The sequence below is a fragment of the Leifsonia sp. Leaf336 genome (assembly GCF_001423695.1).
Lineage (GTDB): Bacteria > Actinomycetota > Actinomycetes > Actinomycetales > Microbacteriaceae > Leifsonia.
This window is the reverse complement of the sequence record NZ_LMOZ01000003.1, coordinates 54801-108708: the sequence shown is the minus strand read 5'-3', so window position 1 is coordinate 108708 and position 53908 is coordinate 54801. Positions and strand designations below refer to the sequence as shown.

General features: G+C 70.9%; 62 protein-coding genes and 1 tRNA gene (2 of these 63 only partly in view). 38 read left to right on the top strand and 25 right to left on the bottom strand.

Annotation, left to right across the window (positions count from 1 at the left end; translation table 11 throughout):
- On the top strand, window positions 1–433 hold the end of the coding sequence (locus tag ASF88_RS15845; protein ID WP_055920917.1) for a Gfo/Idh/MocA family protein. The gene continues 596 nt to the left of window position 1, outside the view; 433 of the gene's 1029 nt are visible here — the last part of the coding sequence; its start codon lies off the left edge, out of view; its stop codon occupies window positions 431–433.
- 95 nt (window positions 434–528) lie between these two features.
- Here the strand turns inward: ASF88_RS15845 and ASF88_RS15840 are convergent, their stop codons facing one another.
- Both ASF88_RS15840 and ASF88_RS15835 read right to left on the bottom strand, forming a co-directional pair.
- Complete coding sequence (locus tag ASF88_RS15840; protein ID WP_055920914.1) at window positions 529–1287, bottom strand: GntR family transcriptional regulator; 759 nt, start codon at window positions 1285–1287, stop codon at window positions 529–531.
- 70 nt (window positions 1288–1357) lie between these two features.
- Window positions 1358–1987, bottom strand: a complete 630-nt coding sequence (locus ASF88_RS15835) for a LysE family translocator (RefSeq protein ID WP_055920911.1) — start codon at window positions 1985–1987, stop codon at window positions 1358–1360.
- A gap of 31 nt (window positions 1988–2018) precedes the next feature.
- Between ASF88_RS15835 and ASF88_RS15830 the strand changes: the two genes are divergently transcribed.
- Window positions 2019–2684 carry a class I SAM-dependent methyltransferase gene (locus ASF88_RS15830; protein ID WP_055922988.1) on the top strand — a complete coding sequence of 222 codons (666 nt, stop codon included), beginning with the start codon at window positions 2019–2021 and terminating at the stop codon, window positions 2682–2684.
- A gap of 245 nt (window positions 2685–2929) precedes the next feature.
- Here ASF88_RS15830 and ASF88_RS15825 read toward each other — a convergent pair whose 3' ends face one another.
- Window positions 2930–3628, bottom strand: coding sequence for a TetR/AcrR family transcriptional regulator (locus tag ASF88_RS15825; RefSeq protein WP_055920908.1), 699 nt, complete (start codon window positions 3626–3628; stop codon window positions 2930–2932).
- Between the two features lie 136 nt (window positions 3629–3764).
- Between ASF88_RS15825 and ASF88_RS15820 the strand changes: the two genes are divergently transcribed.
- Both ASF88_RS15820 and ASF88_RS15815 read left to right on the top strand, forming a co-directional pair.
- Window positions 3765–5453, top strand: coding sequence for an MDR family MFS transporter (locus ASF88_RS15820; protein ID WP_055920905.1), 1689 nt, complete (start codon window positions 3765–3767; stop codon window positions 5451–5453).
- Between the two features lie 23 nt (window positions 5454–5476).
- Window positions 5477–5944 (top strand): MarR family winged helix-turn-helix transcriptional regulator, encoded by a 468-nt coding sequence (locus ASF88_RS15815; RefSeq protein WP_235493516.1) that lies wholly within the window; start codon window positions 5477–5479, stop codon window positions 5942–5944.
- A 27-nt stretch (window positions 5945–5971) separates the two neighbouring features.
- Here ASF88_RS15815 and ASF88_RS15810 read toward each other — a convergent pair whose 3' ends face one another.
- From ASF88_RS15810 to ASF88_RS15800, 3 genes are read right to left on the bottom strand one after another with little or no spacing between them, the layout of a single operon-like run.
- Window positions 5972–6958: a sensor histidine kinase gene (locus ASF88_RS15810; protein WP_055920897.1), complete on the bottom strand. Its 987-nt coding sequence runs from the start codon at window positions 6956–6958 to the stop codon at window positions 5972–5974.
- Window positions 6955–7620, bottom strand: a complete 666-nt coding sequence (locus ASF88_RS15805; protein WP_055920894.1) for a response regulator transcription factor — start codon at window positions 7618–7620, stop codon at window positions 6955–6957. The genes ASF88_RS15810 and ASF88_RS15805 overlap by 4 nt, the downstream gene beginning before the upstream one ends.
- 10 nt (window positions 7621–7630) lie before the next feature.
- Window positions 7631–8356 carry a phosphatase PAP2 family protein gene (locus ASF88_RS15800; protein WP_055920891.1) on the bottom strand — a complete coding sequence of 242 codons (726 nt, stop codon included), beginning with the start codon at window positions 8354–8356 and terminating at the stop codon, window positions 7631–7633.
- 120 nt (window positions 8357–8476) lie between these two features.
- On the opposite strand from ASF88_RS15800, the gene ASF88_RS15795 reads away from it, so the two are divergent.
- Window positions 8477–9244 carry a COG4705 family protein gene (locus ASF88_RS15795; RefSeq protein WP_055920888.1) on the top strand — a complete coding sequence of 256 codons (768 nt, stop codon included), beginning with the start codon at window positions 8477–8479 and terminating at the stop codon, window positions 9242–9244.
- A 63-nt stretch (window positions 9245–9307) separates the two neighbouring features.
- Entirely contained in the window at window positions 9308–10036 is a 729-nt protein-coding gene (locus ASF88_RS15790) for a hypothetical protein (RefSeq protein ID WP_235493514.1), read from the top strand.
- Window positions 10037–10122: 86 nt separating this feature from the next.
- Here the strand turns inward: ASF88_RS15790 and ASF88_RS15785 are convergent, their stop codons facing one another.
- Both ASF88_RS15785 and ASF88_RS15780 read right to left on the bottom strand, forming a co-directional pair.
- Window positions 10123–11526, bottom strand: coding sequence for an APC family permease (locus ASF88_RS15785; RefSeq protein ID WP_235493513.1), 1404 nt, complete (start codon window positions 11524–11526; stop codon window positions 10123–10125).
- Window positions 11527–11684: 158 nt separating this feature from the next.
- Complete coding sequence (locus ASF88_RS15780; protein WP_055920882.1) at window positions 11685–12695, bottom strand: PHP domain-containing protein; 1011 nt, start codon at window positions 12693–12695, stop codon at window positions 11685–11687.
- A gap of 87 nt (window positions 12696–12782) precedes the next feature.
- Between ASF88_RS15780 and acs the strand changes: the two genes are divergently transcribed.
- Window positions 12783–14783, top strand: coding sequence for an acetate--CoA ligase (gene acs / locus ASF88_RS15775; RefSeq protein ID WP_055920879.1), 2001 nt, complete (start codon window positions 12783–12785; stop codon window positions 14781–14783).
- 18 nt (window positions 14784–14801) lie between these two features.
- On the opposite strand, the gene glgX is transcribed toward acs, so the two are convergent.
- A complete protein-coding gene (gene glgX, locus ASF88_RS15770) occupies window positions 14802–16844 on the bottom strand; it encodes a glycogen debranching protein GlgX (protein ID WP_055920876.1) in 2043 nt (680 codons plus the stop codon).
- Between the two features lie 180 nt (window positions 16845–17024).
- On the opposite strand from glgX, the gene ASF88_RS15765 reads away from it, so the two are divergent.
- Window positions 17025–18068, top strand: a complete 1044-nt coding sequence (locus ASF88_RS15765; RefSeq protein WP_055920872.1) for a YdcF family protein — start codon at window positions 17025–17027, stop codon at window positions 18066–18068.
- A gap of 33 nt (window positions 18069–18101) precedes the next feature.
- Here ASF88_RS15765 and treZ read toward each other — a convergent pair whose 3' ends face one another.
- Together treZ and treY are read right to left on the bottom strand one after the other, a co-directional pair.
- A complete protein-coding gene (gene treZ, locus ASF88_RS15760; protein ID WP_055920869.1) occupies window positions 18102–19832 on the bottom strand; it encodes a malto-oligosyltrehalose trehalohydrolase in 1731 nt (576 codons plus the stop codon).
- The gene (gene treY / locus ASF88_RS15755) at window positions 19829–22156 is read right to left on the bottom strand and encodes a malto-oligosyltrehalose synthase (RefSeq protein WP_055920866.1); all 2328 of its coding nucleotides are present in this window, start codon (window positions 22154–22156) and stop codon (window positions 19829–19831) included. The genes treZ and treY overlap by 4 nt, the downstream gene beginning before the upstream one ends.
- Before the next feature lie 173 nt (window positions 22157–22329).
- Between treY and ASF88_RS15750 the strand changes: the two genes are divergently transcribed.
- Window positions 22330–22503 (top strand): CsbD family protein, encoded by a 174-nt coding sequence (locus tag ASF88_RS15750; protein WP_055920863.1) that lies wholly within the window; start codon window positions 22330–22332, stop codon window positions 22501–22503.
- Between the two features lie 71 nt (window positions 22504–22574).
- Here ASF88_RS15750 and ASF88_RS15745 read toward each other — a convergent pair whose 3' ends face one another.
- The gene (locus tag ASF88_RS15745; protein WP_055920860.1) at window positions 22575–22973 is read right to left on the bottom strand and encodes a RidA family protein; all 399 of its coding nucleotides are present in this window, start codon (window positions 22971–22973) and stop codon (window positions 22575–22577) included.
- A gap of 79 nt (window positions 22974–23052) precedes the next feature.
- Window positions 23053–23625, bottom strand: coding sequence for an RNA polymerase sigma factor (locus ASF88_RS15740; RefSeq protein ID WP_055920857.1), 573 nt, complete (start codon window positions 23623–23625; stop codon window positions 23053–23055).
- Window positions 23626–23914: 289 nt separating this feature from the next.
- Between ASF88_RS15740 and ASF88_RS21005 the strand changes: the two genes are divergently transcribed.
- The 3 genes from ASF88_RS21005 to ASF88_RS15735 all read left to right on the top strand — a co-directional run bounded on the left by ASF88_RS21005 (window position 23915) and on the right by ASF88_RS15735 (window position 24676).
- Window positions 23915–24073 (top strand): hypothetical protein, encoded by a 159-nt coding sequence (locus ASF88_RS21005; protein WP_235493512.1) that lies wholly within the window; start codon window positions 23915–23917, stop codon window positions 24071–24073.
- Between the two features lie 49 nt (window positions 24074–24122).
- Entirely contained in the window at window positions 24123–24296 is a 174-nt protein-coding gene (locus tag ASF88_RS20500; RefSeq protein WP_157498400.1) for a hypothetical protein, read from the top strand.
- Window positions 24297–24367: 71 nt separating this feature from the next.
- Window positions 24368–24676, top strand: a complete 309-nt coding sequence (locus tag ASF88_RS15735) for a hypothetical protein (RefSeq protein ID WP_055920854.1) — start codon at window positions 24368–24370, stop codon at window positions 24674–24676.
- On the opposite strand, the gene ASF88_RS15730 is transcribed toward ASF88_RS15735, so the two are convergent.
- Complete coding sequence (locus tag ASF88_RS15730; RefSeq protein WP_055920850.1) at window positions 24673–25617, bottom strand: NADP-dependent oxidoreductase; 945 nt, start codon at window positions 25615–25617, stop codon at window positions 24673–24675. The two genes, ASF88_RS15735 and ASF88_RS15730, sit on opposite strands and share 4 nt — an antisense overlap.
- 59 nt (window positions 25618–25676) lie before the next feature.
- Complete coding sequence (locus tag ASF88_RS15725) at window positions 25677–26627, bottom strand: helix-turn-helix domain-containing protein (protein ID WP_055920848.1); 951 nt, start codon at window positions 26625–26627, stop codon at window positions 25677–25679.
- An 86-nt stretch (window positions 26628–26713) separates the two neighbouring features.
- On the opposite strand from ASF88_RS15725, the gene ASF88_RS15720 reads away from it, so the two are divergent.
- The 5 genes from ASF88_RS15720 to ASF88_RS15700 all read left to right on the top strand — a co-directional run bounded on the left by ASF88_RS15720 (window position 26714) and on the right by ASF88_RS15700 (window position 29130).
- Complete coding sequence (locus ASF88_RS15720) at window positions 26714–26935, top strand: hypothetical protein (protein ID WP_235493511.1); 222 nt, start codon at window positions 26714–26716, stop codon at window positions 26933–26935.
- A 31-nt stretch (window positions 26936–26966) separates the two neighbouring features.
- On the top strand, window positions 26967–27611 hold the full coding sequence (locus ASF88_RS15715) for an HAD-IA family hydrolase (protein ID WP_055920842.1): 645 nt from the start codon (window positions 26967–26969) through the stop codon (window positions 27609–27611).
- 78 nt (window positions 27612–27689) lie between these two features.
- Entirely contained in the window at window positions 27690–28037 is a 348-nt protein-coding gene (locus tag ASF88_RS15710; protein ID WP_055920839.1) for an ArsR/SmtB family transcription factor, read from the top strand.
- Window positions 28034–28510, top strand: a complete 477-nt coding sequence (locus ASF88_RS15705) for an SRPBCC family protein (protein ID WP_055920836.1) — start codon at window positions 28034–28036, stop codon at window positions 28508–28510. The genes ASF88_RS15710 and ASF88_RS15705 overlap by 4 nt, the downstream gene beginning before the upstream one ends.
- A gap of 5 nt (window positions 28511–28515) precedes the next feature.
- Window positions 28516–29130 (top strand): dihydrofolate reductase family protein, encoded by a 615-nt coding sequence (locus ASF88_RS15700; RefSeq protein ID WP_055920833.1) that lies wholly within the window; start codon window positions 28516–28518, stop codon window positions 29128–29130.
- A 182-nt stretch (window positions 29131–29312) separates the two neighbouring features.
- Here ASF88_RS15700 and ASF88_RS15695 read toward each other — a convergent pair whose 3' ends face one another.
- Together ASF88_RS15695 and ASF88_RS15690 are read right to left on the bottom strand one after the other, a co-directional pair.
- The gene (locus tag ASF88_RS15695; protein WP_235493510.1) at window positions 29313–30329 is read right to left on the bottom strand and encodes a quinone oxidoreductase family protein; all 1017 of its coding nucleotides are present in this window, start codon (window positions 30327–30329) and stop codon (window positions 29313–29315) included.
- A gap of 6 nt (window positions 30330–30335) precedes the next feature.
- Window positions 30336–30629 carry a GNAT family N-acetyltransferase gene (locus ASF88_RS15690; RefSeq protein ID WP_055920830.1) on the bottom strand — a complete coding sequence of 98 codons (294 nt, stop codon included), beginning with the start codon at window positions 30627–30629 and terminating at the stop codon, window positions 30336–30338.
- Window positions 30630–30802: 173 nt separating this feature from the next.
- Here ASF88_RS15690 and ASF88_RS15685 point away from each other — a divergent pair, with 173 nt between their 5' ends.
- The 3 genes from ASF88_RS15685 (at window position 30803) to ASF88_RS15675 (ending at window position 32422) form a co-directional block, all read left to right on the top strand.
- A complete protein-coding gene (locus ASF88_RS15685; RefSeq protein WP_055920827.1) occupies window positions 30803–31582 on the top strand; it encodes a dienelactone hydrolase family protein in 780 nt (259 codons plus the stop codon).
- 83 nt (window positions 31583–31665) lie between these two features.
- Window positions 31666–31738 (top strand) — tRNA-Arg (locus ASF88_RS15680).
- A 318-nt stretch (window positions 31739–32056) separates the two neighbouring features.
- Complete coding sequence (locus ASF88_RS15675) at window positions 32057–32422, top strand: hypothetical protein (protein ID WP_055920824.1); 366 nt, start codon at window positions 32057–32059, stop codon at window positions 32420–32422.
- Window positions 32423–32429: 7 nt separating this feature from the next.
- Here ASF88_RS15675 and ASF88_RS15670 read toward each other — a convergent pair whose 3' ends face one another.
- The 5 genes from ASF88_RS15670 to ASF88_RS15650 all read right to left on the bottom strand — a co-directional run bounded on the left by ASF88_RS15670 (window position 32430) and on the right by ASF88_RS15650 (window position 35240).
- On the bottom strand, window positions 32430–32705 hold the full coding sequence (locus ASF88_RS15670; RefSeq protein ID WP_055920820.1) for a hypothetical protein: 276 nt from the start codon (window positions 32703–32705) through the stop codon (window positions 32430–32432).
- Between the two features lie 67 nt (window positions 32706–32772).
- Window positions 32773–33420, bottom strand: a complete 648-nt coding sequence (locus ASF88_RS15665) for a response regulator (protein WP_055920816.1) — start codon at window positions 33418–33420, stop codon at window positions 32773–32775.
- Window positions 33417–34529, bottom strand: coding sequence for a sensor histidine kinase (locus ASF88_RS15660; protein WP_200935308.1), 1113 nt, complete (start codon window positions 34527–34529; stop codon window positions 33417–33419). The genes ASF88_RS15665 and ASF88_RS15660 overlap by 4 nt, the downstream gene beginning before the upstream one ends.
- Before the next feature lie 9 nt (window positions 34530–34538).
- A complete protein-coding gene (locus ASF88_RS15655; RefSeq protein WP_055920810.1) occupies window positions 34539–34973 on the bottom strand; it encodes a hypothetical protein in 435 nt (144 codons plus the stop codon).
- 75 nt (window positions 34974–35048) lie between these two features.
- Entirely contained in the window at window positions 35049–35240 is a 192-nt protein-coding gene (locus tag ASF88_RS15650; protein WP_055920807.1) for a hypothetical protein, read from the bottom strand.
- Between the two features lie 162 nt (window positions 35241–35402).
- On the opposite strand from ASF88_RS15650, the gene ASF88_RS15645 reads away from it, so the two are divergent.
- A complete protein-coding gene (locus ASF88_RS15645; RefSeq protein WP_055920803.1) occupies window positions 35403–35996 on the top strand; it encodes a dihydrofolate reductase family protein in 594 nt (197 codons plus the stop codon).
- 6 nt (window positions 35997–36002) lie between these two features.
- Here ASF88_RS15645 and ASF88_RS15640 read toward each other — a convergent pair whose 3' ends face one another.
- From ASF88_RS15640 to ASF88_RS15630, 3 genes are read right to left on the bottom strand one after another with little or no spacing between them, the layout of a single operon-like run.
- Window positions 36003–36440: an SRPBCC family protein gene (locus ASF88_RS15640; protein WP_055920800.1), complete on the bottom strand. Its 438-nt coding sequence runs from the start codon at window positions 36438–36440 to the stop codon at window positions 36003–36005.
- A complete protein-coding gene (locus ASF88_RS15635) occupies window positions 36437–36808 on the bottom strand; it encodes an ArsR/SmtB family transcription factor (RefSeq protein WP_055920797.1) in 372 nt (123 codons plus the stop codon). Before ASF88_RS15635 ends, ASF88_RS15640 begins: the two co-directional genes overlap by 4 nt.
- A gap of 1 nt (window position 36809) precedes the next feature.
- Window positions 36810–37187: a VOC family protein gene (locus ASF88_RS15630; protein ID WP_055920794.1), complete on the bottom strand. Its 378-nt coding sequence runs from the start codon at window positions 37185–37187 to the stop codon at window positions 36810–36812.
- Window positions 37188–37283: 96 nt separating this feature from the next.
- Here ASF88_RS15630 and ASF88_RS15625 point away from each other — a divergent pair, with 96 nt between their 5' ends.
- The 17 genes from ASF88_RS15625 to ASF88_RS15545 form a co-directional block, all read left to right on the top strand.
- Window positions 37284–38039 carry an IclR family transcriptional regulator gene (locus ASF88_RS15625; RefSeq protein WP_055920791.1) on the top strand — a complete coding sequence of 252 codons (756 nt, stop codon included), beginning with the start codon at window positions 37284–37286 and terminating at the stop codon, window positions 38037–38039.
- 38 nt (window positions 38040–38077) lie between these two features.
- Window positions 38078–38443 carry an META domain-containing protein gene (locus tag ASF88_RS15620; RefSeq protein WP_055920788.1) on the top strand — a complete coding sequence of 122 codons (366 nt, stop codon included), beginning with the start codon at window positions 38078–38080 and terminating at the stop codon, window positions 38441–38443.
- A gap of 96 nt (window positions 38444–38539) precedes the next feature.
- Complete coding sequence (locus ASF88_RS15615; protein WP_055920785.1) at window positions 38540–39718, top strand: 4-hydroxybenzoate 3-monooxygenase; 1179 nt, start codon at window positions 38540–38542, stop codon at window positions 39716–39718.
- Window positions 39719–39726: 8 nt separating this feature from the next.
- A complete protein-coding gene (gene pcaH, locus ASF88_RS15610; RefSeq protein ID WP_055920782.1) occupies window positions 39727–40491 on the top strand; it encodes a protocatechuate 3,4-dioxygenase subunit beta in 765 nt (254 codons plus the stop codon).
- Window positions 40484–41065: a protocatechuate 3,4-dioxygenase subunit alpha gene (gene pcaG / locus ASF88_RS15605; RefSeq protein WP_055920780.1), complete on the top strand. Its 582-nt coding sequence runs from the start codon at window positions 40484–40486 to the stop codon at window positions 41063–41065. Before pcaH ends, pcaG begins: the two co-directional genes overlap by 8 nt.
- Window positions 41058–42257, top strand: coding sequence for a lyase family protein (locus tag ASF88_RS15600; RefSeq protein ID WP_055920777.1), 1200 nt, complete (start codon window positions 41058–41060; stop codon window positions 42255–42257). Before pcaG ends, ASF88_RS15600 begins: the two co-directional genes overlap by 8 nt.
- Window positions 42254–43444, top strand: a complete 1191-nt coding sequence (gene pcaDC / locus ASF88_RS21000; RefSeq protein WP_235493509.1) for a bifunctional 3-oxoadipate enol-lactonase/4-carboxymuconolactone decarboxylase PcaDC — start codon at window positions 42254–42256, stop codon at window positions 43442–43444. The genes ASF88_RS15600 and pcaDC overlap by 4 nt, the downstream gene beginning before the upstream one ends.
- 10 nt (window positions 43445–43454) lie before the next feature.
- A complete protein-coding gene (locus tag ASF88_RS15590) occupies window positions 43455–44249 on the top strand; it encodes a CoA transferase subunit A (RefSeq protein WP_055920771.1) in 795 nt (264 codons plus the stop codon).
- Window positions 44250–44251: 2 nt separating this feature from the next.
- The gene (locus tag ASF88_RS15585) at window positions 44252–44920 is read left to right on the top strand and encodes a CoA transferase subunit B (protein WP_055920768.1); all 669 of its coding nucleotides are present in this window, start codon (window positions 44252–44254) and stop codon (window positions 44918–44920) included.
- Window positions 44913–46127, top strand: coding sequence for an acetyl-CoA C-acetyltransferase (locus ASF88_RS15580; protein WP_235493508.1), 1215 nt, complete (start codon window positions 44913–44915; stop codon window positions 46125–46127). Before ASF88_RS15585 ends, ASF88_RS15580 begins: the two co-directional genes overlap by 8 nt.
- A gap of 104 nt (window positions 46128–46231) precedes the next feature.
- Window positions 46232–46999 (top strand): ABC transporter ATP-binding protein, encoded by a 768-nt coding sequence (locus tag ASF88_RS15575; protein WP_235493507.1) that lies wholly within the window; start codon window positions 46232–46234, stop codon window positions 46997–46999.
- On the top strand, window positions 46981–48552 hold the full coding sequence (locus ASF88_RS15570) for a hypothetical protein (protein WP_055920762.1): 1572 nt from the start codon (window positions 46981–46983) through the stop codon (window positions 48550–48552). Before ASF88_RS15575 ends, ASF88_RS15570 begins: the two co-directional genes overlap by 19 nt.
- Window positions 48553–48614: 62 nt before the next feature.
- Complete coding sequence (locus ASF88_RS15565) at window positions 48615–49016, top strand: SRPBCC family protein (RefSeq protein WP_055920759.1); 402 nt, start codon at window positions 48615–48617, stop codon at window positions 49014–49016.
- Window positions 49017–49025: 9 nt separating this feature from the next.
- On the top strand, window positions 49026–49583 hold the full coding sequence (locus ASF88_RS15560; RefSeq protein WP_055920756.1) for a dihydrofolate reductase family protein: 558 nt from the start codon (window positions 49026–49028) through the stop codon (window positions 49581–49583).
- A 213-nt stretch (window positions 49584–49796) separates the two neighbouring features.
- Complete coding sequence (locus tag ASF88_RS15555; RefSeq protein ID WP_055920753.1) at window positions 49797–51527, top strand: ABC transporter ATP-binding protein; 1731 nt, start codon at window positions 49797–49799, stop codon at window positions 51525–51527.
- 1 nt (window position 51528) lies between these two features.
- Window positions 51529–53571, top strand: coding sequence for an ABC transporter ATP-binding protein (locus ASF88_RS15550; RefSeq protein WP_055920750.1), 2043 nt, complete (start codon window positions 51529–51531; stop codon window positions 53569–53571).
- 74 nt (window positions 53572–53645) lie between these two features.
- Window positions 53646–53908 carry the 5' portion of a hypothetical protein gene (locus ASF88_RS15545; protein WP_055920747.1) on the top strand. It continues 34 nt past the right edge of the window, so only the first 263 of its 297 coding nucleotides appear in the window; its start codon is at window positions 53646–53648; its stop codon lies off the right edge, out of view.

Genomic DNA, 53908 nt, shown 5'->3' with positions numbered 1-53908 from the left:
CAAGTATCCGCGTCGCAACGGCCTGGCGCCGGTGCGGCTCCGCGAGCCCATCCTGGTGCTCATCGAGCTCGAGAACGGCGTGCTCGTCGACGTCGAGATGAACGTCAGCGTGCAGTTCGGCTATCAGGTGGGCACGGAGGCCGTCCTCGAGTCCGGCATCGCCCGCATCGGCGAGCCGTCCGGGCTTCAGCGCTGGTCGAACGCCGCGTTCTCGATCGCCGAGCACACGACCTACACGACCCGGTTCGCCCGCGCCTACGATGCGCAGGTCCAGGCGTGGGTGGACGCGGTTCGCAACGGCTCCCTCGTCGCCGGTCCGAACGCCTGGGATGGCTACCTGGTGGCGCTCGCCTGCGAGGCCGGCGTGCGGGCGCTCGAGACCGCCGGCCCCGTCGCGGTCGAGTCGGCCACGCGTCCCGACTTCTACGCCTGACCCGCGCCCAGCGCGGCACGGCTGAGCCGAAGGGCACCTCAACGCCCCTGAAACCGCCGGATGGGGGCGTTAGCGTGCCCCTCGACCAGTGGCGATCAGCGGTCGACGAGTGTGAGCTCGAAGGAGTAGAGGTCGGGGCGGTACACGTGCTGCCCGTACTCCACGGCGCGGCCGGAATTGTCGAACGCCGTGCGCGACATGGTGAGCAGCGGGCTCCCCTTGCGGATCTCGAGCAGCTCGCCCTCGGCGGCGCTCGCGGCCCGGGCGCCGATGCGCTGGTTGGCGACCCGGATCGAGACGCCGCGCGCCTTCATCAGCTGGTAGAGGCCGCGCACCTCGAGCTCCTCGCGGGTGATGTCGGTGAAGTCCTCCGGGAGGGTGTTCTCGAGCACCGCGAGGGGGACGCCGTCTGCCGAGCGCAGGCGGGTCAGGTGCAGCACCGGGGCGCCGACCTCCACGCCGAGCTCGGTCGCGGCTCTCTCATCGGCGGTTCCGAGCTCGTACGCGATCACCAGGGTGGACGGCGTCTGACCGGACTGTCCGAGGTCTTCGTAGAGGCTTGTGAGCTCGACGTTGCGGGTCACCCGGCCGTGGACGACCTGGGTGCCGATGCCTCGCCGGCGTACCAGGAGGCCCTTGTCGACGAGCTCCTGCAGCGCGCGCCGGACGGTCGGCCGCGAGAGCCCGAGCCGCTTCCCGAGCGAGATCTCGTTCTCGAGCCGTGACCCCGGAGGTATGCGCTCGTCGCGGATCGCCTGCTCCAGTACGGTCCCGAGCTGGTAGTAGAGGGGCACCGGGCTCGACTTGTCCAGGTCGTCGAACAGATCCACGGGGAGCGGGTACTCGGCTTGCATCCGTGTCCTCCACAACCTGGTGTAAATGTCAGCACAACCGTACACCAGGCGGTCTATGTCCGGCCGGGGGCTACTCCTCCACGCTCAGCGCGATGGTGCCGATGCCGAGCACGGCCAGGATCGCCGCCGACACCCGCTCCAGCACCTTGGTCACCGCGGGCTTCTTGAGCCAGGCGACAGCGCGCGACGCCAGGATCGCGACGACGGCCAGATAGCCGGCGGCGACGACCGCGTCGATCGCGCCGAGGATCAGCGTGTTGCCGATCGCGTTGCCGTCCCGCGGCACGAACTGGGGTGCGATCGCGAGGAAGAACAGGCCGACCTTGGGATTCATCACCGTCGACAGCGTCCCCGCGATGAAGCCCGATCGCAGGGAGGTCGTGCGCACCTGCAGGTCCGGGCCGTGCGCGGCTGCGCGGCGGCTCGCGATGAACGCGCTGACGCCGAGATAGATCAAGTACAGGCCGCCGGCGATCTTGACGATGCGGTAGATCTCGGCGGACTGCTCGAGCAGGGCCGCGAGGCCGAGCGCGACCGCGAGAGCCCAGAGGATCGACCCGACGGCGGATCCGACGGAGGCCGCCAGCCCGGCGCCGGGGCGGGCCAGGCTGTAGCGCAGAACGAGGAACGTGTCGGGGCCGGGCGTCACCGCCAGCAGCACGCACAGTCCCGCGAAGGCGAGGAGGGCGGGTGCGGTCATGGAGGGATTCTATTCGGCGTACACTCCCGCCATGACCGACGACCTCCTGGCCGCGGTCCGCGCCCGCTTCGACGGCCGCGCGGGCGAGTACGACGACAGCGCGATGCATCGTGGGCTGGCCGCGGCGGTCGCCGCGTTTGCGCTCGCGGACGCGGAGAACGTGCACGATGTGCTCGACGTCGGCACCGGAACCGGCCTGGTGCTGCGCGCGCTGCGCGAGCGCGATCCGTCGCTGTCCCTGACCGGCGTCGACCTCTCGAACGGGATGCTGGAGGTCGCCCGGGAGGCCCTCCCCGACGCGGTCCTCGTCCAGGGGGATGCCACCGCCCTCACGTTCGGTGACGGGGAGTTCGACCTCGTGACGTGCGTCACGAGCCTCCACCTGTTCCCGGACCCCCGCGCAGCGATCGCGGAATGGGTGCGCGTTCTGGGCTCAGGAGGCCGTGCGGTCACGGCGACCTTCGGCGACATCGACCTCTCGCAGCACGGAGGCCGCCCGGGCGCGGCCGTGGCGCCCGCCGGACACCACGGAGCGGGCGGATCACCGTCCCCCACGCACCACGAGCTCTTCCGCACTCCCGAGCTGCTCGCCGAGACCGTCGCCCCGGCCGGCCTGGAGGTCGTCCGCCACGAGTGGTGGACCCACGGCGACGACCGCGTGCTGCTCGCAGAGCTGCGCCCCGCCTCCACTCGTTAGCCGCGCCGCGACGTCGCCGTCACCGTTGCGGCCATCTCGCCGCCAAAGGAGGAGATCCACCCCCGCGCGACGCGAATCTCCTCCGACGGCTGCTCTCCAGTCTCCCGCGGCCGCGTATCTCCTCCGTTGGCCACAACGGCCGACAAGGGAGGAGATCTGAGGCGACACGCGCGGGAATGGCGGTGAACGGAGGAGGCGCGGGGTTGAAGCCGGCGGAATTCCTCCGCTGTCGTCGGCCCCGCGCGTCAGCGCGCGGCGAGCGGCGCGAGTGCGCGCACGATCGCGACGGCGCGCGCCGACACGTCGTCGGGGCTGCCGACGGCTCCGTCGTCCGCCCACTCGCGCACGGCGATGCGCACCGCGCCGATGCAGGTCGTCACGAGCAGCTCGGACTGGGCCTCCAGGGGGACATCGGACGCAAGCTGCGCACCGTCGACCGTGCTCGGCGCTGACGCCTCACCCGTCCCGAGCGCCGACGTGATCAACTCCGCCACGGCCGCCACCAGTCCCACGCGCAGGTCGTCGAGCCGACGCATGCGGCGCCGGATGAGGCCCGGGTTGCGCGCGGCGATCAGCATCCGCGCCTCCTGAAGGGTCGGGTCGGCCGTCTCGGCCGGGAGGGCTCGGAAGAGCGTGTCGATGACGGCGGCGACCACGCTGTCGTCGTAGACCTCCCGCAGCCGGGCGGCGACGAGGTCGCTGTCGCCCCACGCACGGCGGACGCCGAAGAGGGCGTCCTCCTTACTGTCGAAGTAGTTGAAGAAGGTGCGGTGCGACACGGGCACGCGCGCGCAGATGTCATCGACGGTGACGTCGTCGAGGTCGCGGTCGAGCACGAGCTCGACGGCGGCGCGCTCGAGGTCGGCGCGCGTCTGGGCCTTCTTGCGGGCGCGCAGTCCGGGCTCGGGCGCTGCCGCGGCCGGGAGGGTCGGGAAATTATGCATAGTCGGAAATTTTGCGTGAATGCAGTTTGTTAGTTGATTTTGGTCACCTAATTATATATGGTTGCTCATTGTCAACCAAGTTCGAAGGAATCACATGTCTACTGTCACCACGGGGGAGGCGACTTCCGCACCGGCGATGTCCCACCGGCAGGTGCTCGAGTCCCTGTCCGGGCTCCTGCTCGGAATGTTCGTCTCGATCCTGGCCGGAACGGTCGTCTCGACCTCGTTGCCGCGCATCATCCACGATCTCGGCGGCGACCAGACGGCGTTCACCTGGGTCGTGACGAGCACCCTGCTCGCGACCACCGTCTCCACTCCGATCTGGGGCAAGCTCGCGGACCTCCTGAACCGCAAGATCCTCATCCAGCTCGCACTCGTGCTGTTCGTGCTCGGGTCGGCGCTCGCCGGCTTCTCGCAGGACACCACCATGCTCATCGGCTTCCGCGTCGTGCAGGGCCTCGGCGCCGGCGGACTGACCGCGCTGAGCCAGATCATCATGGCCGACATCATCAGCCCGCGCGACCGCGGTCGCTACATGGGCCTCTTCGGCGGCATCATGGCGGTCGGCACGGTCGGCGGCCCGCTGATCGGCGGCCTCCTCACCGACTCGGTCGGCTGGCGCTGGAACTTCTTCGTCGGCGTGCCCGTCGCCATCCTCGCGATCATCCTGCTGCAGTTCACGCTCAAGCTGCCGAAGCGCCCGGCCCGCAAGGTCCGGATCGACTACCTCGGCGCGATCTTCCTCGCCGGCGGTGTCTCGCTGCTGCTCATCTGGGTCTCCCTGGCCGGCAAGAACTTCGACTGGGCGAGCCCGGAGAGCTTCTGGATGGTGGGAGGCGCGGCAGCACTGCTGGTCGCCACGGTCATCACCGAGCTGGTGGTGAAGGAGCCGATCATCCCGCTCTCATTGTTCAAGAACCGCACCTTCACGCTCGCGGTGGTCGCGTCCATCTCTGTCGGTGTCGCGATGTTCGGCACCTCGGTGTTCCTGGGCCAGTACATGCAGCTCGCCCGCGGCGCGACTCCGACCGAGTCGGGTCTGCTCACTCTGCCGATGATCCTGGGGCTGCTGCTCTCGTCGATGATCGTCGGGAACCTGATCAGCCGGACGGGCAAGTGGAAGGCCTTCATGGTCACCGGCGCGATCCTCCTGACCGTCGGCCTGTACCTGATGAGCACCATCGAGTACGACACCAACTATGTGCTGGTCTCGGCCTACATGCTGGTCCTGGGCGCGGGCGTCGGCATGGTCATGCAGAACCTCGTGCTGATCGTGCAGAACACGGTCCGCCCGGAGCAGCTGGGCGCGGCCAGCTCCAACGTCGCGTTCTTCCGCAGCCTCGGCGGCACGATCGGCGTCTCGGTGATGGGAAGCATCCTCGGCACGAAGGTCACCGACCTGATGGCCGACCGGCAGCACGACCTCCAGGTCGCCATCGCCAAGCTGGGCCAGAAGGGCTTGGAGGTCGCCCAGACGCTCCAGAGCGGCACCCTGCCCGAGGTCGGCAAGCTCCCCGTCGGCATCCGGACCATCATCGAAGCGGTCTACGGCCAGGCGGTCGCCGACATCTTCCTGGTGGCCGTGCCGCTGGCGATCGTGACGATCATCGCGATCCTCTTCCTGCCGAACAAGAAGCTCGGCACCAAGACGGCGATCCAGCAGCTCGAGGAGAACACGTCAGCCGCGACCGCGACCGCGACCGAGACCTCGGCCGAACGGGCCGAGGAGACCGTCGTGGAGGTCGCGGAGGCTCTGATCGGCGCCCCGACCGGGTCGATCGCGGCGCAGTCCGCGCGGCCGGTAGACACTCAGGATCGGCGCTGAGGGGACACGTTATGATCGCGGCCATGGACAACACGGACCGGGCGGACCTCGACCGGACCGACCATGCCATCGCCGCCGTGGAGGAGCAGTTCACGATCCTCTTCAACCGGGTGAGCGCCGGGATGCGCGAGCGGTCTGCGCGCGTGCATCCCGACCTCCAGCCGGTCGGTTTCCGGCTCCTCAACACACTGGTGCGCACCGGGCCACTGCACGCGGGCGCGCTGGCCGGGGAGCTGGCGACCGACAAGAGCGTCGTCAGCAGGCAGGTGCGCATCCTCGAAGAGCTGGGATTCGTCGAGCGGCGCACCGACCCGGCCGACCGGCGCGCCAGCTTCCTGGTCGCGACGCCGGCCGCGATCGAGCGCGTGAACGAGGCGAGGGCCGCCGATCAGGCCCAGCTCTACCGCAGCCTCCGGCAGTGGGGCGCCGACGACGTCGGCCGCCTCGCCGAGCTCCTGGGCCGCCTGAACGAGTCCAGCGCCGTCCGCTGAGCTCACGCACCGGTCTGCACTGAGGGATCAGCGGGCCGGGAGGCGCAGCTCGAGGGCGGTGCCGGCGGGGCCGGTGGAGGCGACGGCCACCTCGCCGCCGTGGCGCACGGCGACCTCGCGCACCAGCGCCAGGCCGATGCCGAAGCCCGAGCGCGAGCGACCGGCGGCCGCCGGCTCCGCCCGGGCGAAACGGTCGAAGATCCGCGCAGGGTCGATGCCCTGGATGCCCGGGCCCTGGTCGGCGACCGTCAGGGAGGCCGTGCGGCCGTCGCGGCGGATCGTCGCGGTCACGATCCCGCCGGAGGGCGAGTGTGCGACCGCATTGTCGAGCAGCGCCGTCGCGCACCGTTGCAGCGTCATCGCCGGCACGTCGCTCGCGACGTCGTCGCGTTCCACGAGCCGCACCTCCACCCCGGCCTCGTGCGCCAGCACCTGCAGCGACTCGACCGCGCGCCGCACCGGACCGGAGAGGGCGACGGGCCCTTCGGATGCCGCGGCGCGCTCGCGCTCGGGGTCGGCGGCGAGCAGCAGGTCGTTCACCACATCGATGAGCGTGCGGGTGTCCTCGCGCAGCTCGGCGACGGTGGCGGCGGAGGGGTCGCCGGGCGGGAGGCCGCGCTGCAGCACTTGCAGCCGCGCGTCGAGCACGGCGAGCGGGGTGCGGAGCTCGTGGCTGGCGTCGGCCACGAAGTCCCGCTGGCGCCGCAGCGCCTCCCCGAGCGGCCGAACGGCACGGCGGGTCACGATCATGGACAGCACGCCGGCGACGACGACCGCCAGTACCCCGACGATGATGAACGCCAGCATCGCGTCGACGGTGTCGATGTAGATCTTGTGCTCGCCGGGGCGGGGAGCCTCCGCCAGCTCGGACGGCTGCAACTGGTCGAGCACGAAGAAGAAGGCCACGCCGATCGCCGCCACGACCAGGGCTCCGGAGGCGATGGTCAGCTGGAGGCCGACGGTGCGGGAGGCGCGGCGCACCCCGAGCGAGTCGACGTCGCGCTCCTTGCTCACAGCTGCCCCAGCCGGTAGCCCTCGCCGCGGACCGTCGCGATCAGGTCGGGGTCGGTCTTGCGGCGGAGGTAGTGCACGTAGGTGTCGACGGTGCCGGGCTGCTCGTCGGCCTCGAACACGGCCTCCAGGATGTGCGCGCGCGAGAACGTGCGCAGCGGGCTCTCGGCGAGCAGGCGCAGCAGATCGGACTCCCGGGCCGTCAGCTGGATGCGGCCTTCGTACGGCGAGTAGATGCTGCGGCTCTCGGGGTAGAACCGCCACCCGCCGACGGGCAGCTCCCTGCCCTCCCCGGTGAAGGTGCGGGTCAGCGCCCGCAGCCGCGCCAGAAGCTCGTCGAACTCGAACGGCTTGACGAGGTAGTCGTTGGCCCCCGCATCCAGCCCCTCGACCCGGTCGCGCACGCTGCCGAGCGCGGTCAGCATGATGATGGGCGCGACGACCCGGCCGTCGCGCAGCTTGCCGACGAGAGCCGCACCGTCGATGCCGGGGAGGCGGCGATCGACGACCAGCGCGTCGTAGCGGCCGTCGAGGCCCTCCCGGAGGCCGCCTTCGCCGTCGGCCACGAGCGTGACGTCGTACGTCTCCGAGAGCACCTGCTCGATGAGCGGGCCGAGGCGCGGGTCGTCCTCGACGAGCAGCACGCGCAGTCGGGTGGCCTCCATATCGCTCACCCTAGCCGCCGCCGGTTCGTGACGCCCGGACAGCCACCGTGGCGGCGATCGGGGCGGGGGCGAACCGCCGCAGTAGTGCGAGCACGAGCAGCACGGCCGCGGTGGCGTAGACCAGGGAGGCGAGCACGTCGCTCGGATTGTGCACGCCGAGGTACACGCGCGAGAACGCGGTCAGCAGCGGCGCGAGGATCGCGAACACCAGCAGCGGTCGCCGCAGCCGGCCGCGGCCGAAGACGATCAGCAGCGCGAGCCCGAGCGCGACGGCGAAGCTGGTGTGCCCGCTCGGAAAGCTGAAGCCGGTGTCGGTGAGCACGTGGTGCGGGAGGTCGGCGGACAGCGGTCGCGGACGCCGGACGATGTCTTTGACGAGGGTGCTGCCGAACCAGGGGAGCAGGGCGAGCGCGGCGAACGCGACGGCCGAGCCCGGGGACCTCCGCCCGAACCAAGCGACCGCCGACACGAGTGCGACGATCACGAACGCCGCGACAGGCGAGAAGACGACCGAGTCGGTCAGTGCGATCGCATCGACGAGCGGGGTGCGGGCCGACTCGAGCGCCCGGATGGCGGCGAGGTCGGCGGCGGTGACGGCCGGCGACGCCGTGATCGCCAGGCCGGCCAGCACGAGCAGGAGGATGACGCACAGCGGGAGGACGATCGCGCGCGCGGTCGCGTGCGGGGTGCTCGGCGGTCGCTGCGGTGCGGGCCGGCGGTTCGCGGTGGCGGTCATGGCTGTCCTGTCTCTCCTCGACCTCCCACAGTGCGCCGCGGCTCCCCAGATGCCGCTAAGGATGCGCGCGGGGCCCCAGCTCTCAGAGGATTCTGAGAGGGAGCGCGCGATGCTGGCGGGATGCTCCGCAACAAGGTTCCGGCGGTCACCGCGCTGTTCTGGGTCACCAAGCTCCTCACCACGGCCATGGGGGAGACGACGTCCGACTACTTGGTGAAGAACTACGACCCGGTGATCGCCGTGATCGCGGCGTTCGTGGTCTTCGCCGGAGCCCTCGCGCTGCAGTTCGCTGTGCGCAGGTACATCCCGTGGGTCTACTGGCTCACGGTGCTGATGGTCGCGGTGTTCGGCACGATGGTCGCGGACGTCCTCCACATCGTGCTCGGTGTGCCGTACCTCGTGTCGACCGTGTTCTTCGCGATCGTCCTCGCCGTTGTGTTCGTGGTCTGGTACCGCTCGCAGCGCACCCTGTCGGTGCACCACATCGACACACGCGCTCGCGAATTCTTCTACTGGTGCGCGGTGCTCGCCACCTTCGCGCTCGGCACCGCCGTCGGTGACCTCACGGCAACGACCTTCGGGCTCGGCTACCTGGCCTCCGGAATCATGTTCGGTGTGCTGTTCGCGATCCCCGGCGTCGCGTACCGATGGTGGGGGATGGGCGCGACCGCCGCCTTCTGGACCTCATATGTTCTGACGCGCCCGTTCGGAGCCTCGATCTCCGACTGGCTCGCCGTCTCGCACGCGCGCGGCGGCCTCGATCTCGGCGCCGGCCCGGTCAGTCTGGTGCTGTTCGCCGCGATCGTCGTGTGCGTCATCGTGATGACCGCGCGCCGCCCCGTGGACCCGGCCAGGGCCTCCGCCCCCGAGGCCTCACCGGCCGCGTAACCGCCACTTGCCTGGGGTCCTCCAGGTTCCCTTCGGGCGGGGCGCTGGTACTCTCGGTCGGGTATGCCGTCCGCATCCGTCCCCTCTCGCACTCGCGGCCGCCGCTCGGCGGGCCGCCGCGTCGCCGTGCGGTCGCGGCCGAAGCCCGTGCTGCGGCTCCCGCTGCATCACCGGATGGGTGTCGCCCTCGCGGTGATCGCGCTCGTGTGCGGGTTCTCGATCGTGCCGACCGACGCCGCCCTCGCGGCCACCGTCTTCCGGCTCCCGGAGGCGGAGCTCGCGCCGGGCGCTCCGCCCGACCAGCGCATCTTCGTGGACGCGACGATCGGCGCACCGGTGGTCGACAGGGACACCCTCGGCGCGACGGACAGCATCCAGGGCCTCGCCCGCATCGGCACCAACGAGTCCTGGGCCAAGCTCGTGCTCATGTTCGGCGGCTGGCAGACGACCGACGCCAACGTGAACGTCATGCTGCGCTGGATGCGGCAGGAGAACGGGCCGCCGGACTGGTGGAATCGCAACAATCCTCTCAACAACGGCTACGGCTCGGGTGGAGGCGCCGGTCTCGGCAGCTACCCCGATCTCGTCACGGCCGCCAAGTACTGCGCCGAGAACCTCCAGCGCGGGTATCCCGGCATCGTCGCCGGTCTGACCGCCGGAACAAGCGCCGATGCGACGGCCGAGGCGATCTGGGCATCCCCGTGGGCGTCCAGCCACTACGCCAACGGCGCCCACTGGAGCACCGCGCCGGTGCAGGTCGTCCAGGCCCCCGCCTCCGCCTGGGGCTTCTGACCCTCCCTCTCGTTAACGCCGAAGGGCACGTCGTTGTCGCTTTTGGTGCCCGAAAGCGACAACAACGTGCCCCTCGGCGGCCCGAGTCAGCGGGCCGAGTCGACGGGAGCGCCCTCGCGGGTGATGACCGCGGGGTCTCCCTCGCCGTCGTCGTCGAGCTTCACGCCGAGCCGGCGGCGGAACGCGCGCGTCAGCACGACCAGCGTGATGATGCCGATCGTCAGCCAGATGAGCCCGTAGGTCAGCGCGTCGATGTGGAGGTTGGCCCAGAGCACGCCGGTCAGCACCATCCCGATGGCCGGCAGCACGATGTTGCGGACGACCTGCTTGGCCCCGCGGAACTGCTTGCGCCGGATCGCGAAGTGGATGATCACCGTCGCGTTGACCACGGTGAAGGCGATGAGGGCGCCGAAGTTGATCATCGACGACACGAACTCGAGCGTGAACGCGGCGGCGAGCAGCGAGACCGCGCCGACGAGCAGCACCGCCGTGGCGGGAGTGCGGAACTTCGGGTGAACATACGAGAGGGTGCGCGAGATCCGGCCATTGCCGTTCCTGGCCATCACGTAGATCATGCGCGAGACGCTCGCGTGCGAGGCGAGGCTGGAGGCCACCGCGGCCGCGACCGCCGCCGAGATGAACAGGATCTGGAACAAGAGGCCGCCGGTCTTGAGCGCGATCTCGGGCAGGGTGTCGTCGGTGAAGCTGAAGCCCGCGAGCGTCGGGAAGCGCGACTGCGCGAACCAGGCCGCGACGAAGAAGATCGCGCCGCCGATCATGAGCGCGAGCACGATGGCCTTGGGCACCGTCTTGGTGTCCTTCGCCTCCTCGGTGTACATGGTGATCGCGTCGAACCCGATGAACGAGAAGCAGACGACGGTGGCGCCTCCGATCACCGCGCCCAGGTGCACGCCCGAGTGGAACAGCGGCGCCAGGCTGAAGGCCGTCCCGTTGCCGGCGCCCGCGTTGAGCGCCGTCCAGGTCAGCGCCACGAAGACCCCGATGAGCACGATCTGGAACGCCACCAGGATGCCGTTGACCCGGGAGGTCGACGACATGCTGAACAGGTTCATCGCCGTGATCGCCGCGACGTAGCCGACCACCCAGATCCAGCCCGGCACCTGCGGGAAGAACGACTCCAGGTACAGGCGCACGATGAGCGCGTTCACCAGCGGCAGCAGCAGGTAGTCGAGCAGCGACGACCACCCGACCAGGAAGCCGACGTTCGGGTGGATGGTCTCCGACGCGTAGGTGTACGCCGATCCCGCGGACGGGAACACGCGCGTCATCCGGCCGTAGCTGATGGCGGTGAACACCATCGCGACGAGCGCGAAGAGGTACGCCGACGGCACGACGCCGTTGGTCTCGCCGGTGACAATCCCGAAGGTGTCGAACACCGTCATCGGGGTCATGTAGCCGAGGCCGAGGCCGACGATCGCCCAGAGGCCGAGAGACCGTCGCAGTGCGGTGGGGGCGGGGTTGGAGGACACGCGAGCTCCTTCGCTGCAGTCGGGGACGCCCGCCATCGTAGGCCCACTCGCGACGAAATCCGAATCGAGAACGGCTGATCTCATCCCAGTTCGGCTGCTTTTGCCGCGGAATGCGTGTCGTTTCGGCGTTTCGAGCGCCGAAATCGATAGTCGGCCCTTTAGTCCTTCGCGAGCCACTTCCGGAGTTCCGGCAGCGGCCAGGTCGTCACGATCCTCTCGGCCGGCACGCCGTTCGCGGCCGCGCGCGCGGCGCCGTAGGCCAGGAAGTCGAGCTGCCCCGGCGCGTGCGCGTCGGTGTCGATCGAGAACAGGCAACCGGCGTCGAGCGCGCGCTGGATGAGGTCGTCCGGCGGGTCCTGCCGTTCGGGCCGCGAGTTGATCTCGACCGCGACGCCGTTCTCGGCGCAGGCGGCGAACACGGCGTCGGCGTCGAACTCGCTCGGCGGCCGGGTTCCGCGCGAGCCCTGCACCAGCCTCCCTGTGCAGTGCCCGAGGACGTTCGTGTGCGGGTCGCGGATGCCGCCGAGCATGCGCGCGGTCATCGTGCGGCTGTCGGCGCGCAGCTTGGAGTGCACGCTCGCGACCACGACGTCGAGCCGGGTCAGCAGCTCCGGTGTCTGGTCGAGAGTGCCGTCTTCGAGGATGTCGACCTCGATCCCGGTGAGGAGGGTCACGCTGCCGGTGTCGAGACCGGCGATGACGTCGAGCTGCTCGGTCAGCCGCTCGGCGCTGAGCCCGCTCGCGACGGTGAGCGTGGGGGAGTGGTCGGTGATCGCCTGGTACTCACGGCCCAGCGTCGCCGCGGCGGCCGCCATCACCTCGATCGGGACGGTGCCGTCGGACCATTCGGTGTGGCTGTGGAGGTCGCCCCGCAGCTGCGCGCGCAGCTCGGCGCCTCCGGCGTCCAGCGGCTCGGCGTTACGCTCGCGCAGGTCGGCGAGATAGTCGGGCACCTCGCCGGCGACGGCCTGCGAGATCACCTGGAACGTGCGGTCGCCGATCCCCTTGGTGCGCTTGAGCCGGCCGTCGGCGACGCGGGCCGCGACTTCGTCCGAGCCCAGCGGGGCGATGATGGCGGCGGCCTTGCGGAACGCCTGGACTTTGAAGGAGGGCGCGAGCTCGCGCTCGAGCCAGAAGGCGATCTCGTTGAGCGCTGCGACCGGGTCCATGCCCTTCATCCTGCCCCCTCGCCGCGCGGGTTACGAGGGGTTACGGGAGGCGGCGGGCGCGCGCCGCGGCGCCGGTAGCGTCGTGGGGTGAGCAGCGCGATCGAGAATCTGGGCCGCGAGACCCGACGCTACGAGCCGAGCCCGGAGTTCGCCGCGCAGGCGAACGTGGGGCCGGAGGTGTTCGGCGAGGCCGCCGACGCCGTCGCGTTCTGGGAGCGGCAGGCGGCCCGGCTCGACTGGGCGGAGCCGTGGCACTCCGCCCACACGTGGGAGCCCGCATCGCCGGGCGACGACGGCGAGCTCAGCATCCCGCGCGCCGAGTGGTTCGCCGGCGGGCGTCTGAACGCCGCGGTCAACTGCGTCGACCGCCACGTCGCCGCCGGTGACGGCGATCGCGTCGCGCTGCACTTCGAGGGCGAGCCGGGCGACCGGGAGACGATCACCTACGCCGACCTCCAGCGTCGCGTGGCCCGCGCGGCGAACGCGCTCACCGCGCTCGGCGTCGGGAAGGGCGACCGCGTCGTCGTCTACCTCCCCGTCCTCCCGGAGACGGTCGTCATCACGCTCGCGATCGCGCGCGTCGGCGCCATCCACTCGCTCGTGTTCGGCGGGTTCTCGGCGGCAGCCCTGCGGTTCCGGGTGGAGGACACCGGCGCGAAGCTGCTGGTCACTTCCGACGGCCAGTTCCGGCGCGGTGCGGCGGTGCCGGTGAAGGCGCAGGCCGACGCCGCCGTCGCGGGCGACAACGCGATCGAGCACGTGCTCGTCGTGCGCCGCACCGGCGAGTTGACGCCCGACATCCCGTGGACGCCGGGCCGCGACGTCTGGTGGCACGATGTCGTCGACACCGCCGCGAGCACGCACGAGCCGGAGTTCTTCGACGCCGAGACCCCGCTGTTCATCATCTACACGTCCGGCACGACGGGGAGGCCGAAGGGCGTCGTCCACACCACGGGCGGCTACCTCACCCAGGCCGCGTGGAGTCACTGGGCGCTCTTCGACGCCAAGCCGGACGACGTCTATTGGTGCACCGCCGACCTCGCGTGGGTGACCGCGCACACCTACGTGCTGTACGGCCCGCTCGCCAACGGCACGACCTCCGTCATCTACGAGGGCACCCCGAACACGCCCTCCAGCGGCAGGCACTTCGAGATCATCGAGCGCTACGGGGTGACCACCTACTACACGGCCCCGACGCTCATCCGCACCTTCATGAGCTGGTTCCCGGAGGGATTGGCGGCGGCCGGCGACTGGGACCTCTCCAGCATCCGGTTGCTCGGCACCGTGGGGGAGGCGATCAACCCGGAGGTGTGGGTGTGGTTCCGCGACCAGCTCGGCGCCGGGCGGGCTCCCGTGGTCGACACCTGGTGGCAGTCGGAGTCGGGCGCGGCCATTGTGGCGCCGCTGCCCGGGGTGACCGCGTTGAAGCCGGGCTCGGCGACGGTGGCCGTGCCGGGGGTGACGGTGCGCGTCGTCGACGAGCACGGGGAGGACGTGCCGCGCGGGTCGGGCGGGTCCATCGTCATCGACGGCACCTGGCCGGCGATGTCGCGCACGGTCTGGGGCGACCCGGAGCGCTACCGCGACTCGTACTGGCGGCCGTTCGCCGACCGCGGCTACTTCTTCGCGGGCGACGGCGCTGCGATCGACGACGACGGCTACCTCTGGCTGCTCGGGAGGCTCGACGACGTCATCAACGTGTCAGGGCACCGCCTCTCGACGATCGAGATCGAGTCGGCCCTGGTGGCGCATCCGTCGGTGGCGGAGGCCGCCGTGGTCGGGGTGGGCGACGCCACGACAGGGCAGGCGGTCGCCGCTTTCGTCATCCCCGCCGGTGACGCGGCTCGCGCGCCGGGTCGCGCGCCGGAGGCTGGCGAGCTGCGCGATCAGGTCGCGCGGGCCATCGGCGCCATCGCGAAGCCGCGCCACATCGTGATCGTCGACGACCTCCCGAAGACGCGGTCGGGCAAGATCATGCGCCGCCTGCTCGTCGACCTGTTCGACGGCAGGCCGCTCGGCGACACCACGTCGCTCCAGGACGAGACCGTGCCCTCCCGCATCGCCGCGACGCTCGCCGGCGAGGTTTGAGACCCTAGCCGGGCTCGCCTACGACGGCACTGCCGATCGGAACAGCGCGAAGGCGCTCTCGCCGACGATCACGCTCTCGCCGTCGTTGAGCGCGACGTGGGGATCGCTGCTCAGCTCGAGCTCCCAGTGCTCACCTGGCGGGTCCGGGAGGACGAACTCGACGCCGTTCCTGGCCGCGTTCAGCAGCAGGAGGAACGAGTCGGCGCCCTCGTGCATGAGCACGAACGCGATGGAGCGCGCCTCGAGGTCGGACCAGTCGGCGTCGGCGAACGGCTCCCCATCCGCGCGCACGATCAGCACGGTGTCGGGGCCGCCGACGTCGGGAGCGTGCCGATACCACTCGGGCCGCAGCGCCGGTTCGGCCCGGCGCAGGCGGATGAGCTTCGACGTGAACTCGTGCAGTTCCCAGTCGGCGTTCTGCCAGTCGTACCAGGAGATCTCGTTGTCCTGGCAGTAGGCGTTGTTGTTGCCCTGCTGGGTGCGGCCGATCTCGTCGCCGCCGAGGATCATCGGGACGCCGGCCGACAGCAGCACGGTGGCCAGGAAGTTCTTGCGTTGCCGGGTGCGGAAGGCGAGGATCCCCTCGTCGTCTGTCGGGCCCTCCACGCCGTAGTTGTCGGAGCGGTTGTCGGACTCCCCGTCGCGGTTGTCCTCGCCGTTGGCCTCGTTGTGCTTCTCGGTGTAGCTGGTGAGGTCGGCGAGCGTGAAACCGTCATGCGCGGTGACGAAGTTGACGCTCGAGAGCGGGGCGCGGCGCGAGTCCTCGTAGATGTCGGGGCTGCCGAGCACGCGCTGCGAGAGGCTGCCGAGAACGCCGGGAGTGCCCCGCCAGTAGTCGCGTACGTCGTCGCGGAACGTCCCGTTCCACTCCGACCAGTCGGCGGGGAAGCCACCCAGCTGATAGCCGGCGACATCCCAGGGCTCGGCGATCAGCTTGACCTGCGCGAGCGTCGGGTCCTGCTGGATGAGGGTGAGGAACGCGCTGTGGAGGCTCGCGTCGCCGCCCTGACGGGTCAGCGTGGTGGCGAGATCGAACCGGAAACCGTCGATGTGGTAGTCCTCGACCCAGTAACGCAGCGAGTCCATGATCAACTGCAGGGCGGCCGGGTGGCTGACGTTGACGCTGTTGCCGGTTCCGGTCGTGTCGAAGTAATGGGCGCGGTCGCCGTCGACGAGGCGGTAGTACGAGGGGTTGTCGATGCCCTTGAAGCTGTAGGTCGGGCCGAAGTCGTTGCCCTCGGCGGTGTGGTTGTAGACCACATCGAGGATGACCTCCAGACCTGCGGCGTGCAGGGCCTTCACCATCCCCTTGAACTCGTCGACCTGGTGACCGGTGTCTCCCGTGGCCGCGTACTCGTTGTGCGGAGCGAAGAACCCGATCGAGTTGTACCCCCAGTAGTTGCGGAGGCCCTTCTCGAGCAGGTGCGCGTCTTGCACGAACTGGTGCACGGGCAGCAGCTCGACGGCGGTGACGCCGAGGTTCTTGAGGTACTCGACCGCGGCGGGGTGCGCCAGGCCGGCGTACGTGCCGCGGAACTCCTCCGGCACCCACTCCATGAGCTTGGTGAAGCCTTTGACGTGCGTTTCGTAGATGACGGTCTCGCTCAGCGGGATGCGCGGCCGCTCGTGGTCGCCCCAGTCGAACTCCTGGCGATCGACGGCGACGCCGAGGGCGACGTGGCGCGCTCCGTTGGTGTCGCTGCGTCGTCGTGGGCGGCCGAGCTGGTGGCCGAAGACGGCTTGCGTGTTGTCCCACGATCCCGTGACGGCGCGCGTGTGCGGAGGCAGCAGCACCTTGGCGGGGGAGAACCGCAGGCCGTTCGCCGGGTCCCAGGGGCCGTTGACGCGGAGGGCGTAGCGGGTGCCGGGGACCAGCCCGGCGACGAAGCCGTGGAAGACATGCCCGGTGCGCTGCCGCAACTCGGTGCGCGTCTCGCGTCCGCGCGTGTCGAAGAGGGAGACGAAGACCGCGTCGGCGTTCTCGCTGTAGACGGCGACGTTGGCGCCACCCTCGACCAGGGTGAGGCCGAGTGGATACGGGAGCGACCCGTCGCCGCTCACCGGCTGCTCCGCGGCAGTGGGGTGTGGTCGCGGCGCAGGGGGCAGAACTGGGGCACGGGGCCTCCGATCGGTAGACCGTCAGGCTATCCGGGAGCGGGGCGGGCCGGGAAGCGGTTGACAGACAACGGGCGTCCCGCTATCCGCGGCTGCGTTAGGGTGCGGCTGCGTTAGGGTGCCTTGATGTCTCTGCTCCTCACCGTGCCTGCTGCGCTCGTCTTCATCGGGCTCGCGGTGCGCATGTGGCGGGCGGACAACCGGCGCCTCAGCATCGGGGTCGTCGCCGCGATCGGCGGGTACTTCGCGATCGAGTCGCTGCTGGTCGGGCTGGAGGGGACGCTCCCGGTCTACCTGGTCTTCGCGATCCCGCTGGCGCTGCTCCCGCTCCTGATCCTGGTGCTGGCGGCCTTCCTGATCGCCAACGGGGTCCGGATGCTGCGGACCGAGAGCAGGAGCCTGGCGAACGGGCTCTCGCTGATCGCGGGGGTTGTTCTTCTCGCGGTGCCGGTCGCGACCTTCCTCGCGCTGACGGCGATGCTCTCGGCGCGAGACGATCAGATCGTCCTGCGGGCCCTCCTCGTCGCCTTCGTCGTCGCCGTCGATCTCGGGTCGACGTATGTCGCCGCTTTCTTCGTGCTCTTCCTGGTTTATGGCGTGGCCTACCGACGGGCCCGCATCGGCGACTACGACGCCGTCGTCGTGCTGGGCGCGGGCCTCATCGACGGTCGCGTGCCGCCATTGCTGGGCTCGCGGCTCGACCGCGGGGCCGCGCTCTTCTCCGCGCGGCGCGTGCGCGGCGACGACTGCGTCCTGATCCCGAGCGGCGGTCGCGGCGGCGACGAGCCCCGTGCTGAAGGCGAGGCGATGGCCGAGTACCTCCGCGACACGGGTGTTCCGGCCGACCGGGTGCTCCCCGAGACGGAGGCTGTGAACACCGAGCAGAATCTCCTGCTCTCGGGCGAGATCGCGGAGGCGCACCGACCGGGCTCGCGCGTCCTGATCGTCACCAGCGACTATCACGTGCTGCGCGCCGCGATGCTTGCTCGTCGCGTGGGGCTGGCGGCCGCGGCGACGGGTGCGAAGACGGCGCGCTACTTCGTCCCGTCGGCGACACTGCGGGAGTTCGCCGCCGTCGCGGTGATGTTCCCGCGCATCCAGCTGACGGCCGTGGCGCTCTGCGTGCTGGCGGGACTCGGTGCCGGAGCTCTGCTGTGGCTGGCCGGCTAGGCGTCCCGGAACAGCTAGGCGCGAGCGTGCCCGTCATCGGATGACGCGGACGGCGTCGCCGAACGCGGCGACCACGTCGCCCCCGGGACGCGCAGCGGCAGCGAGCCGCTGACCGCTGAGCGCGGCCTCCACCCGCAGCCACCCGCGTGCGAACCGGAACACGCCGTCGACGCACGACACCGCGGTCGCCCGGGCGTCGGCCGGCGCCTCCCGACGCAGCTCGATCAGCCGGCGGTACCACGAGAGCAGCCGGGCGTGGCGGGGCTCGTCGAGTTCCGACCAGCGCAACCGGGCGCTGTCGAACGTGGCCGGGTCTTGAGGGTCGGGGACCACGGACGGGTCCCAGCCCATGCGCGCGAACTCGGCGATGCGGCCGGTGCGGGTTGCCTCCGCGAGCTCGGGCTCCGTGTGCGAGCTGAAGAACGGCCACGGCGTGGTCGCGCCCCACTCCTCGCCCATGAAGAGCATCGGCGTGAAGGGGCCGAGCAGGACGAGCGCCGCCGCGACGGCGAGCGCCCCTTCGTCGAGCGTCGCCGTGAGGCGGTCGCCGATCGCCCGGTTGCCGATCTGGTCGTGATCCTGGCTGAACGCGACCAGCCGGGTGAGCGGGATCTCGGAGTCGAGCGGCCGGCCGTGGTGGCGCTCGCGGAAGCTGGAGTAGCTCCCGTCGTGGAAGAACCCGCGCTCGAAGACCTTCACGAGGGAGTCCGCCCCCTCGAAGTCGGCGTAGTAGCCACTGGTCTCGCCGGTGAGGTTGACGTGCACCGCGTGGTGCACGTCGTCGTCCCATTGGGCGTCGAGCCCGTACCCGTGCCTGTGGCGGTCGCGGATCAGGCGCGGGTCGTTGAGATCGCTCTCGGCGATGAGCGTCGCGGCGCGCCCGGTGTGCTCCCGGATCCCCGCCGCCTGCCGTGCCAGGGCTTCGAGGATGTGCTCGGCGCTGCTGTCGTGCAGTGCGTGCACGGCGTCGAGCCGCAGCCCGTCGACGTGCATGTCGTCGAGCCAGAACGCCGCATCGTCGAGGATCAGGCGACGAACCTCGTCCGACTGCGGTCCGTCGAGATTGACGGATGCGCCCCAGGTGTTGCGTCCATCGCTCAGGTAAGGACCGTACTTGGGGAGGTAGTTGCCGCTCGGGCCGAGGTGGTTGTAGACGACGTCCTGGATCACCGCGACACCGCGGGCGTGACACGCGTCCACGAATCGCTGGTAGGCATCGGGGCCGCCGTACGGTTCGTGCACGGCGAACCAGAGCACGCCGTCGTAGCCCCACCCGTGCGGGCCGTTGAACGCGTTGACCGGCAGCAGTTCGACGGCGTCGACGCCGAGGTCCACGAGATGGTCGAGCCGATCGGCCGCGGCATCGAGGGTTCCCTCCGGTGTGAAGGTGCCGATGTGCAGTTCGTAGATCACCCGCCCGGTGAGCGAGTCGGAACGCCACCCGTCGTCGCTCCATCGGTGATCGGACGGGTTCCACTCGCGGCTCAGCGCGTGCACGCCGTCGGGCTGGCGCAGCGAGCGCGGGTCGGGGTACGGGCCGGCGCCATCGACGACGAAGCCGTAGTCGAGGGCCTCCGGGCCGGCGTCGAGAGCGTGCGCGAGGCGCCACCAGCCGCCTTCGACGCGCTGCAGCGGATGCCGCCCATGGCCGGCCACCTCGACCGACACGGACTCGGCTTCGGGCGCCCAGACCGGAAAAGTTCGGGCCGGAAAAGCGCGGGCCGGATCCCCGCTCGGGGACTGATCGCGCCTTGCCGCCGTCATCGGGCCACCGCCAGCAGAGCGACCGGATACCGGTCGAAGAGCTGCGCCAGGAGGACCCGGCCGCTGACCGTGCGTCCGGTCAGTTCGTCGCGGAGCGGCTGCGGCCCGACGTCCACCTCCGTGTCCGCCCAGCCTCCTGATCGCGCCAGCCCCACCGGGAGCCGCGTCGCGAGCGCGACCGCCCCTCCCCGGTCGAACGCCACCAGATGGCCCGCTCGCGGCCCGCTCGCGAGTAACGGCCGGTAGCCGGTGAACAGCTCGGGGCGGTCGCGCCGCAGGCGCAGAGCGCGGGAGGTCACCAGCAGCTTCGCCGAGCCGGACGAGTCGATCGCGGGCAGGCGCCCTTCGTCGAGGTGCGCGAGCAGGCCGCTCGCCACGTCGAATTCGACCGGTCGGCGGTTGTCGGGGTCGACGAGCGAGCGCTCCCAGCGTTCGGAGCCTTGGTAGACGTCGGGAACGCCCGGCGCCAGCAGCTGCAGCAGCTTGGCGCCGAGGCCGTTGCTCGCGCCCGGAGCCGCCACGATCGCGGCCATCGCCTCCACCTCGGCGGCGACCCTGGCATCGTCGAACACGGCGTCGACCAGGTCGGCGAGGGCACCCTCGAACACCGCGTCGGGGTCGGTCCAGCTGGTTCCGGCTCCGGCCTCGCGCGCCGCTTTGATCGCGTAGGCGTGCAGCCGCTCGCGCGACGCCGGCCACGCCCCGACGATCGACTGCCAGAGCAGGTTCTCGAGAGTGCCGTCGCCGAGGCCGACGCGCTCGCGCACGGCATCGATGAACCGCGCCCAGCGCTCCGCCACCTCCGCCAGCACCGCGATGCGCGCGCGGGTGTCCTCGCTGCGCTTGGTGTCGTGGGTGCTCAGCGTCGTGAGCGATCGCGGGAGGTCCGCGAGGCGTTGCTCCTGGAGCCGGTGGAAGTCGGCGACTGAGAGTGCGAACTCGGACGGATCGCCGCCCACCTCGGTGAGGGAGGTCAATCGCGTGTATCGGTAGAAGGCGTTGTCCTCCACGCCCTTCGCCATGATCGCGCCGCTCGTCTGCTGGAAGCGCGCGGACGCCGCGGTGATCCGCCCGTCGTCGTGGGGGAGGAACCCGTCGACGAGAGCAGTCACCGCCTCCGCGAGGTCGGGGCGCGCGGCGGCCGCGGCCTCCTGCGCCGCCCTCACGTGCTCTTCGCCGAAGGGGAGGTAGCTACGGTACACGGGGAACGCCGCTGCGAGCTCGGCGACGGCGTCGGCGACCACCTCGTGGTCCGCGGCATCGTCACCGGACGCCTCCGCGCCGGCCTCTCGCGCGACCCGCAGCACCTCGGAGCGCAGGATGCCGTCGGCGACGGCCCGCTTGCGCCGGTGCACCAGCCCGGTCCAGTCGCGGCTCTCTTCGCGCCCGTCGTGCTCCTCAGCGAGCGCGGTCAGCGGTTCCTCTCCCGCCGGGTCGACGAACACCCGGTCCACGACGCCGAGGGCGTCATACCCGGTGGTGCCCGCGATCGGCCACTCCGGGATCCGCTCGTCGCCCTCGAGGATCTTCTCGACCCACACCGGGCGCGTGCCGGCGACCTGCGCGAGCCGCTCGAGGTAGTCGCCGGGGTCGCGCAGACCGTCGGGGTGGTCGACGCGCAGCCCGTCGACGAGCCCTTCGCGCACCCAGCGGGCGATCTCGGCGTGAGTCGCGTCGAAGACACGCGGGACTTCGACACGCAGCCCCGCGAGGGTGTTGACCGCGAAGAACCGGCGGTAGTTCAGCTCGGCGTCGGCGCGCCGCCAGGAGATCAACTCGTAGTGTTGCCGGTCGTGCACGGCCGACGCTTCGCCGTCCTCCGTGCCGGGAGCCAGCGGAAAGCGGTGCTCGTAGTAGTGCAGCTCACCGCCGTGGACGCGGAGCTCCGAGAGTTCGTCCGGGCCGTCCCCGAGCACCGGGATGCGAAGCCGGCCACCCCCGAAGTCCCAGTCGATGTCGAAGAACTCCGCGTAGGCGGAGTCGCGGCCGAGTCGCAGGACGTCCCACCACCACGGGTTCTCGTGCGGCACCGCGACGCCGAGGTGGTTGGGCACGATGTCGATGACGACGTCGAGGCCGCGAGCGTGAGCAGCGTCCGCGAACTCGCGGAGGGCCTCGGGCCCGCCGCGCGACTCGTCCACACGGGTCGGATCGACGACGTCGTAGCCGTGCGCCGACCCGGATGCGGCCTGGAGGAGCGGCGAGAGGTAGACCGCGCCGACGCCGAGACGCTGGAGGTAGTCGAGTGTCTGCGCGGCATCCCGCAGAGTGAAGTCGGGTGTGATCTGGAGGCGGTAGGTGCTTGTCGGTACGTCGTTGCTCACACCGTGGATTCTTTCGCGAGGCGGCCTCGCCAGGAAGGGGGTGGACATTCCGGTGGATAACCCGGAGTGCGCCGAAACTGTTGGGGGATTGAATTCTCAGCCGGTGCGTGCAGCCTGGACGACCTCCTCGGAGGGTGGGAGCGTCGGGTCTACGCAGACGAAAGGGGAGAATTATGGGACTCGACGACAAGATCGAGAACGCCGCTGAGAACGCCGGTGGCAAGGCCAAGGAAGGCGCGGGCAAGGCCACGGGCAACGAGCGCCTCGAAGCCGAAGGCAAGGGCGATCAGGTGAAAGCCGACCTCAAGAACGCCGGCGAGAAGGTGAAGGACGCCTTCAAGCACTGAGACGACCCGGTGAGGTCCCCGTCCCCGTCCACGTGGGCGGGGACTTCGCATGTCAGGGAGGGTGCTGCCGTTCAGGCCAGGACGGCCGCGATGGCGCTGATCTCGATGAGCGCCCCCGGCACCCCGAGCCCGGAGACGCGCGAGGCCGTGACCAACGGCGGGGCACCCTCCCGCGCGAGTCGCGGACCGATGGCTCCGTAGGCGGCGCCGAGATCGGCCGTGTCGTCGATGGCGACGAACCACTGCACCACGTCGTCGAGGGAGGCGCCGGCCGCAGTCAGCGCGACCTCCGCGTTGTCGAGCGCTCGCGAGGCTTGCGCGCCGACATCGGGAGCGACGAGCGCCCCGGTCTCATCGACGCCGTTCTGACCGCCGAGGTAGACGGTGGTGGCGCCGGCGGGAACGACGGCGACGTGACTGAAGGCGGGGCTGCGCACGAGTCCGGCCGGTTGCAGGAAAGTGATGGCCATGGTGACATCGTGGCAGGCGGCCCGACCACCCGCCAGGCCCGTGCTGCCTCGTGTCGGCTGAGCATCGATCGTCGCGGCATCAGGCGGCTTCGCCGGCGTACCAGGCCTTGCGCAGGCCCGCACGCGCCCGGGAGGCGAGCATCGCCGCGGCGGTCGTCTTGATGTGCAGGAGCTCGCCGATCTCTGCGTTCGAGCGCCCCTCCACCTCGGAGTACCAGAGCGCGCGCTGCCAGCGCTCCGGGAGGGACTTGAAGGCCGCGACGGCCGCCTCGTGACGGTCTCTCTCGTCGAGCGCGTCGAAGCGGTCGTCGGTGAAGCCGACCTCCGGCGCCTCGTCGATGTCGACGGTGGGGTGGAGGCTACGGCCCCACGACGCGGCGACCGAGCGGAGGGTGGTGGCGAGGTAGCTGCGCACCGCCGTCTTCGGGCCCGCACCGTTGCGCACGGCTTGGAGCATCCGGGCGAAAGCCTCGGAGACCAGATCGGCGGCGTCGATGCGGGTGGTGATGCGGCGCGCGATGGATGCGCCGACGGCGGCGTGACGTCGCCAGATCTCGCCGAAAGCCCGGTCGTCGCCCTCGCGGGTGAGCTGGATCAGCTGCTCGTCGGTGAGCTGGTCCAGTCGAGTGATGCTGGTGATGATGCTGAGCATGATTTCCCCGGAGGGCCACGCGGCTGGTGTCGTGCCGCTCGTCCTCGATATCGGGAGTGGGATTCCGAGAGAGGACTTGCCGACACCCGCCTCCGCTCGCGGAAACAGGCTCGCGAATGCCGGTATTTCAGGGACCCGTAGGACTACGTGTTGCACTACGTGTTCGGCAAAAACACGTATCACCCGCGGCGTCACCCGCCGGGCCGGCCCGATACTGGGCGGCGTCGGCATGGGCGTTATTCATCCGCTCGTGTCGTGTCCCTCAGCAGAGAGAGAAGGGACGACGACGATGAGCATTCTCGAGACACGGATATCGATCCCGCGCGGCGTCTGTCCGCGGTGCGGCACCTCCGATGCACGCCCGGCGATCGTGACGACGCTGGCCGGAAGACCGGCGTTCGTGCTGGTCTGCGACCGCTGCGGCGGGTGCCGCGGCTACAACGGCTGAACGCGCCGTGCACCCGACGAACCTTTCGCGGCCGAACCAGGAGCAGAACATGAAGAAGAAGACGGGCGAGCAACGATCGGAGACCACCCCCGGAGCGCACGTGGAGCGTGCCACCAGTGTCGTGACGGGACAGCCCATCTCCATCCGCTGCGACTGCCCTCTCGGGCACGATCACACGTACGCCGAGTGGCGGGCGAGGTTCGGCGGGACGTACAGGGACTGACGTCCGGTCCACCGTTCCGACACCGCACGTTCATCTGGTGTTCAGCGTCGTCGCGGAGTAGCTTGCGCTGCATGGGTGACCGAGTGGAGCGCGCCCGGGCGTGGCGCGGCGTCGGATTCGGGGTGGTGTGCGCGCTGCTCGCCCTGGTGGCGACGATGGCGCTGCTCTTCCTCATCCCCACCGAGGGCGAGAACCCGCGGGCCTGGGGGGTCATCGTCTGCGGTGTGGTGACGATTGTCGTGTGCGCCCGGCTCGCGCGGCGCAACTGGAGGCTACTGAAGCACTACCGCGGGGACGACCTCGTGCCCGCCCACGAGCGGCACTCCGGGGTGCGGCACCGGCCCGTGCACGTTGTCCACCGGCAGCCTCTGCATCACTAGGGCGTGAGCACGACCTTGCCGCCGGGGTGGCCTCCCTCGACCAGTCGAGCGGCCTCCGCGGCCTCGATCAAGGGGAAGCTGCGGGCGATATCCACCTGGAACGCGCCTGCGGTGATCAGGTCGAGCACGAGCGGGTAGGCCTCGGCGCGCAGCCGGAGTTCGTCCGCGGTCATGGGCACCGGGTTGCCGCCTCCCCAGGCGAGGATGCCCAGCTCGGCGGCCCGCGGTCCGACCACGATCGTGCCGATGCGCGACCGGTCGTCGACCAGCGCGAACGAGGCCTCGAGCGCTTCGTCGGTGCCGATCGCATCGAGGATGCGGTCGTATCCCTGGGGCGCGGCCTCGCGGAGGCGCTCCAGCAGGCCGGGGCCGTAGGCGACCGGGAGCGCGCCGAGCTCGCGCAGCCGGTCGTGGTTGGCGGGCGACGCCGTCGCCACCACGGTCGCGCCCGCGCGCCGGGCCAGCTGGATCGCGGCGCGTCCGACGCTGCCGGAGCCGCCGTGGATGAGCAGCGTCGTGCCGGCGCCGACGCCGAGCGACACGAGCGCCTGATGGGCGGTGCTGGCGGGGACGCCGATCGCGGCGGCCTCCTCCCAGCCGACGGCCGCCGGCTTCCGCACCAGGTGGGAGGCCGGGGCGACCAGGTGGGTCGTGTACGCGCCGCGCGCCTCCCGCACCAGCACCTCGTCGCCCGGTGCCCAGTCGGTCACGTCCGCTCCGACGGAGAGCACGACTCCCGCGGCGTCGGTTCCCGGCACGCGCGGCTCGGTGATGGGCGCGCTCGCCCGGGTGCCGCTGCGGAGTTTGCCGTCGATCGGGTTCACGCCGGCCGCACGCACGGCGATCACGACGCCGTCGCTCGGCGCGACCGGATCGGGCACCGTTGCGACCTCGAGCACCTCCGGGCCTCCGAGGCGGTCGTACTGGATCTGCGTGGCCATGGCTGTCCTTCGGTTCGGTTCGGGGTGGCGGAGGTGGCTGAAATGGAGGTCGCGACGACTCAGCGCTGGGCGAAGGCCGCGCGGTACCGCGTGGGCGGCACGCCCACTTCGGCGTCGAAGTGGTGCCGCAGCAAGGTCGCGCTGCCGAACCCGCTGCGCCGGGCGACCTCGTCGACCGGCAGGTCGGTGGTCTCGAGCAGGAGGCGCGCGTGCAGCACGCGCTGCGTGGTCAGCCACTGCATGGGAGGGACACCGGTCTCGGCGACGAACCGGCGCGAGAAGCTGCGCGTGGACATGTGGGCGCGCGCGGCGAGCCCGGAGACCGTGTGGCTCTCGTCGAGCGTGTCCGTCAGGTGGTCGAGCAGCTCGCTGAAGGTGTCGTCTTCGCAGTCGGAGAGCGGCTTCTCGATGTACTGGCGCTGGCCGCCGTCGCGCTGCGGCGGGACGACCATGTTGCGCGCGATCGTGTTGGCGACGGCGCTGCCGAGTTCGCGGCGCACCAGGTGGAGGCACGCGTCGATGCCCGCGGAGGTGCCCGCGCTGGTGATGATCGTGCCGTCGTCGATGAACAGCACGTCGGGGTTGACCTGCGTCAGCGGGAACCGTCGCTGCAGGGCGTCCGCGTGACGCCAGTGCGTCGTGCACTCGCGGCCGTCGAGGAGGCCTGCCGCCCCGAGCACGAACGCGCCGGAGCAGACGCTGAGCAGGATCGCCCCGCGCTCATGGGCGCGGCGCAGACCCTCGATGAGCTCCTGCGGGTAGTCGTCGCGGATGGTCGCGGCGGGAACCGCGATGAGATCGGCGTCGTCCATGGCCTCCAGACCGTAGGGCGCCGTCATGCTCACGCCGGTCTCGTTGCGGATGGGCTCGCCCGGCTTCGCCGAGCAGACGCGGAAGTCGAACGGTTCGAGGCCCGCGTAGCTGCGGTCGAGCCCGAACACCTCGCAGATCACGCCGAACTCGAACATCGCGAACTCGTCGATGATCGGTACGGCAACGCTCTTCAGCATGCAGCCCAGTGTACTGGCCGAATGTTTACGAAGATAGACCTGAAGCCATCTCGTGGCCGAATGTTTTCGTTCGTAACGTGGAGGTCATGGCAAACACGACCTGGGCACAAGGCATCGAACACGGCTGGGTGGCCCGCCCGGTCAAGACCCGTGGTGGAGAAGTCGTCCCTCCACGCCGGCGCCGGTTCGCGCTGAGCGACTGGCTGCCCGCGGCCATCGCCGCACGCGGAGGGCGCGTGACCCGCGAGACCGATCGCGCTCTCGCCGACCTCCGTGCCGCGCAGGACGCCCGCGCCGACGGCCGCTGAACGCGTCATCCGACCCGCCTAGGCTGGTCGGATGGACAGCAGCGCACGCGGATACCTCTTCGACATGGACGGCACGCTCGTCGACTCACACGCAGTCGTCGAGGCGGTGTGGACGGAGTTCTGCTCGCGCCACGGGCTCGACCCGCAGGTGGTCCTGGCTTACGCGCACGGCCGGCAGGCGGGCGACACGGTCGCCCACTTCCTGCCGGCGCTGACCGACTCGACGCGCGCCGACCTCGTCGCCGGGCTGCTGGCCGAGGAGGTCTCTCGCACCGACGGCATCGTGGAGGTGCCGGGCGCGCGGCGGCTGCTGGCGGCGCTCGCAGAGCGCGGCGCCCCGGTCGCGATCGTGACGAGCGCCCCGCGCGAGCTGGCGATCGCCCGGCTGAACGCCGCGGGCGTCGGCATCCCCGAGGTGCTCGTCGCCGCCGAGGACGTCGAGCGCGGCAAGCCCGACCCGTCGTGCTACCTGCTCGCCGCGTCACGGCTCGGGGTGCCGATCGAGCGCTGCGTCGTGTTCGAAGACGCCGAGGCCGGCCTCGTGGCCGCTGTCGCCTCCGGAGGCCGCGCGGTGGTCGTGGGCGCCCACGCGTCGGCCACGACCGACGACCTGGAGCGCATCGCCGACTACACCGCTGCGGTGCCCGGAATCGAGGACGCAGCCGTGAGCTCCTGATCCGCCGAGGGTTGACGCCCCCGGCGCATCGCTCTATCCTTTAGTCAACCAACTGATTGATTAACGAGGTGGTTGACCATGGAGCAGGATCCACTCGACAGGGCTTTCGCGGCGCTGTCGGATCCGGTGCGGCGAGCGATCGTCGCCCGCCTCAGCCGAGGTCCCGCGACCGTCAACGAACTGGCCGAGCCGTTCGACATCACGCTCCAGGCGGTGTCGAAGCACATCAGCGTCCTCGAGGGCGCCGGCCTGGTCTGGCGGACGCGGGAGGCGCAGCGCCGCCCCGTCCACCTGGACGCCACGGCCCTGGAGCGACTCACCTCGTGGATCGATCGGTACCGGCTGGAGGCCGAGGCGCGCTACCGGGCGCTCGACGGCCTCCTCGCAACAGAACCGAGCAGACGGAAGAAGGAGAAGGAATCATGAGCAACCCCGTCGTCATCGATGCCGTACCCGGCACGTCGTACGCCGACATCACCCGCGAGTTCGAGGCCCCGGTCGAGGCCGTCTTCCGGGCGCACGCCGACCCCGAGCTCTACGTGCAGTGGATCGGGCCGCGCAGTCTCGACAACGCGATCACCCACTGGGACTTCCGCACCGGCGGAGGCTACGGCTTCGAGCAGACCGATCCCGAAGGGACCGTCTACGCGTTCCGCGGCGTCATCCACACCATCGTCGAGAACGAGCTCATCATCCAGACGTTCGAATACCTGGGCGCGCCGAACGAGGTCAGCCTCGACCTCCTCCGGTTCGAATCGCTCCCCGGAGGCCGCTCCCGGCTGGTCGGCCACTCCGTCTTCCCGTCGAAGGAGGCCCTGGAGGCCATGGTCGCCGAGGGCATGGAGTACGGCATGATCGAGGGCTACGAGAAGCTCGACGAGCTGCTGGCGAGGGGGTGAGCCCGATGACGCGAGTGATCGCCGACATCACCGTCTCCCTCGACGGCTTCGTCACCGGGCCCGACGCAGGCCCGGGCAACGGCCTCGGCATCGGAGGGAAGCCCCTGCACCAGTGGGTCTTCTCCGGCGACCCGGGTGACCAGCGCATCCTGGAGGCCGCCACCGCGCGCTCGGGCGCCGTCGTCATGGGCCGGAGGCTCTTCGACGTCATCGACGCGCCCGACGGCTGGAGCGATGAGCTCGGCTACGGCGCGACGGAGGTCGGCACGCCTCCGTTCTTCGTCGTCACGAGCACCGCGCCCGAGCACGTGCGGCTGACCGGGCTCGACTGGACGTTCGCGACCACGGGCCTCGCCGACGCGATCACGGCGGCGCGCGAGAGCGCCGAGGCGCAGTCGGCGGCGAAGGGCGCCGACCTCGACGTCGTGGTGATGGGCGGTGGCGCGCTCGTCGCGTCGGCCGTCGCGTCCGGCCTCGTGGACACGCTCATCCTCCACCTCTCGCCGGTCATCCTCGGGGCGGGGACGCCGCTGTTCGTGGACGCCCCGCGGCGCACGCTGACGCAACGGGAGGTCGTGGTCACGCCGAACGCGACGCACCTCACGTACGACGTCGACTGACGGCGTCCCAACACGCCGTCCGCGTGCGCACCCGTGCGGCGCGTGGGGAAGGATCCTGTCTTCAGGAGGGGGAGGCGTTACGCGTCGAGCGTCGCGCCGTCTCACTCGGTGGACGGGCCGCGCCTGGCGACAACGGCCGGCGGCCCGTCCGCCTACTCCGACGCCGTCCGCCTACTCCGACATCAGGGCATCGCCAGCACGATCGTGCGGCCCGCCGGGCGCTGGTCCGCGAGGCGATGCGCCTCCCACACCGAGTCGAACGGGACCACCTGGGGCTCGAACGGCCGCAGTGTTCCGGCTGCCGCATCCGCGAGGAGCCCGGCGAGCATGTTGCGGTAGGCCGGCCGGTTCCTCAGCACCCAGAACGGCACAGCGCAGACCACCTCGCGCGGGTGGCCGCGACGGTGCAGCACGGCGGTTGCCGACCCGCGCACCGTGTCCTCGCGCTCGTGCCCCGCGCGGCCGGCGAACGCCGTGTGCACGACGACTCCGTTCGCGGCGACCGCCTCGCGCACGCGCGGCGATCCGGTGTGGTCGATCGCGGCCTCCACGCCGCCGCCCGCCAGTTCGCGGACGCGCGCTGGCCAGTCGGGGTCGCGATAGTCCGCGAGCGGGACCTCCGCGGACAGGTCGCTGAACCCCGGAGGGGGAGTCGACCCGGTGCCGACCACGCGGCGGCCGTCGCGGAGCGCGAGCTGCGCGACGAGCACGCCGACCGCGCCGCTGACTCCCTGAACGAGAACGGTCCGGGCCGGCCCGGCGTACTGGAGGGCGACCGCAGCGGTCACCGCGTTGAGCGGCACGGTCGCGGCCGCCTCTGAGCTGAGCGCAGCGGGAACCGCGACGAGGAACGTGGGCGACACCACCAGCCGCGTCGCGTGCGACCCCATCCGCGGCAGCACGCCGGCCACGCGCGCGCCGATACGGAGGCCGAGCGCCACCGACACCGCCGACTCCGTCTCCAGCACGCCGACGAAGTCGTATCCCGGCACGAATCCCGGGACCGGCTGGATCAGGTAGCCGCCGCGCCGGGCCAGCACATCCGTCGAGGTGAGCGACGCGTGGGTGACCCGCACGACCACCTCGTTGCCGCGTGGCGGCCGCAGCGTCTCCTGCGCGATGACCACCGCGGACGGGTCGCCGAAGCGCACCACGCGCACGGCGGAGCGCTCGATTGACGCGGACCCCCGACGTGCCATGGCTGCTCAGCCGGCTCGGCGCTGGAGGAGGCCGGCGCGCTCCGGATGGGCCTCGAACCAGTCCGCGACGTACCAGCACATCGGCACGATCCTGCGATCGGAGGTGCGCTCGATGTCGTCGACGGCGTACGCCACCAGGTCGGCGGCGTACCCCTTGCCGCGGTGAGCCGGCACGGTGAACGCGCGGGTCAGCGAGATCGATCCGCCCAGGATGCTGTAGTCGAGGATGCCGACGAGTTCGCCGCCGATCCGCATCGCGTAGCGGTTCGCGTCGGTCTCGTTGCTGAACTCGGTGGACATGCGCCCATCGTACGACCGTCGCGAGCGGAAGGGAGGGGAGGTATCGTGAACGACGTGGGAACCCGAACCCGCACCCTCCGGGCGCCCGCGCGCATTCCGCGATCCAGCTGCAGCAGGCCAGGCCGCGCGCGACACCCGTCGCGCGCGCCGCGAGACACGCTGGAGCCTTACCCGTGACGATCGAGAACCCGTCGCCTGCACTTTCCCCTGCCCACCAGGCCCTCCTCGAGCAGGTGCCGATCGGCGAGCACTCCGTGATCGACGCGGAGGTCGTGGAGTACGAGCACGAGGGCGACCCGCTCGAGGGCTACCTCGCGAGGGACGTCCAGGCCGACGAGCGCCGCCCGGCCGTGCTGATCCTCCACGACTGGCATGGCGTCGGCGACAACGTGCGCATGCGCGCCCAGATGCTCGCCCGCCGCGGTTACGTCGCGTTCGCGGCCGACCTGTTCGGTGCGGGCGTGCGGCCCAGCGGGGAGGAGGCGCCGAAGGTCGCTGGTCGGTACTACGGCGACCTGCCCCTGCTGCGCTCGCGCGTCGCGGCGGGTTTCAGCTGGCTGCAGCAGCATCCCGCCGTCGACCCGGCACGGCTGGCCGTGATCGGCTACTGCTTCGGCGGCACGGCCGCCCTGGAGTTCGCCCGCACCGGCGCCCCGGCTCGCGGCGTCGTCTCCTTCCACGGCGGGCTGATCGCACACGATCCGTCCGACGCCGCCGCGATCGCGGCCTCCCTGCTGGTGCTGACCGGCGGCTCCGACCCGGTCGTCCCGGACGAGGCCGTGGTGGCGTTCGAGAACGAGCTGCGCGCGGCGCCGCACGTCGACTGGCAGCTGACCACCTACTCCGGGGCCCCGCACGCGTTCACGATCCCTGGCACCGACCGCTACCGGCCGCTGGCCGACGCCCGCAGCTGGCGCGCGCTGGTGTGCTTCCTCGACGAGATCTTCGGCTGAGCCCGGGCGGAGGCGGCCCAATTGGCGGTCTGCGAAACGGTCATGTAAGCTCTAACAGGCCCGCGCGACGAACGCTGGGTCACGCGCCACTAGCTCAACGGATAGAGCATCTGACTACGGATCAGAAGGTTGGGGGTTCGAATCCCTCGTGGCGCACTGTGTGAAAGACACGACAGTGTCCCAGACACATCAGAACTGGTTGAGACAGTAGACGAAAGCCCTCGCTCCGGCGGGGGCTTTCGTGTTTCCCGGCCCGCACCCGGTCGTATGGGAGCGGAGCCTCCACCCCCATACGACATCGGGTAAGACGCCGGCGCGTCCGAGACGCCCCCTTTGACTGCGTGCGTGCGCACCGGTGACCCTTCCAGGGTAACCCGCGGAATAGACCGTACAGTGCACCCGGTTTCGGCGCGGCGTTCGGCGCGGGATTCCGGGCCTGCCCGAAACGGGAGGCGGCTGGTTATGCTGTGCGCCATGAGCACGAAGAGCAAGCAGGGACCGCATCAGGAGGAGACGCTGCACCTGGGCGCTCATCGGGGGATGTGGGGAGCGTTCGCCGGCCTGATCACGGCCGTCCTCATCGCGTACCCGCTGTCGGCGAGCGTCGCGTTCGCCACCCATCCGACGACGCAGAAGCTGTTCGGGGAGCGGCTCGCCTCCACGTCGCAGGCCGGGTTCCAGGCGTTCTGGTGGATCATCGCGCTGGGCTGCCTCGCGCTGCCGTTCATCGTCGGCTTCGGCATCGCCAGGATGTCGGGCCGCACCCTCGCCATCATCGGCGGCGTGGTCGTGGTCTTCCTGATCCTCGTGATCGTGATGGGACAGCTGTTCCTGTTCTGAGAGGGCGTCAGAACTCGTCGTCGAGGTCGTCGCCGAGGTCCTCGCCGAGCTCTTCGCCGTTCAGGTCGTCCGGCGACCCCATCACGGCCGGCACGCACTCCGCGAAGGCGTAGCGGAGGAGCACCGGCCACTCGCTGGAGTCGACGAGGTCGAAGACGTCCACGACCGCGGCCCCGCCGATGTGGGAGGGCACGCGCAGTTCGTAGGGCGGCTCGCTCGTCCGCTCGAACTCGATCTCGTACGCGACGTCGCCACGCTCGAGGACGGCCAGCACGATCTCCATGTCTTCCGTCCTACCCGATCTGCTCCGTCCCCAAAACCCCCTCGCCCTTCGGAGGCGGCACTAGCCGCTACAGGGTCAGCAGCCCGCGGCGGAACCCTTCGGCCACCGCGGCCGCACGGTCGCCGACGCCGAGCTTGCCGTAGATGCTGAGCAGGTGCGTCTTCACCGTGGCCTCACTGAGGTGGAGGCGCTCCCCGGCGACACGGTTCGTCGCCCCGTCGGCGACCAGGGCCAGCACCTCCAGCTCGCGCGGCGACAGCAGGCTCGATTCGGGGGCGCGCACGCGACCGACCAGGCGCGACGCGACGGAGGGCGCCAGCACCGCGTCACCGTCCGCCGCCGCGCGAATGGCGCGCAGCAGGTCCTCCCGCGGTGCGTCCTTCAGCAGATAGCCCGTCGCGCCCGCCTCGATCGCCGGCAGCACGTCGGAGTCGCCGTCGAACGTCGTGAGCACGACGACGCGGCACGGGAGGCCCAGCCGGGTGAGCTCGCGGATGGCGGCGACACCGTCCATGCCGCGCATCCGTAGGTCCATCAGCACGACGTCCGGGGTCAGCGCACGCGCGAGCTGCACCGCTTCCGCGCCGTCCGACGCCTCGCCCACGACTTCCACCCCGGGGTCGGAGGCCACCATGCCGACGATGCCGTCGCGCACGACGGGATGGTCGTCGACCACCAGCAGGCGCACGGGCGCGTCGGCGCTTGCCGCGGTCACGCGGGGACCTCGGCCCTGATCGCCGTGCCGTGGCCGGGGCGCGACTCGACGATGAGGCCTCCCGCGACCGATTCGATGCGCTCGCGCATGGCCACCAGTCCGTAGCCTCCGTCGTCGGAGGCACGCTCGACCGAGCGCTCCTCCGGGTCGAAGCCGCGGCCGTCGTCGCGCACCTCGAGCCGGGTGCCGGTCGTGTCCGTGCGCAAGGTCAGCCGAACCCGTCGCGCGCCCGCGTGGCGCTCGACGTTCGCGAGGGCCTCCTGCGCGGTCCGGAGCAGCGCGACCTCCACGTCCGTCGGAAGGGTCGTGGCGTCGCCGCTCGCGCTGACGTCGCACGGGATGCCGGTGCGCTCCGTCCAGGTGCGCGCCAGCTGACCGATCGCCTCCGGCAGCCGCATGGCGTCGAGGGCGGCCGGCCGCAGCGCCTTCACCGAACGCCGCGCCTCGGCCAGCCCGTCCCGCGCGAGGGCGATGGCGGCATCGGTGTGCCGGGTGCGGGAATCCTCGTCCGGCGCCTGCTCCGCCGCCTGCAACTGGGTGACGATGCCCGCGAAGCCCTGCGCGAGCGTGTCGTGGATCTCGCGCGCGAGCCGGGACCGCTCCTGCTCGGTGGCGCGCAGGTTCACCTGGCGTTCGGCGAGCCGAAGCGACCACGACAGGCCGCACATGGCGACCACGTTGAGCAGCAGGATGCCGATGGTTCCGACGATGCCGGTGGCGTCCCAGCCCAGCGGCGAGGCCTGCGCGAGCCCGGCGACCACGGCCGTCGCGCCGACGGCGAGCAGCTCCCACGGCCAGGGGACGATCGAGTAGGCGAACGTGAACGTCGCGATCGTCAGGAAGCCGAACCAGCTGTCCCGGAACACCAGGGCCAGGTTGAGGGCGATGAGACCCGTCATGAAGACGGCGACCAGCGCGGGCCGCTCCTGCAACGCCGCCGGCAGCCTCCGCCAGGCGATGATCCACACCGCGGTCACCGCGCAGAGGAGGAGGGTGGGCACGAGCTGCCCCCACTCGCCCCACTGCACGCCGACGGTGAAGGCGACCAGCACGGCCAGCACTAGGTACGGCGTGAGTGTGAGGGCGGTCCTCCAGCGCGGATCGTTCACGGTCAGACCCTACGCTTTCGCGGAGACCAGCGCGCGCGTGCGGGGCAGGTTCGCGATGATCGCGACCGGCAGCACGAGGAGGCCGCAGACGGCCTGCTCGATACGCACCCAGCCGGGCAGGAAGCCGGGGATCGAGACGATCACGACGACCGCGGCGACGATGATCGGCGCGACGATCCGCAGGCGGAGCAGGGCGTTGCGCGAGCCGCGAGCCGCGCCGATCCCGAAGATCAGGAGCAGGACGGAGCTGGCGAACACGATCGAGCAGCGGACCCAGATGGCGATGTCCACGCCGGCGCCGACGGCGGTCAGAACGGCGAGGAAGGCGACCATCGCGGCGCTCAGGGCGACGAACGACCAGAGCAGGGCGAGTACAGGGCGGAAGGCCGCGCGGCGGGCCGTGGCGTGCACGGCGGCGGTGGTGGGGAGGGGTGTCTCGGTCATGTCCCCAGCCTCCTAGGCCGTGCCCGCGCGCGGATCGACCGAACGGTCAGATCCCGTCACCGATCGGTTGGTGGCTCACCGATCGGTCGGGACGTCCGGTCCCGACACCTCCACTTCGCAGCCGTACATCCGGCCCACGACGCCGCCCTGATCCACCCACACCCGGCGCAGCTCGTACCGGCGCGGCACCGTGCTGCCCGGCGCCTTGGTGACAGCGTCGTCGAACGCCTTCTCGAAGCCCTCCATCGACTGTCCTTCGACCAGCATGCTCGTACCCCCGTCTCCGGCCCAGTGCGGGCCGGTCGGCCGCACGCTACCGCCGTGCGCGCGGCCGCGGCAACAGGGCCATCCGTTGCGACCGCGCAGCGACGGTTGCGACCCGGGCCGCCCGGGTGTAGACGGGAGGAGACCCAACGTTAGGAGGTCGCTGTGGCTTCGATCGTGGTGCAGGCGTTCGTCACCCTCGACGGGGTGACCCAAGGGCCGGGAGGCCCGGAGGAGGACGTCGCGGGGGATTTTCCCTACGGCGGCTGGCAGTTCGACTACGACGACGACGGCACCGTCGGGGAGTGGGAGAAGAACACGGAGGCTTTGCTGCTCGGGCGGCGGACCTACGAGATCTTCGCCGCCTCCTGGGGCGTGTGGAGCGAGGACGAGGAGGGGTTCCAGGGCGAGCTGACGCGCCGCTACAACCGCATCCCCAAATACGTCGCCTCCCGGACGCTGAGCGAGGTCGGCTGGAAGAACTCCTATCTGCTGGGCCCGGACGTCCCCGCGGCGGTCGATCGCCTGCGCGCCGAGCCGGGAGGAGAGATCCGGGTGTGGGGGAGCACCGAGCTCGTCCGCACACTGGCCGAGCACGACCAGGTCGACGAGTACCGCCTCCTGGTGCACCCGCTCATTCTGGGCACCGGCAAGAAGCTGTTCGGCGACGGCTTCCCGTACTCGCGGATGAGCTTGGTCGAGTCGCGGTCCACCCCCGCGGGTGTGCTGGTGAACGTGTACCGGCGGGCGGGCGACTGAGGTCCCTCACACCCTGTCCAGCGCCGCGACCATCCGCGTGAAGACGTGCGACCTCCAGCCGCCGTTCATGATCTGGAAGGCGCGCGCCTGATCGGGGTCGTCGAGGTCGAAGCCCTCCTGGGTGAGCAGCAGGCGGGTGCCCGTGCCCTCGGCCACGAGTCGCCAGGTGACGACGGTGTCGAGCGCCGTGCCCTCGCTCGACCACGAGATGCTCAGCAGCCGGCCGGGATCGACCTCCAGCACCTCGCACTGCACGAGGCCCGAGAAGGAGGTCTGCGGCACCGGCTCCGTGCGGAACGCGAAGCGGGTGCCGACGACGGGCGCGAAGCCGTCGTGGGGCATCAGCCAGCCGGCGAGGAGCTCGGGCTCGCTGAGCACGCGCCACACTTTCGCGGGCGGGTGCGGCAGGAATTCGTCGAGCTCGAAGGTGGTGAGGCTGGTCATGCGGTCTCCCGATCGGTTGGTGCGGGGATGTCGTCGTCCGGCAGCGCGTCGAGCGTCGCGTGCAGTCGCCGCATCCGTTCGCGCCAGAAACGTTCGTGCGGCGCCATCCAGTCGCGCAGCTCGCTCCACGGCTCGGGCGTGAGGGAGTAGTACACATTGCGTCCGGCTGCGCGTTCGGCGACCAGGCCGGCGTCGCGGAGCGCCCGCAGGTGCTCGGACACCGACGGCCGGCTCATCGAGAAGCGTGCGGCGATCTCGCCGGTGCTGGTCTCGCCCTCCAGCAGGAGGTCGAGGATGTCGCGCCTGGTCGGGTTCGCGAGTGCGCCGAACAGCCGGTCGGCCGCGGTGTCTTTGGCGCGGACGGGCACGTCAGCCCTGCTGCAGCAGCACGAAGCCGTTGCCGTCGGGGTCGGCGAACTGCGCCTGCACACCCCAGCCGACCTGCTCGGGGCCGGTGACCTCGACGCCCGCGGCGGCGAGCGCGGCGACGACCCCGGAGATGTCGTCGGTGTGGAGCACGATGCCCTGCTGCCAGCCCGGCGCGGCCTGGCCGGGGAACGGCGGGTGCAGGGTGAAGTCGACGGAGCTGCCCTCGGGGGCGACGGACAGCCAGCGTGCGTCGCCGTACGCGGTGTCGGCGCGGACCTCGAAGCCGAGCACGTCGCGGTAGAAGGCGAGCGAGCGATCCTGATCGGCGACGGGGATGGTGATGGTCTGGATGCGCACACGAACGTTGGAGGTGGTCATGACAGCAGTATAAGTAGGAAAAAACCTACGAATCAACACCACGTGCGCCCGGGCCGCTCGACCGGCCGTTGCCGGGCCGGTCGTAGGCTGAACCGCATGGCCGGTGGAGCTCACGACGACCGCAGTGTCGCCGAGCGCGTGTTCGCGATCGCGGACGCCTTCGAGCGCGGCGACGAGCTGACCCTCAGCGAGGTCGCCCGGCGGGCCGGCCTCCCGGTCTCGACCGCGCACCGGCTGCTCGGAGAGTGGGTCGCCTGGGGCGGGCTGCTCCGCGGCGACGACGGCCGGTACCGGGTCGGCATGAAGCTGTGGAGGCTCGGCGCGCGACAGCCGACGGCGCGCAAGCTGCGGGAGGCCGCGCGCCCGTACCTCGACGACCTCCTGGAGGCGACGGGCGAGCACGTCCACCTCGCGGTGCGCGAGGGTCTCGGCGCCGTCTATCTCGAGCGCCTGTCGGGCGCCGGGGCGATCCGGGTCATCAGCGACGTGGGGACGCGCCTCCCGCTGCACGCCACCGGTGTCGGCCTCGTCCTCCTCGCCTACGCTCCGCCCGGCACGCTCGAGGAGGTGCTGGCGCAGCACCCGCGCAAGTTCCAGCCGAACACGCTGACCACCGAGAAGCAGCTCCGCGCCCGGCTCGCGAGCATCCGAGCGACGGGCGTGTCCCGGTCGGTCGAGGAGTTGACGCGGGGCGCGTTCTCGGTCGCGGCGCCGGTGCGCGACGCCGCGGGTGACGTGGTGGCCGCGGTGTCGATCATCGCGCACGCCGAACGCGCCGACGAGCCGCAGTTCGCACTCGGTGTGCGCATGGCCGCGAGGGGCATCTCGGCGGCCCTCGTCTCGGGCCGCTGAGGCCGGATGGGGTTCTGCGGCGACCGGTACCGTTAGCCATGCTCACGCACAGAACGCTCAGATCAGCCCTCGCGGCGGCCGTCGTGCTCGCCGCCCTGTCCGGATGCGCGTCGTCCGGATCCTCCTCCCCGGCCGGTGACTGGGGAGTCGTCAAGACGGGCCAGCCGTCACTCACGGTCGAGTCCGACGGCTCGTGGCACGGCAACGACGGCTGCAATGCGATGAAGGGCGACGGGAAGATCTCCGGTCAGGAGTTCACATTCGGGCCCTTCGCCTCCATCACGGTGGCGTGCGAGGGTGTGACGCCGTGGCTCAACCTCGCGGTCACGGCCAAGGTCGATGGCGACGAGCTGGTGATCTTCCGCAGTGATGGCACCAAGATCGGCGAGCTGCCGCGTCGCTGACCGGGATTCCTTTTCCATCCAGTGGAAAGTAGAACCACCTCCGCGCCGCGGTGACGAAAACTGGGACGACCTTCCCACCGACGCGAAAGGCGGAACATGCGAACCCAGGTCGCCATCATCGGGGCCGGGCCCGCAGGACTCCTGCTCGGCCACATCCTCCGACGAGCCGGAATCGGTTTCGTCATCCTGGAGCAGAAGAGTCGCGAGTACGTCCTCGGCCGCGTGCGCGCCGGAGTCCTCGAGCAGGGCTCCGTCGACATCCTGCGCGAGCTGGGCCTCGACGCCGATCTCACCGAGCGCGGGCTGACCCACCACGGCATCTACCTGCAGTACGAGGGTCAGCGTCACCACCTCGACTTCGTCGACCTCGTGGGTCGCACGGTCACCGTCTACGGTCAGCAGGCGCTCGTGCGGCACCTGCTCGCCGAGCACGACCGGGCGGGCTCCGACGTCCGTTTCGAGGTCGGCGGGGTCGCGCCCCACGACCTCGACACCGACGCGCCCTTCGTGACGACCGACGACGGCGAGCGCATCGACGGCGAGCGCATCGACTGCGAGATCGTCGTCGGCGCCGACGGCTACCACGGTGTCTGCCGGCCGGCGATCCCGGGCATCCAGGCCCTCGAGCGGAGCTATCCCTACGCCTGGCTCGGCATCCTGGCCGACGTCCCGCCGTCGACCGACGACCTCATCTACGCCCTGCACCCCGAGGGCTTCGCCATGCACTCCATGCGCTCGCTGGAGGTATCGCGGCTCTACCTGCAGGTCGACCCCGACGAGTCGATCGACGACTGGTCGGACGCCCGCATCTGGGAGGCGCTGCAGACCCGACTCGGCGTGCCCGGCTGGACGCTCCGGGAGGGCGTCATCACCGAGAAGTCGATCACGCCGATGCGCAGCTTCGTCGCCTCCACCCTCGAGCACGGCCGCCTGTTCCTGGCCGGCGACGCCGGGCACATCGTGCCGCCGACCGGAGCGAAGGGCCTCAACTCGGCGATCGCCGACGTCGCCCTCCTCGGCCGCTCGCTGGCAGCCCACTTCGGCGGCGACGACACGCTGCTGAAGCGCTACAGCGCGTCCGCGCTCGCCCGCCAGTGGAAGGTGCAGCAGTTCTCCCAGTGGATGACGGAGATGCTCCATGTGCACAGGGAGGTCGCCGACCCCTCGGCCGGGGCCTTCCGCTACCGCAGCCAGCTCGGACAGCTGGAGTACACGACCGGATCGCGTCACGCTCAGGCGGCACTCGCCGAGCAGTACGCGGGCCTTCCCTTCTGAGGCACGCCATGACCAACACCGAGCAGGACCAGATCAACACCCAGATCGCCCGGGTGCACGCGGCCACCGCTGCGGCCGGGCCCCTCCCCGTTCACCCGCTGCGCGATTTCGGGCCGTACCGTAGCTCGGCGCTGCGGCACCCGACGCACGAGCTCGTCCGTGCCGACCCCGAGGAGATCGAACTGGTCTCTCCGGCGTTCGGGCACACGGACGTCGCCCCGGAAGAGAGCGACCTGACCATCCAGCACAGCGGCGAGCCGCTCGGCGAGCGCATCATCGTGACAGGACGCGTGCTCGACGGCGAGGGCCGCCCGGTCCGCAACCAGCTCGTGGAGGTCTGGCAGGCGAACTCCGCGGGCCGCTACGTGCACAAGCGCGATCAGCATCCGGCGCCCCTCGACCCGAACTTCACCGGCGTCGGGCGCGCGATCACGGGCGACGACGGGTCGTACCGGTTCGTCACCATCAAGCCGGGCCCGTACCCGTGGAAGAACCACCGCAACGCCTGGCGTCCCGCGCACATCCACTTCTCGCTGTTCGGCTCGCAGTTCACGCAGCGGCTGGTCACGCAGATGTACTTCCCAAGCGACCCGCTGTTCGCGCTCGACCCGATCTACCAGTCGATCGTCGACCCCGCCGCGCGCCAGAGGCTCATCGCGACCTACGATCACGATGTGAGCGAGCCGGAGTGGGCGCTGGGCTACCGGTGGGACATCGTGCTCACCGGCAGCGCGGCGACCTGGATGGAACCGGAGGAGGGCGAGCATGCCTGAGCGGAACGAGAGCAGCACGGAAGGGAGTGGCCAGTACCTCCAGACACCGTCGCAGACCGTCGGGCCGTTCTTCGGCTACGCGCTGCCGTACGACGGCGGCCCCGAGGTCGTGGCGCCGTGGCATCCCGACGCGATCCGGTTCCACGGCACCGTCTTCGACGGAGCGGGCGCACCCGTTCCCGACGCCATCCTGGAGGTCTGGGGAGCCGACGCCGACGGCCGTCCGATCGACGAGCGAGGCAGCCTCCAACGTGACGGCTTCACCGTGACCGGTTTCGGTCGCGCCGCGGTCGACCGCGCGGGCCACTACTCGTTCACGACCGTCCAGCCAGGAGCTCCGGCGCCGGGACGCGCGCCGTACCTCCTGGTCACCGTCTTCGCACGCGGGCTGCTGCACCACCTGTTCACGCGCGCCTACTTCGGCGACGATCCGTTCCTGGCCACCGTTCCGGAAGACCGGCGCGGCACCCTCCTGGCCGTGCAGGACGGCGAGCGCAGCTACCGGTTCGACATCCGCCTGCAGGGCGACGGCGAGACCGTCTTCCTCGACTTCATCGGCGACGGCCGTGGCTGACGCCTTCGACTGGGGCCTGCTCGAGCCGGCCGCCGCGCCGGGTGCGGAGGTTGGCGACGATCGCGTGCTGGCGGCGATGGTCGCGGTGGAGGAGGCGCTGATCGGCGCATGGGACGACCTCGAAGGAGGCGACTCGGCGTCGAACCGGAGCGCGAGCGCGATCGCCTTCGACGTCGACACGATCGACCGCGCCCGGCTCGTTGACGGCGCACGCGCCGCAGGCGTGCCGATCATCGCGCTGGTGGAGCAGTTGCGGGCCCAGGCGGGCGACGCCGGCGACCGCGTCCACCGGGGCGCGACGAGTCAGGACATCGTCGACACGGCTCTCGTCCTGGTGTCGCGCGACAGCCTCGCCCGCACAGGCGACGCGCTCGCGTCCGCGGCCTTCGAGCTCGCCGAGCTCACGCAGCGGCATCGTGCGACTCCGGTCGTGGCGCGGACGCTGTCGCAGCCGGCGGAGCCGACGACGCTCGGCGCGACCTTCGCGAGCTGGCTCGACACCGTGGTGTCGGCTCGGGAGGCCCTCGATGCTGCGACGACGGCGGGATTCCCCGTGCAGCTCGGCGGTGCCGTCGGCACCGGGGCCGCCTTCGTGCGGACCTCGGGACGCGACGACGCCCCCGTGCTCCTGCGCGCAGCCCTGGCCCGTCGGCTCGGCCTCGCCGACCCGGGCCGCGCCTGGCACACCGACCGTGGCCCGGTGCTCGCGATCGCCGACGCGTCTGCGCGGGTCTGCGCTGCGGCCGGTCGCATCGGTCGCGACCTCGCCCTGGGCGCGCGCGACGGGGTGCTCCGCCCGGCGAGTGGAGGCGGTTCGTCCGCGATGCCGCACAAGCAGAACCCGGTCGACGCGGTGATCCTGGCGGCGAACGGCCTCCGCGCGCCCGGCCTCCTCGCCACGCTGCACGCCGCGGCGCTGAGCTCGGACGCCCGGCCTGCCGGGGAGTGGCACGCGGAATGGCAGGCCTGGCGCGGCCTGCTGCGCGTGGCCGCCGAGAGCGCGGAGGTGCTGGCGCACGCGCTCGCCGACCTGGTCGTCGAGGCACCGAGTCCCGATGCCCCCGGCGACGACGATGCCGCGCACGCCGACGCCGCAGATCTCGTCGACCTCGCGGCGGCGAGCGCCGTCATCGACGCCTCCCTCGACCGCTACCGACGTACAGCCCCCCACTCAGGAAAGGAGAGGGCGTGACCGCGCCCCGACTCCGCGGATCCATGACCGCGGCCGCTCCACGCTCGGCCACCCCGCGCCTGCTCGTGCTGCTGCCCTCGCTCGGCACGACGACCGAGCTGTGGGACGGCGTCGTCGCACGCCTCGCGAGCGCACCCGACTCGCCCCGCATCCTCCGCGTCGACCTCCCGGGGCACGGCGCGTCGCCCTCCGCGCGTGAGGCGTTCAGCGTCGCCGACCTGGCGACCTCCGTGCTCGCGCTGGTCGACGAGATCGGCGGCGGCGCCTTCGACGTCGCCGGCGACTCGCTCGGCGGCGCGGTCGCTCTCGAACTGGCGCTCGCGGCTCCCGAGCGGGTGCGCAGCCTCGCGATGTTCTGCTCGGGCGCGGCCATCGGCACGCCGGAGGGCTGGGCCGAGCGGGCGGCGCAGGTCCGCGCCTCCGGAACGGCTTCGGTCGTCGCGGGCAGCGCACAGCGCTGGTTCGCCCCCGGGTACCTGGACGCGCATCCCGACGGCCCCGGCGGGCACGCCTTGAAGACGCTGATCGACATCGACGACGAGTCGTACGCCCTGTGCTGCGAGGCGCTGGCGGCCTTCGACCGCCGAGACGCCGTGGCCGCCGTGCGGGCCCCCGCCCTGATCGTCGCGGGGGCGCACGACCAGGTCACGACCTCCGCCCTCATGGCCGAGCTGGCCGCGGGCCTGCCGAACGCGCGGTTCGTCGAGCTCGCCCATGCCGCCCACCTCGTGCCGCTGGAGGACCCGGCGGAGACCGCGGCGCTGCTGACCGCGCTTCATGCAAGCGGGGACGACGCGTCGCCCCACGCCCGCGGGATGGCCGTCCGGCGCGCCGTGCTCGGCGACGCGCACGTCGACCGCGCGACCGCTGCGATCACCGAGGAGACGGCCGACTTCCAGGACTTCATCACGCGCTACGCGTGGGGCGAGGTCTGGTCGCGGCCGCAGCTCAGCAGACAGCAGCGGTCGATCGCGACGCTCGCGAGCCTGGTGACCGGCGGCCACGAGGGCGAGCTGCGCATGCACGTGCGCGCGGCTCTGCGCAACGGACTGACCCGCACCGAGATCGCGGAGGTCATCCACCACACGGCGATCTACGCGGGGCTTCCCGCCGCGAACAGCGCGCTCGCGATCATGCGCGAGGTCTTCGCCGAGCAGAACGATGAGACCGAGGGAACGAATGGATAAACCGAACAGTTTGGACAAGTCAGTCGCGTCGGCCGCCGAAGCGGTCGCCGACATCCCGGAGGGCGCGTCCCTCGCGGTCGGCGGCTTCGGTCTCTCCGGCGTGCCGATCGTGACGATCCGGGCACTCCTGGCGCGCGGGGTCGGCGGCCTGGAGGTCGTGTCCAACAACTGCGGCGTCGACGGCTGGGGCTTGGGCGAACTCCTGGCCGCCGGCCGCATCCGCCGGGTGATCGCCTCCTACATCGGCGAGAACAAGGAGTTCGCGCGTCAGTACCTGGGCGGCGAGGTGGAGGTCGAGCTCACCCCGCAGGGCACGCTCGCGGAGCGTCTGCGCGCGGGCGGCGTCGGCATCCCCGCCTTCTACACCGCGACCGGCGCCGGCACAGCGGTGTCCGACGGCGGCATGCCGATCCGCTACGCGGCCGACGGTTCGGTGGCCATCGAGAGCGCCCCGAAAGAGCTGCGCCCGTTCGACGTGTTCGGCCGCGACCGCGAGTACGTGCTCGAGACGGCGATCCGCACCGACTTCGGCCTGGTGCGCGCGGCCGTCGGCGACCGGCACGGCAACCTGCGATTCGAGAAGTCGACCCGCAACTTCAACCCACTCGCCGGAATGGCCGGCCGGATCACGATCGCCGAGGTCGACGAGCTGGTCGAGCCGGGCGTGCTCGGCCCCGACGACATCCACCTGCCGGGCATCTACGTGGACCGCGTGATCGCGCTGACCGCGGAGGAGTCGGCCGATCTGCCGATCGAGAAGGTCACCGTCCGGCCACGCCCGGCCTCCCGAACCGAAGGAGCCTGACCATGCCCCGCACCCGCGACGAAATGGCCGCCCGTGCCGCCCGCGAGCTGGAGGACGGCTCGTACGTGAACCTCGGCATCGGCCTGCCCACCCTGATCCCCAACCATCTGCCGGAGGACGTGCACGTCGTGCTGCACTCCGAGAACGGCATCCTCGGCGTCGGCCCGTACCCGTGGGAGGGCGAGGAGGACCCCAAGCTGATCAACGCGGGCAAGGAGACCGTCACCGTGCTGCCCGGTGCGAGCTACTTCGACTCCGCGGCGAGCTTCGGGATGATCCGCGGCGGCCGGATCGCCACCGCGGTCCTCGGCGCCATGCAGGTGTCGTCCTCCGGCGACATCGCGAACTGGGCGGTGCCCGGCAAGATGGTGAAGGGCATGGGCGGGGCGATGGACCTCGTCAACGGCGCCGAGCGCGTCATCGTGGTCATGGAGCACGTCGCCAAAGACGGCTCCGCCAAGCTCGTCCAGCAGTGCACCCTCCCGCTGACCGGTCGAGGGTGCGTCGACCGCATCATCACCGACCTCGCGGTCGTCGACGTCACCGACGACGGCTTCGTACTGCGTGAACTCGCGACCGGTGTGACGGTGGACGAGGTGGTCGCCGCGACGGGAGCCCCGCTGACGATCCCCGCCGACGTGACCGTGGGGACGGGGGTTGCCGGTGACTGAGCTGCGCGAGGTCGTCATCTGTTCGCCCCTCCGCACGCCGGTCGGCAGGATGGGCGGCGTGCTGGCGCCGGTCTCCGCGCTCTCGCTCGCCGAGAACGTGCTGCGCGCCCTCCTCGACCGCTCGGGGCTCGACCCGGCCGCGGTGGAGGGGGTGATCGGCTCCCAGGGCTACCCGACGATGGAGGCGCCCGCGTTCGGCCGGGTGGCCGCCCTCAATGCCGGTTTCCCGGTCACCACCACGGGGTACCAGCTCGACCGGCGCTGCGGCTCCGGCCTCCAAGCGGTGATCAACGCGGCGATGGAGGTGCAGACCGGCGCGAGCGACGTGCTGATCGCACTCGGCGCCGAGTCGATGTCCAACGCTCCTCTCTATACGGAGCAGGGACGCAGGGGCCTCCCGACCGGGGGCCTCATGCTGCACGACGCCCTCGCCCGCGGGCGCGAGACGGTTGGCGGGCGCGAGTTCCCCACGCCGGAGGGCAACGTCGGCTCGGCCGAGACGCTGCGCCGCGAGTACGGCATCGGCCGCGAGGCGCAGGACGCTCTCGCGCTGCGCTCCCACCGGCGCGCGGTCGCGGCGCAGGAGTCCGGAGCGTTCGACGCCGAGCTCGTGCCGGTGACCGTCCCCGGCCGCCGCGGCGACGTGGTCGTCGAACGCGACGAGCATCCTCGTGCCGACACGACCCTGGAGGCGCTCGCCGGCCTCCGCGCGATCCTCGGCCGGAACGACGCTCACGCCACGGTCACGGCGGGCAACTCCAGCGGACAGAACGACGCCGCGGCCGCGGCGATCGTGACGACCCCGGAGCGCGCGGCCGCGCTCGGGCTGACACCGGTCCTGCGGCTCCGCTCGTGGGCGGCCGCCGGCAACGACCCGCGCGTCTTCGGCGTCGCGCCGGTGCCCGCGGCGAACCGCGCGCTCGAGCGCGCGGGAGTCGCGTGGGGCGACATCGACGTGATCGAGCTGAACGAGGCGTTCGCCGTGCAGGTGCTCGCCTGCCTCGCCGACTGGGGCATCGACGCGGAGGACCCGCGCCTCAACCCGCGCGGCAGCGGCATCTCGATCGGTCACCCGATCGGTGCCACCGGCCTCCGCATGCTGGCGACGCTCGCGAACGAGCTCCCGGCCCTCGACGGCACTCTCGCGGTCGAGACGATGTGCATCGGCGGAGGCCAGGGCCTCGCCGCGGTCTTCGAGCGCGTCTGAGCGCCTTCCGTCGTGCCCCTCGATCGCGCGCCTCGCCCGTTCGGGGGCGCTGTTCCGCGCGCGGACTGCGCGTAGGGTGAGGGAGTCGAGAGGCAGGGGTGTCGGTGGTCGGTCAGGATGACGTCGCGGTCGCAGTGCGCGGCCTCCACAAACGGTTCGGAGACAAGGCGGCGGTCGACGGCATCGACCTCGACGTGCCCTCCGGCAGTTTCTACGGGCTCGTCGGCCCGAACGGTGCGGGCAAGACGACGACGCTGAGCATGGTCACCGGCCTGCTCCGCCCCGACGCCGGCCAGGTGCTCATCCACGGCGTCGACATGTGGCGCGACCCGCTCGCGGCCAAGGCGCTCGTCGGGGTGCTCTCCGACGGCGCGCGCCTGTTCGACCGGCTCACCGGCGAGCAGCTCGTTGAGTACGCCGGCCTCCTGAGCGGGATGGACCGGCCGACGGCGATCGAGCGCACCCACGACCTCCTGGGGCTCCTCGATCTGGAGTCGGCGGGCGGGACGCTCGTCGTCGACTACTCGGCCGGTATGACCAAGAAGATCGCCCTGGCCGCCGCCATGGTGCACGCGCCGCGGGTGCTCGTCCTGGACGAGCCCTTCGAGTCGGTCGACCCGGTGTCGGCGGCGAACATCCGCGACATCCTGCACGGCTTCGTGCAGAGCGGCGGGACGGTCATCGTCTCGTCGCACGTCATGGACCTCGTGGAGCGCATGTGCGACCACGTCGCGGTGATCAACGCGGGGCGGGTCATCGCCTCCGGAACCGTCGACGAGGTGCGCGCCGGCTCGACGCTCGAAGACCGCTTCGTCGAGCTCGTCGGCGGACGCCGTGTGGGGGAGGGGCCGGAGTGGTTGCGACACTCGTAAGGCTCCGCCTACTCGTCCTCCGCAATTCGTTCCGCCGCAGCACCTCCCAGCTGGTCGCGGTCATCATCGGAGGCGTCTACGCGCTGATCGCGCTCGTCGTCGTGCTGGGCGGCCTGGTGCTCCTCGGTTTCGCCCCGGTGGAGGTCGTGCGCACGGTCGTCGTCCTCGGCGGCTCGGCCGCGGTGCTGGGCTGGGCGATCCTCCCGCTGCTGCTGTCGGGCATCGAGCAGACGCTCGATCCCGCCCGACTCGCGGTCTACCCCATCCCGCTGAGGCCTCTCATGCTCGGGATGCTGCTGAGCGCGGTCGTCGGAGTCGCCGGGGCGGCGACGACGCTCGCCTCCCTCGCCACGGCGCTGTCGTGGGTGCGACTCCCGGGCGTCGCGCTCGTCGCGCTCGTGACGGGCGCCCTCGGCGCCGCCACCTGCATCGTCGTGTCGCGCGCGGTCACGTCCGTGTCGAGCGGACTCTCCGGCGGCCGACGGTTCCGGGAGGCCAGCGGCCTGCTGGTGCTCATCCCGCTGATCCTGGCCGGCCCGATCGTCATCGGCATCACGCGCGGCCTCCGCTCGTCGTCGGACGCCCTGCCCGCCATCGCCGACGGGCTCTCGTGGTCGCCGCTCGGAGCGGTGTGGTCCGTGCCGTCCCAGCTCGCGCTCGGCGACCCGCTGGGCGCGTTGGCGCGGCTCCTGATCGCCGCTGCGACCTTCGTCGTGCTGTGGCTGGTGTGGCGGTGGGGCCTTGCGCGTTCGCTGGTGACACCGGCGCGCGCCTCCTCGCGCGTGCGGGCGAAGGGCAAGCTCGGCTGGTTCGGGATCTTCCCCGGCAACGCATGGGGGGCGATCGCCGCGCGGTGCCTGACGTACTGGTTCCGCGATCCGCGCTACCTGCGGCAACTGCTCGTGATCCCGCTCATGCCGGTGCTGTTCTGGTTCTACTCCAGCATCAACCACGCCGGCGGCCTCCTCGTCATCGGTGCGCCCGTCGTCGCGTTCTCGCTCGGAATCGGGATGATCGCCGACGTCTCGTACGACTCCACCGCTTTCACCCTGCACGTCGCCAAGGCCGTACCGGGCCGCGCCGACCGGTGGGGCAGGGCGGCGGCGATGCTCTCGTTCGCAGTGCCCGCCGTCGTGCTCATCGCGCTGTTCGCCGCGGCGATCGGCGACGACTGGCACATCCTCCCCGGGCTGCTCGGGCTCTCCCTCGGGATCCTGCTGACGGGAGCGGCGGTGTGCGCCGTCACGTCGGCACGGCTCGTGTTCCCGGTGCCGGAGCCCGGCGACAATCCGTTCCGTTCGCGTCCAGGCGCCAACATCTCGCTGATCGGGCCGACCTTCGCCGCGTGGGGCGTTATCGCGGTGCTCTGCCTGCCCGAGATCGCCCTGTTCGTCATCGCGCTTGTCACGGGCGACGCGATCTGGGGATGGGCGGGCCTGCTTGTCGGAGTGGCTCTCGGCGGCGTGCTGGTCGGCGTCGGAGCGCGCATCGGCGGCAGCATCCTCGACGCCCGCGCACCGGAGCTGCTGCTGCAGCTGCGCAAGGACGCCTGAGGCGACCGGACACGTCCTGACGCGACGCTGGATGTTCACGGCGGACGGTTGGAAGATGAGGCATGGCCAGCCTCACCGTCGAGCGTGTCGTCGCCGCTCCTCCCCAACGCGTCTGGCGCGCGTTCGCCGATCCCGTCGCGCTCGCGTCGTGGTTCTGGCCGCCGCGGCTGGAGACCGACGCACGGGTGGAGGCGGTTCCGGGCGGTGAGCTCCGCATCCGCTCGGAGGTGGCGGACCTCGGTGTCAGCGGCCGGGTGTCGGATGTTGACGAGGGCCGGATGCTGGCGACCTCGTGGCGTTGGGACGGCGAGGATCACGAGACCGCAGTGACGATCGAGCTCGTCCCGGACGACGGGGGGACCCGTGTCGTCGTCCGTCAGGACGGCTTTCCCGACGAGCGCGCGACGGCCGATCACGTCACCGGGTGGAACGACTGCCTCGACCGGTTGGTGGCGACCGCATAGGCTGACCGCATGGGCAGCATCGCAGTGCACGAGTTCGTCTCTCTCGACGGCGTCTTCGAAGACCCGAGCTGGACGATGGAGTACGGCTTCGATCCGGAGATGGGCGATGACCTGGCGCGCATCATGGGCGCCTCGGAGGCGATCCTGCTGGGGAGGCGAACGTTCGAGATGTTCGCGCCGGCGTGGTCGACGCGCACGTCCGCCGACGACCCCGGCGCGCCGTTCTTCAACGACACCGAGAAGCTCGTGGTCTCCTCGACGCTCGACGACGCGGCGGCGGAGGCCACGTGGGCGAACTCGCGGTCGCTGGGCGGCTGCGACGCCGAGCGGGTGCGGGAGGTGAAAGCGGGCATGAGCGGCGGCCTCTACGTCAGCGGTAGCGGGTCGCTCGTGCGGGCGCTGCTGGCCGACCGGCTGGTTGACGCCCTCCACCTGTTCGTCTATCCCGTCGTCCGCGGTTCCGGCGCACGGCTCTTCCCCGAAGGCACCCCGGAGTCCCGGCTCCGACTTCGCCAGTACGACGCGTACGCGAATGGAGTCCTCCACCTGCTGTACTCGCCTGCCTGATCTCCACAGATTCCGATTGCGGTCACGCTGTGACCGTTGTGCCGCCTAGCGTTGTTCGTATCGGGTGGCCGTCGCCTCGGCAGGAGCGAATGTCCGTCGTCCGCGCTACCGTTAGGTGCTGTACGGGGGTTTTGCTCAGCGCCGAGTCGGTCGGGGACGGTTGACGGCGCGCGCCCGTCCCACAATTCCACCAGAAAACGAACCAGGATCATCGTGACTCTTCTTCGATTGGCGATGCGGTACATCCGCCCGTACTGGGGTGCTGTCGCCGCGGTCGTCGTCCTGCAGCTCATCGCCACCATCGCGGCGCTGTACCTGCCGACGCTCAACGCCCAGATCATCGACAAGGGCGTCGTCACCGGCGACACCGACTTCATCTGGCGCACCGGCGGCATGATGCTGATCGTCTGCTTCGTGCAGGTCGCCGCGGCCATCACCGCGACGTACTTCGGCGCACGGGCGTCCATGTCGCTGGGCCGCGACGTGCGCCGTTCGTTCTACCGCAAGGTCGACTCGCTTCCCGCTCTCGACCTCGCCCGCTGGGGCATGCCGACGCTCATCACGCGCAACACCAACGACGTGCAGCAGGTGCAGATGCTCGTGCTGATGACGCTCAACTTCATGGTGTCGACGCCGATCATGTGCATCGCCGGCATCATCCTGGCCGTGCAGGTCGACGCTGGGCTGTCGTGGCTCATCTGGGTGTCGGTCGCCGTGCTGTTCGTCGTGGTCGGCTTCCTCGTCTGGCTGCTGCTGCCGATGTTCCGCGTGATGCAAGACCGCATCGACGGCGTCAACGGCGTCATCCGCGAGCAGATCGTCGGCATCCGCGTCATCCGCGCCTTCGTGCGCGAGCGCTTCGAGACCGCGCGCTACGACGACGCGAACGCCGCGCTCACCCGCATCTCGGTCAAGGTCGGCAACGTCTTCGTCCTGATGTTCCCGCTGATCATGCTCATCCTGAACGCCGCGACCGTCGCGGTGCTCTGGTTCGGCGGCCAGCGGGTCGGCGCGGGCGACATCCAGATCGGCGCCCTCACCGCCTTCCTCCAGTACCTGCTGCAGATCCTGGTCGCGGTCATGATGGGCGTCTTCATGGCCATGATGATCCCGCGCGCGATGGTCTGCGCCGAGCGCATCGACGAGGTGCTCAGCGCGACGCCGTCGACGGGCGATCCCGACCGCCGAGGGGCCGTCCCCTCCGACGGGCGCGTCGAGGTCGCCGGCGTGACCTTCGGATATCCGGGGGCCGAGAAGCCGGTGCTGAACGACGTGACGTTCACGGCGGAGCCGGGTCGGGTGACCGCGATCGTCGGCTCGACCGGTTCGGGCAAGTCGACGCTCGTGTCGGTGATCGCCGATCTCTTCACTCCGCAGAGCGGGCAGGTGCGCGTCGGCGGCGTTCCCGTCGACTCGCTGAGCCGCGAGCAGCTCTCGGGAGTCCTGGGCCTGGTGCCGCAGAAGCCCTACCTGTTCTCCGGAACGGTGGCGACCAACCTCCGCTTCGGCCGGCCGTCCGCCACCGACGACGAACTGTGGCAGGCACTCCGGGTGGCCCAGGCGGAGGATTTCGTGCGCGCCAAAGAGCATGGTCTCGACGAGCGCATCGCTCAGGGAGGCACCAATGTCTCCGGAGGCCAGCGGCAGCGCCTTTGCATCGCCCGCGCGCTGGTCGCGCAACCTCGGGTCCTGCTGTTCGACGACTCGTTCTCGGCACTCGACGTCGCGACCGACGCCCGTCTGCGGGAGGCCCTGGCGGAGTCCACGGGCGACGCGACGGTGATCGTCGTGGCGCAGCGCGTGTCCACGATCCGCGAAGCCGACCAGATCATCGTGCTCGACGACGGACGTATCGTCGGCCGCGGCACCCACGACGAACTGCTGGAGACGAGCGACACGTATCGCGAGATCGTCGAGTCGCAGCTGAGCCTGGAGGTGGCCTGAGATGGCGCGCCGGAACAAGAACGACACCGCGAAGAACCGTCGCGGCCGCACGTCGGAGGCCCGCGAGGGCGTGCTGACCGAAGACGGCGTCGAGACCGCCATCGAAGAGCTGGAGCTCGAATACGAGTACGAGCCGACGGAGTCCGACGGCGACATGTTCGGGGGCACCCCGGCCAAGAAGGCGGAGCACTTCTGGCCGTCCTTCAAGCGACTCCTCGGCCTCCTGAAGCCCGAGTGGCTCGGGATGACGTTCGTGACCCTGCTCGTCGTCGTCTCGGTAGCGCTCATCGTCATCGCGCCGAAGGTGCTCGGAAGCGCCACGGATGTCATCTTCCAGGGAGCCGTCGGCACGATCACCCCGAACGGCCTGGTTCCCGGTCACGGGATCGACTTCATCGAGCTCGGCCGCCTGCTGACGATCGTGCTGGCGATGTACATCGCGGCCTCGCTGCTGCAGTGGTATCAGGGGTACATCCTGAACGCCCTCGTGATGCGCGTGGTCTACCGCCTGCGCGCCGATGTCGAAACCAAGCTCAACCGACTGCCGCTCAGCTACTTCGACACGCGGCAGCGCGGCGACCTGATGTCGCGCGCGACCAACGATGTCGACAACATCCAGACTGCGCTGCAGCAGGCGTTCTCGCAGCTGATCCAGTCCGTGCTGACCGTCATCGGCATCGGCATCATGATGTTCATCGTCTCGTGGCAGCTCGCGCTCATCGCGCTGATCTCGATCCCGCTCTCCGGCGTGATCGCCGGAGTGATCGGCACCCGCTCGCAGAAGCTCTTCAAGCAGCAGTGGAGCTCGACGGGAGCGCTCAACGGTCACATCGAGGAGTCGTACTCGGGCCTCGACCTGGTGCGCGCCTTCGGTCGCGACGCGGTCATGCTCGAGGAGTTCGACTCCCGCAACGACAAGCTGTGGAAGTCGACGGTCGGCGCTCAGTTCGTGTCGGGCATGATCATGCCGGCGATGAACTTCGTCTCGTACCTCTCGTACGTGCTCATCGCCGTCGTCGGCGGCCTCCGCGTGGCCTCCGGTCAGATGACGATCGGCGACGCGACGGCGTTCATCCAGTACTCGCGCGAGTTCTCGCAGCCGATCGGCCAGATCGCGGGCATGGCCAACATGCTCCAGTCCGGCGTCGCCTCGGCGGAGCGCACGTTCGAGTTCCTCGACGCCGACGAGCAGTCGCCGGATGTCGAGACACAGCACCTGCCCGAGCGTGCAGACGGCCGCGTCGAACTCGACGGCGTCGACTTCTCGTACGACCCCGAGACGGAGCTGATCCGGGACCTCTCGCTCTCGGTCGAGCCCGGTCACACTGTCGCCATCGTCGGGCCCACCGGTGCGGGCAAGACCACACTGGTCAACCTCATCATGCGGTTCTACGAGCTGAACGGCGGCACCATCCGTCTCGACGGCATCGACACCACTGATCTCTCGCGCGCGGAGCTGCGCGGACAGGTGGGCATGGTCCTGCAGGACGCCTGGCTGTTCTCGGGCACCATCCGTGAGAACATCCGGTACGGCCGGCTCGACGCGACCGACGAGGAGGTGATCGAGGCCGCCAAGGCGACCATGGTCGACCGCTTCGTCCGGCAGCTGCCCGACGGCTACGACACGAAGATCGAAGCCGACGGCAGCAACGTGTCGGCCGGCGAGCGGCAGCTGCTGACGATCGCGCGGGCGTTCATCGCCAACCCGTCGCTCCTCATCCTCGACGAGGCGACGTCGTCGGTCGACACCCGCACCGAGCTGCTGGTGCAGCACGCGATGGCGGCGCTGCGCAGTGATCGCACGTCGTTCGTGATCGCGCACCGGCTGTCGACCATCCGCGACGCGCACACGATCCTCGTCATGGAGCACGGCCGCATCGTCGAGCAGGGCGACCACGCGACGCTCCTCGCGAAGAAGGGCGCCTACTACGACCTCTACATGACGCAGTTCCGCGGGGCGGCGACGGAGGGCGACGAGAGCGACGAGGCGAGCCCCGTGCCGTCCTCCCAGGATGCCGGGGAGTCCGAGGTCGCCAACGCCTGAGCGACCCCGATACACCGTTTACCTCGATAAGTGAACGAGTTGCGCGCGCCGGGGACCGGTCGTAGAACGTCTATGTGACGATCGATCCCCGCGCTGCGCTCCCTCCCGGCCCTGAATACGAGTACGGAGGCCATTCGGTCCGGATCGTGCCGGAGCCCGATTCCGTGACCCGGTGGCGCGTGTTCGAAGACGACGGCTACTTCGGAGTCATCGCGACGGCCGACCCCGTGAAGGGCGAGCCGGAGGTCCACTTCGCGGTGCACTTCCCCGACGAAGAGGACATCCCGCCGACCAAGATCGTGCCGCTGTGGACGACGGCCGTCGAGTTCCTCCTGGA

What these genes read in the sequence shown, in the direction of transcription:
- ASF88_RS15705 (WP_055920836.1), top strand. Translation starts at nt 28,034, where the DNA reads ATGAGCAACCCCGTCGTCATCGATGCCGTACCCGGCACGTCGTACGCC.
- ASF88_RS15725 (WP_055920848.1), bottom strand. Translation starts at nt 26,627, where the DNA reads ATGCTGAAGAGCGTTGCCGTACCGATCATCGACGAGTTCGCGATGTTC.
- ASF88_RS15735 (WP_055920854.1), top strand. Translation starts at nt 24,368, where the DNA reads ATGGGTGACCGAGTGGAGCGCGCCCGGGCGTGGCGCGGCGTCGGATTC.
- ASF88_RS15640 (WP_055920800.1), bottom strand. Translation starts at nt 36,440, where the DNA reads ATGACCAGCCTCACCACCTTCGAGCTCGACGAATTCCTGCCGCACCCG.
- ASF88_RS15800 (WP_055920891.1), bottom strand. Translation starts at nt 8,356, where the DNA reads ATGACCGCCACCGCGAACCGCCGGCCCGCACCGCAGCGACCGCCGAGC.
- ASF88_RS15805 (WP_055920894.1), bottom strand. Translation starts at nt 7,620, where the DNA reads ATGGAGGCCACCCGACTGCGCGTGCTGCTCGTCGAGGACGACCCGCGC.
- ASF88_RS15825 (WP_055920908.1), bottom strand. Translation starts at nt 3,628, where the DNA reads ATGCATAATTTCCCGACCCTCCCGGCCGCGGCAGCGCCCGAGCCCGGA.
- ASF88_RS15695 (WP_235493510.1), bottom strand. Translation starts at nt 30,329, where the DNA reads ATGGCACGTCGGGGGTCCGCGTCAATCGAGCGCTCCGCCGTGCGCGTG.
- ASF88_RS15730 (WP_055920850.1), bottom strand. Translation starts at nt 25,617, where the DNA reads ATGGCCACGCAGATCCAGTACGACCGCCTCGGAGGCCCGGAGGTGCTC.
- ASF88_RS15675 (WP_055920824.1), top strand. Translation starts at nt 32,057, where the DNA reads ATGAGCACGAAGAGCAAGCAGGGACCGCATCAGGAGGAGACGCTGCAC.
- ASF88_RS15815 (WP_235493516.1), top strand. Translation starts at nt 5,477, where the DNA reads ATGGACAACACGGACCGGGCGGACCTCGACCGGACCGACCATGCCATC.
- ASF88_RS20500 (WP_157498400.1), top strand. Translation starts at nt 24,123, where the DNA reads ATGAAGAAGAAGACGGGCGAGCAACGATCGGAGACCACCCCCGGAGCG.
- ASF88_RS15690 (WP_055920830.1), bottom strand. Translation starts at nt 30,629, where the DNA reads ATGTCCACCGAGTTCAGCAACGAGACCGACGCGAACCGCTACGCGATG.
- ASF88_RS15620 (WP_055920788.1), top strand. Translation starts at nt 38,078, where the DNA reads ATGCTCACGCACAGAACGCTCAGATCAGCCCTCGCGGCGGCCGTCGTG.
- ASF88_RS15625 (WP_055920791.1), top strand. Translation starts at nt 37,284, where the DNA reads ATGGCCGGTGGAGCTCACGACGACCGCAGTGTCGCCGAGCGCGTGTTC.
- ASF88_RS15745 (WP_055920860.1), bottom strand. Translation starts at nt 22,973, where the DNA reads ATGGCCATCACTTTCCTGCAACCGGCCGGACTCGTGCGCAGCCCCGCC.
- ASF88_RS15650 (WP_055920807.1), bottom strand. Translation starts at nt 35,240, where the DNA reads ATGCTGGTCGAAGGACAGTCGATGGAGGGCTTCGAGAAGGCGTTCGAC.
- ASF88_RS15715 (WP_055920842.1), top strand. Translation starts at nt 26,967, where the DNA reads ATGGACAGCAGCGCACGCGGATACCTCTTCGACATGGACGGCACGCTC.
- ASF88_RS15710 (WP_055920839.1), top strand. Translation starts at nt 27,690, where the DNA reads ATGGAGCAGGATCCACTCGACAGGGCTTTCGCGGCGCTGTCGGATCCG.
- ASF88_RS21005 (WP_235493512.1), top strand. Translation starts at nt 23,915, where the DNA reads ATGAGCATTCTCGAGACACGGATATCGATCCCGCGCGGCGTCTGTCCG.
- ASF88_RS15780 (WP_055920882.1), bottom strand. Translation starts at nt 12,695, where the DNA reads ATGGACCCGGTCGCAGCGCTCAACGAGATCGCCTTCTGGCTCGAGCGC.
- ASF88_RS15655 (WP_055920810.1), bottom strand. Translation starts at nt 34,973, where the DNA reads ATGACCGAGACACCCCTCCCCACCACCGCCGCCGTGCACGCCACGGCC.
- ASF88_RS15720 (WP_235493511.1), top strand. Translation starts at nt 26,714, where the DNA reads ATGGCAAACACGACCTGGGCACAAGGCATCGAACACGGCTGGGTGGCC.
- ASF88_RS15585 (WP_055920768.1), top strand. Translation starts at nt 44,252, where the DNA reads ATGCCCCGCACCCGCGACGAAATGGCCGCCCGTGCCGCCCGCGAGCTG.
- ASF88_RS15550 (WP_055920750.1), top strand. Translation starts at nt 51,529, where the DNA reads ATGGCGCGCCGGAACAAGAACGACACCGCGAAGAACCGTCGCGGCCGC.
- treZ (WP_055920869.1), bottom strand. Translation starts at nt 19,832, where the DNA reads ATGACGGCGGCAAGGCGCGATCAGTCCCCGAGCGGGGATCCGGCCCGC.
- ASF88_RS15670 (WP_055920820.1), bottom strand. Translation starts at nt 32,705, where the DNA reads ATGGAGATCGTGCTGGCCGTCCTCGAGCGTGGCGACGTCGCGTACGAG.
- ASF88_RS15840 (WP_055920914.1), bottom strand. Translation starts at nt 1,287, where the DNA reads ATGCAAGCCGAGTACCCGCTCCCCGTGGATCTGTTCGACGACCTGGAC.
- ASF88_RS15740 (WP_055920857.1), bottom strand. Translation starts at nt 23,625, where the DNA reads ATGCTCAGCATCATCACCAGCATCACTCGACTGGACCAGCTCACCGAC.
- ASF88_RS15795 (WP_055920888.1), top strand. Translation starts at nt 8,477, where the DNA reads ATGCTCCGCAACAAGGTTCCGGCGGTCACCGCGCTGTTCTGGGTCACC.
- ASF88_RS15630 (WP_055920794.1), bottom strand. Translation starts at nt 37,187, where the DNA reads ATGACCACCTCCAACGTTCGTGTGCGCATCCAGACCATCACCATCCCC.
- ASF88_RS15765 (WP_055920872.1), top strand. Translation starts at nt 17,025, where the DNA reads ATGTCTCTGCTCCTCACCGTGCCTGCTGCGCTCGTCTTCATCGGGCTC.
- ASF88_RS15750 (WP_055920863.1), top strand. Translation starts at nt 22,330, where the DNA reads ATGGGACTCGACGACAAGATCGAGAACGCCGCTGAGAACGCCGGTGGC.
- pcaH (WP_055920782.1), top strand. Translation starts at nt 39,727, where the DNA reads ATGACCAACACCGAGCAGGACCAGATCAACACCCAGATCGCCCGGGTG.
- ASF88_RS15700 (WP_055920833.1), top strand. Translation starts at nt 28,516, where the DNA reads ATGACGCGAGTGATCGCCGACATCACCGTCTCCCTCGACGGCTTCGTC.
- ASF88_RS15835 (WP_055920911.1), bottom strand. Translation starts at nt 1,987, where the DNA reads ATGACCGCACCCGCCCTCCTCGCCTTCGCGGGACTGTGCGTGCTGCTG.
- ASF88_RS15790 (WP_235493514.1), top strand. Translation starts at nt 9,308, where the DNA reads ATGCCGTCCGCATCCGTCCCCTCTCGCACTCGCGGCCGCCGCTCGGCG.
- ASF88_RS15560 (WP_055920756.1), top strand. Translation starts at nt 49,026, where the DNA reads ATGGGCAGCATCGCAGTGCACGAGTTCGTCTCTCTCGACGGCGTCTTC.
- ASF88_RS15830 (WP_055922988.1), top strand. Translation starts at nt 2,019, where the DNA reads ATGACCGACGACCTCCTGGCCGCGGTCCGCGCCCGCTTCGACGGCCGC.
- ASF88_RS15615 (WP_055920785.1), top strand. Translation starts at nt 38,540, where the DNA reads ATGCGAACCCAGGTCGCCATCATCGGGGCCGGGCCCGCAGGACTCCTG.
- ASF88_RS15820 (WP_055920905.1), top strand. Translation starts at nt 3,765, where the DNA reads ATGTCCCACCGGCAGGTGCTCGAGTCCCTGTCCGGGCTCCTGCTCGGA.
- pcaG (WP_055920780.1), top strand. Translation starts at nt 40,484, where the DNA reads ATGCCTGAGCGGAACGAGAGCAGCACGGAAGGGAGTGGCCAGTACCTC.
- ASF88_RS15565 (WP_055920759.1), top strand. Translation starts at nt 48,615, where the DNA reads ATGGCCAGCCTCACCGTCGAGCGTGTCGTCGCCGCTCCTCCCCAACGC.